Genomic DNA, 54,758 nt, shown 5'->3' with positions numbered 1-54,758 from the left:
GCTCACCGACCTCACCCGGGTCGGCTGGCTGGTGGTGCAGCGTGTACCCAACGGCCTGCTGGTCTTCTTCCTCGTCGGCGTCGGCTATTTCGTCGTCTGCTATCCGCTGATCATGCTCGCCCGCCGGCTCGAGCGGCGCATGGGTGCGGCGCATGGCGAGGTACAGCTATGACATCGAACCCCAAAGGTCCGGAAAATATGACCAAAACCGGCATGATCGACTTTCGCGGCGTCAACAAATGGTTCGGCCCGCTCAATGTGCTGAAGGACATCACGCTCAGCGTCGAGCCACGCGAAGTGGTCGTCGTCTGCGGTCCGAGCGGCTCCGGCAAGAGCACGCTGATCCGCTGCGTCAACGGCTTGGAGGCGATCAAGGACGGCGATCTCGTCGTCGACGGCCAGCGCCTTGGCGACCCCGCCACCAACATGACGCAGCTGCGCACCGAGATCGGCTTCGTCTTCCAGTCGTTCAACCTCTATCCGCACAAGACCGCGCTCGAGAACGTCACGCTCGCCCCCATCCATGTCCGCAAGATCCCGCGCACCGAAGCCGAAAAGGCCGGGCGCGAACTGCTGGCCAAGGTCGGTCTCGCCGACAAGGTCAACGCCTATCCCGCGCAGCTCTCCGGTGGCCAGCAGCAGCGCGTGGCGATTGCCCGTTGCCTCGGCATGCGGCCCAAGATCATGCTGTTCGACGAGCCGACCTCGGCACTCGACCCCGAGATGATTTCCGAAGTGCTCGACGTCATGGTGGCGGTCGCCGAGGAAGGCATGACCATGATGGTGGTGACGCACGAGATGGGCTTTGCCCGCAAGGTCGCCCAGCGCGTGGTGTTCATGGACGCAGGCGCCATCGTCGAAAGCGGCACACCGGACGAGTTCTTCTCGCACCCCAAGACCGACCGCAGCCGCGCCTTTCTCAGCAAGATCCTGCGGCACTGAAGCAATACCGCAAGGTTATCGCGGCCCCGGAACCTGCGCATCGGACAAGCGGAGAAACCTGCCGAGACGCGCATGTTCGAGAAGCGCATCACTGTGCCTTGCCCATGGCGCGAAGCGCGTTGGTCGCCGCGGTGTATTCGATGAAACTCCTCGGGCAATCGCGCACCGCAAGCCGGTAAAGGCGCACGGCCTCTTCGTCGCGGTGTTGCAGCCTGTGGAACTCGGCGACGAAGACATTGGCCTCGCAGACTTGCTCATTCTGCGTCATGCTGTCTTGATCTTCGGCGGCGGCCAGCGCCATTTCGGGCGTCTGGTCGCCCAGCAGCATGCGGACCAGCGGCGCCGGCCATTTCGTCATGTCGAGCTTGGCGTCGCGCAGGATACTCGGCTGCCCATTGTGGCGGCGGGTGAGGTCGAGCCACATCGCGTAGTAGGCATTGTCGGCCTGCAGCGCGGTCGCCTGTTCGAAGTCGGCCTGCGCCTTGACGGGCGAACTGGAATAGAAGCTGAGCATTCCCCTGCCACCGTAGAGATCGGCGTCTTTCGGGTCGATGCGTATGGCTTCGTCGTAGTCGCCGAAGGCGCCGTTGTAATCCGCCTTCTGCTCCCGCGCGAGGCCGCGACACTCGAAAGCACTGGCATCTTTCGCACTGAGACTGATGGCCTTGCCGCAATCCGCGATGGCGCGCTCGTGCTCCCCCTTGTAGAGCCAGACAAGGCCGCGACCGCTATAGGCTTCGGCATATTTGGGTTCGAGGCTGATCGCCTCATCGTAATCCGCGATGGCTCTGTCGTACTGAGCCTTGCGGCTGAACACCCAGCCGCGCCTCCGGTAGGCAGCAGCATATTGCGGGTCGAGTTTTATCGCCTGATCGTAGTCGGCGATGGCGCTGTCGTATTGGCCCTTGCGGCTGAACACCCAGCCTCGGTTCCTGAAGGCGTTGGCCATATCAGGCTTGATCATGATGGCGACGTTGTAGTCTGAAATGGCGCGGATGTATTCGCTCTTGGACGCCCAGGCCCTGCCCCTCTCGTTATAGATCCAGGCATCTCCGGGAGTGATGATGATTGCCTGGTCGTAGTCCGCGATTGCACGGTCGAGGTCACCCTTTTCAAACCAGATGAGACCCCGATTGTTGTAAGCCTTGGCGTAATTCGGATCGGCGCCGATCGCCTTGTCGAAATCCGCCATGGCGCGGTCGGGCTCCTTCTTCAACGACCACGTCCAGCCACGATTATTGTACGCTACCGCATCTCTGGGATCGACATCGATAGCTTGCCCGAAATCCGCGATGGCACGGTCGTAATCTTTCTTTCCGAGCCAGACATTGCCACGATCCCTATAGGTCTCGGCATCCCTTGGATCGAGCTTGATGGCCTCGCCATAGTCGGCAATGGCGCGATCGGTGTCGCCCTTCCTGACCCATGCGTCGCCGCGGCGGTGCCAGGCATTTACGTGTTTCGGATCGAGGCTGATCGCCTGGTCATAGTCGGCGATGGCGCGCTCGTCATTGCCCTTGTACGCCCAGGCTAGCCCGAGGTTGAAATACTGATCGGGGTCTTGCGGATCGAGAAAGATCGCCTGGCTGTAGCTGGTGACGGCGCTGTCGTAATCGCCGGTACGCAAAAAGGCATTGCCACGGTTGTTGTAGGCGGTGCTGTTTGACGGATCTAGGCTGATCGCCTTGTCGAGATCGGCGATGGCTTTGATATAATCGTGTTTAATATCATTCCAGATCATGGCCCGGTTGCCGTAGGCAACGGCGAGCTGCGGATTGAGGCTGATCGCCTGGCTGTAGTCGGCCATAGCGCGGTCGTAGTCACTCTTGTGGCCCCGGGCCAGCCCACGGTTGTTGAAGGCATCGGCGTCTTTCGGATCAAGACTGATCGCCTCGCCGTAATCGCCAATGGCGAGGTCGTAAGCACCCAGATCGTCCAATGCGTTGGCGCGGTTGAAATAGGCAAGGGCCCGATCGCTGGAGGTCGTCGCCTTGTCCACGATGGCGCCTGTGCAGGCAGCGATCCGCTTGGCGGTTTCAAGCTTGTCGTTGCCGCAATCTTCCATACCGCCAGCCACGGCGGGAGCGCCGAGCGCAAGCAGGACAAGAAGACTGGCGAGGACCCGCCGCCCCTGCTGCATCAGCCGCTCGACTTGCCACCCATCAAACATCATGTCAGCAGATTCTGGATCACAAATACGGTTGCTGGTCTCGTGCTAGACTTGATCAAACAAATCCTTGGTCTTCGCAAGTCGCCACCGCAAAGAAATGGTCAAATCCATCCCGCTACGCAGGCCTGTTAGCGCGTGCAGGTCGGATCAGCACGTCCTGGACGCGCTTTCTTCGTCGATATGACCGGGCTGGCTTGCAAAAGCCTCTGCCGCGCCCGAACGAGATTCTGTGGTACTCTAGCGCGCCTCTTCCGGCCTGCCGCCAATCGCAAACGCAAACCGGCCGTCGCGCCGTCTCAGCAGCGCGATGGCGAGGAAGGCGATGGCGCCACTCGCGGCGACGACGACCAGCACCCACAGCGAATTGGCGACGGATGTCCGCGCCATCATGAAGGCGAGCGCGAACGGCGCGAAGGCCGAGGTGAACTGGCGGGCAGCGCTCGCCCATCCCAGCCGCGCGCCATAGCGTTCGCGGCCGAAGAGCTCGAGCGGCAAGGTGCCGCCGACAATGCTGGTGAGGCCGGAACCGAGGCCGAACAGCAGCACGAACAGGAAGGCGCCGGGCAGCCATGGTGTGGTCAGCAGCAGCGTGCACAGCCCGGCCGTGAGCAGCGAAGCGGCAATGACGGCGAGATGCGTTTGCTGAAGGCGCCCGCCAAACAGCATGTTGATCAACCGGCTGGCGACCTGCGCCGGCCCGAACAGGGTCGAAACGAAGAGACCGGCCGCGCCGAGCCCCAGTGCCGCCGTCAGGGGCACCATGTGGATGAGGATCGCCGACAGCACGAAGCCCTCGGTGGCGAACCCCGCCAGCATCAACGGGAACGCCGCCCGTCCGCGCCGCGGATCGGGCCGCGCGCCCGCTTCATGGACCGGCCCGCGCTGCTGCGGCGTGGCCGTCGCGTGGCGGCGCGACAGCCGCATCAGCCAGGCGTGGATCGGCAGGCAGAGCCCGAGATTGAGCGCCGCGAACAAAAGATAGACCTCGCGCCATGTCAGTTGCGCATGCAGCGCCGAGGTCAGCGGCCAGAACAGGGTCGAGGCGAACCCGGCGATGAGCGTCAGGTGGGTGATGCTTCGTTGCGGCCGGGGCACCCCGATCTGCACGATCGCCACGAAGGCGGCGCTGTAGAGGACGAAGCTGGAGGCCAGCTCCATCGCCAGCAATGCCAAAACAAACGTCACGCGGCCGGGCGAGACGGCGCACAGCGCCAGCGCGAGGGCCGCCGCGACCGAGCCGACGGTCATGATGCGCCCGGCGCCGAACCGGTCGGCCCAGCGCCCGGCGGTGGGCGCGAACAGGCTGCCGGCAAACAGCGAGGCGGACAAGGCGCCGAACACCCACCCTTCCGCGAGGCCGAACTCCCCAGCCATTGCCGGCGCCAGGATCGAGAAGCTGTAATAGAGCGTGCCGTAGCCGATGATCTGGGTCAGTCCGAGCCCCCAGATCGCCTTGCGCAGGACAGACCGGTCAGGCATCGGCGCCTACGGCCTCCGCCGCCTTGGCGCCAACCGAGGGGCGGCCTGTCGCGCAACCGCAGCCCGACGCGCCTTTTGCCTTGGCGTCCGCATCCCTGGCGCAGCAGGCATCGACATTGGCGGGCGCAGGTCCGCCGCAGCAGCCTTCGCTGTCCAACCCGGTGACGATGTCGGCACTGCACACGCCGGTCTCCGGCAGCACCAGCCGCACCTCGCCGGCCGCGACATGGTCGCCGGCAATGTCGGCGACCACCGAGCGGACCTGCTCGTAGCCGGTCGCCATCAGGAAGGTCGGGGCGCGGCCGTAGGATTTCGAGCCGACGATGGTGAAGCCGGGTTCGGGGTGCGCGAGCTCCCTTATGCCATGCGCGGGAACCGTGCCGCAGGAATGGAAATTCGGATCGATCAGCGGCGCCAGCGCCGGCGGCGCTTCGACGGCGGGATCGAGCGCGATGCGGATTTCGCCGAGGAACGACAGGTCGGGGCGGAAGCCGGTGGTGACGACGATGCGGTCGACGGCAAGGCTGAACGGCCTGCCGGCTAGGCTGGCGTCGACGGCAAGCCCCTCGCCCTGCGTCTCGATGCTATTGACGGCGAAGGCCGCCAGCATGTTCAGCCGTCCGTCCGCCATCGCCTGCTTGGCGGCGAGGCCAAGCGCGCCACGTTCCGGCAACTGGTCGTTCAGCCCGCCGCCAAGCAGCCGATCGACGCTGGCGTGGCGCAGCGCCCAGAAGATCTCGGTGTCCGGCGCCGCGTCCTGCAACTCCATGAGCGCCAGGGCGACGTTGATCGCCGAGTGCCCGCCGCCGACGACGAGGACCCGCTTGCCCGCATAGCTGTCCCTGGCCTTGCCGACCACGTCGGGAATGCCGTAAGCGATGCGCCCGCAGGCCGTGCTTTCGCCGGCAACCGGCAGCCCGTCGACGCCGATGGGGTTCGGCCGCGACCATGTTCCGGACGCGTCGATGACGGCCCGCGCGAGAACGCGATGCTCGCCGCCGGCATCGCGATAGCGGATGACGAAGGGAGCGTCCTTGCGACCGTCATTGGCGACCTTGTCATGTCCCTGACGGGTGATCGCGGTGACCTCGGCGCCGAGCTTCAGGTTGCCGGCGATCCCGGGAAGTGCGGCAAGCGGCGCCAGATAATCGCGCACGATCTCGCCGCCGGTCGGCAGGCCCCGCATGTCCGGCGCCGTCCAGCCGGAGCGGTCGAGCAGCGCCCGCGCGGCCGCGTCGATATTGTATTGCCACGGCGAGAACACCCGCACATGGCCCCATTCGAGCAGTGCAGCACCGGCGCTTTCGCCACGTTCCAGGATGAGCGGACGGAGGCCGCGTTCGACGAGATACGCGGCGGCGGCGAGGCCGACCGGGCCTGCGCCGATCACCGCCACGGGAAGACTTGCCATCATGTCCATATGTTCGATCCTTCCGGTATCTTCGAATTACAAAGCAAAAAAATCAGGCCAGCGCCTTGCCGACTGCAGGCGCGCAGGTGGCATCGGCGCAGCACTCATCGGCGAGATAGCCGATCAGGGCATTCATGCCAGGATAGTTGGCGCGGCAGATCAGCGTCGTCGCCTGCCGCTCCTGCGTCACAAGGCCGGTGTCGACCAGCCGTTTGAGGTGATGCGACAGTGTCGAGGACGGGATGTCGAGCTTGCCCTGGACGCTGCCGACGGCAAGCCCGCCGTCACCGGCGCGCACGAGGATGCGGTAGAGCTGAAGCCGCGTCGGGTTGCCGAGCGCTTCGAGCTGGGCGGCTGCTTTTTCGAGTTTCATGGAAATAAGCTACGCGACGCCCGTCGAGTCGTCAACCCAATTTCGAAAAATTTGGAAATACCGTCAGCCGACCCGCTTGCCCGAGGCGTCGATGACCGCCTCGCCATCCTCCTTGGTGAACGCACCGATGTCCGGGTTGGGCAAGATATCCAGCACCTTTTCCGGCGGCCGTGCCAGCACGACGCCGAGCGGGCTCACCACGATCGGCCGGTTGATCAGGATCGGATGCGCCAGCATGAAATCGAGAATCTCGTCGTCGGACCATTTCGGATCGGCGAGGCCGAGTTCGGCATAGGGCGTGCCCTTCTCGCGCAGCACCTCACGCGGTGTCATGCCCATGGCCGCGATCAACTCGACGAGCTTCTGCCGTGACGGCGGCGTCTTCAGATATTCGATCACCTCCGGCTCCTCGCCCGACTGCCGGATAATGGCCAGCGTGTTGCGCGAGGTGCCGCAGGCTGGATTGTGATAGATGGTGATGGTCATTTCGCGGCTTTCATCTGTCTGGTTGGTTTCGGTTCGGCAAGCAGCCAGCCCGCCAGGGCCATGGCCGGCAGCGCTCCCAGCAATTCGGCGGCGATGAAACCCGGCAGGTCGACCGGGCGGATGCCGAGCGGGCTCGGAGAGAGCCCGCGCCCTGCCATCATGTGACCGCCAGCACCTTTCCCGTATCGTGCTGGCGCACGAAATCGACGCGGGCGCCGTCCCAATGGTAGCTGTAATGCCGGCCCTGGACCGGGATGGCGATCGCGTCCGGCCAGAAGATGCCGATGCAGCCCCCGCCTCGCATGCGCACGCTGCTCCACACCAGCCCGTCGCTGCCGGCGGCCCGTAGCGCCCGCCCTTCCGCCTGCGAGGCGCTGTAGTCGTCCGGATCGAGCACGCCGGGCACCGCGTTCACGTCATCGAGGTCGCGGTCGACGCTGCCGATCAGGACGCGGAAATCCGCCGTCCAACCCGGATCCTCATTGGTGGCGCGCATGAATTTCTGATGGTGGTGGATGGTCTCGGCGAGCGCCACCTCTTCGCTGTCGCCGGCATAGTAGAGTCCGTAGCTGCCATCCGAGAACCGGCCCGGCCGCAGGGTCGAACAATGCACGAAGGGCGCCATCACGAAGCTGGCGCCGGGGCCAGAAATCCGCCGGGCGGCGGACACTTTGCCGAGATCGCCGATCTCGAGCCGGATGCGTGGGTTCGTCTTCTCCTCGACGGCGGCCAGTGCCTCCCAGTCGCGCGGGTCGGCAATGTCCTCGAACAGGTCGATCGGCGGATGGATGGAGCGGATGATGCGGAAGGTCTGGGGCCAGTGGACGCGGCGACGGACCGCAAGCCCACTCACCATGCGCCACGCTCCGCATCAAGCCATTCGCGCATCGCGGCAAGGTCGGCGATCTCTCCGCGCAGCATCAAGTCGAGCGCCGATTGGCCGCCGAAAGTGGCATTGGGCTTGCGGATCCAGGCATAGCCGCGCGCCGGCTCCGTAAAGAGGTAGCGCAGGCCCTTGTGGATGCCCATCAGATGCGCCATGCGGGTGCGCAGGTCGCGATCGATCCTGCCGATGCCGCCCTCCTTCGAGCGTGCCCCAATCTTCCAGCGTGCCCAGGTGCGCGCCGACATGCCGCCGAGCAGGATGCAGGCCTCCAGGTCGGTGAGATTCCAGGCCTTGAACAGGTTGACAGTGGTGCGCGCCAGCGCGCCCGCCTCGTCGTCTGATATGACGCTTCCCACCGTGGCCGGTGTGGTGACTATCGGCTGAAGCTGCATTTTTGCTCCTCACTATTGGCAGATATATAGCACGTATCTGCCAATTGGCAAGGATGGGGATGGCGGGCCGCGCATCATCGGGGCGGCCCTTGGCGAAACTGGATCGTGCCTACTCCGCCGCCTCGTAACCGGCGATGCCCTTGATCTCGAGGAAATCCTCGAGCCCGTATTCGGCATATTCGCGGCCGTTGCCCGACTGCTTGTAGCCGCCGAACGGCAGGCCGGCGTCCCAGGCGGGATAGTTGATGTAGACATTGCCGGTGCGCATCCGCGCCGCCACTTCGCGCGCCTTCTGCATGTCCTTGGCCTGGATGTAGGAGGCAAGGCCGTAGACCGTATCGTTGGCGGTTTCGATCACTTCCTCGACGCTGTCATAGGGCATGATCGCCAGCACCGGTCCGAAGACCTCCTCGCGCGCGATCCGCATGTCGTGGGTGACGTCGGCGAACACGGTCGGCCGGACATAATAGCCGCGGTTGAGTTCGGCGGGACGGCCGGGGCCGCCGGTGACCAGCGTGGCACCTTCTTCGATGCCGCTCTGGATCAGCTCCTGGATCTTGTCGAACTGGACCTGGCTGACGACCGGGCCAAGCTTGGTGCCGGCCGCGTCGGCGGGGCCCACGGTGAACTTTTCCGCGGCCGCCTTGGCATAGCCGGCGGCCTCGTCGTGGCGGTCGCGTGGCACGAACATGCGCGTCGGCGCGTTGCAGGACTGGCCGCTGTTGCCGAAGCAGCCGGCGACGCCCTTGGTGACGGCCTTCGTAAGATCGACATCGGGAAACAGGATGTTGGCCGACTTGCCGCCGAGCTCCTGATGCACGCGCTTGACTGTATCGGCGGCGGCCTTGGCCACCAGGATGCCGGCGCGGGTCGAACCGGTGAACGACATCATGTCGATGTCGGGGTGGCTGGACAGCGCCTGTCCGACGCCCGGTCCATCGCCATTGACGAGGTTGAAGACGCCCTTCGGCACCCCGGCCTCGTCCAGGATTTCGGCGAAGATGATGGCGTCGAGCGGCGCGATCTCGGACGGCTTGAGCACCATGGTGCAGCCGGCGGCAAGGGCCGGACCGACCTTGCAGGTGATCTGGTTGAGCGGCCAGTTCCACGGCGTGATCAGGCCGACGACGCCGATCGGCTCCTTGACCACGAGCGAGCTGCCCTTGACGTGGCGGAACTCGAAGCTCTTGAGCACTTCGGCCATCTTCTGCAGATGCGCGAGACCGACGCCGACCTGGCTGTCCAATGCCATCTGGCGCGGCGCGCCCATCTCGCGCGACACGGCGAGCGCCAGATCCGCGCTGCGCTTCTTGTAGATCTCTATGATGCGGTTCAAGAGCTCGAGCCGCTCGCCGACCTCTGTAAAGCCGAACGTGCTGAAGGCGCGCTTGGCCGCGGCCACCGCCTTGTCGACATCGGCCTTGGAGCCGAGCGAGATCTGCGCGAAGGCATCCTCGTTCGACGGATCGATGACGTCGAACGTGTTGGGCACAACCGGATCGACCCAAGCGCCATCGATATAGAACTGCAGATTGTGTGACATGGTTTTCTCCCTGGGGTGCGCCGCATGGCCGCGCCGGCCGTCATATGTGGCTGGAGATAACGATGCACAAACGGCGCTGTCAAACGCAAGAGCCAAGTGATTGAGCCAGCCTGTGCAATATGCCTTCGTCGTCCTGGGGCGGACCGCTCCGCATCAGCCTGCCAGCCTCTTGCTCATATAGACCGTCATCCCGTTCATGAACGGCTCTTCCCGGTCCACGATATAGCCGCATCTTTTGTAGAGCGACACATTGGCCTCGAAGGCGCCGTTGGTCAGCAGGCGCAGCTCGCGGCGTCCCGCTTCGATCGCCTGGCGCTCGGCCCGCTCCAGCAAAAGTCGGCCGATGCCCCTGCCCTGCGCCCGCGGTACGACGCAGACATTCTCGATCCAGAGGTGATCCTCGGCCAGCATGGTTTCGATCATCCCGACAATGGCGCCATCCTCGACGGCGAGATCGAACGGATGCTCGGCAACGGCCTTGTCGTAGTCGGCGCGCATCGGCAGCGGCTCGCGGCCAATCACCGGCACCCATTTGGCATAGGCGGCGCGAACGATATCCCTGATCGCGGGGGCATCCGCCGGCTCGGCCGGCCGAAGCTGGATGGAAGGATTGATGGTCATCGAAAAATGCTCCAGGTGTGAAAAACCCCGCCGGCGGCTGTCGCGGGCGGGGCTGGAAACGAACGAACCGGGTCTATCGTACCGGTCTTTGTCGTCGCGCAATCAGCTTGCCGCTCCGCACTGTGCGAGGGCGGCGTCGCTTGGTGTTGGTGGGCGCAAGGACGAACATGGCGTCAAGCTGGAGCAGGAAGAGCGGCGCTGTCAAGCCGACCGCTCAATCGATAATGTTCTCATGTCATGGAATCACTGCCTTGCGATAACGGCAATCGATCAATGGACAAAAAATGACCGGGACGCTGAACAAGGCGGTGCGGATGGTCGCCATCCTGAACCTTGGCTATTTCGGAATCGAGTTTGCCGTGGCCGTGTGGATCGGATCGGTCTCGCTGTTCGCGGACAGCATCGATTTTCTGGAGGATGCATCCGTCAACCTGCTGATCATGGTCGCGCTGGGCTGGACTATCCGCAACCGAGCGCGGCTCGGAATGGCGCTGGCGGGGGTCCTTTTGATCCCGGCTTTGGCCACCCTTTGGACGGCCTGGGAGAAATTCAACATCCCGATCCCGCCAGCGCCCGTTCCGCTAACGCTTACCGCGGCCGGCGCGATCCTCGTCAACCTGTCGTGCGCGCTCATGCTCGCTCGCTATCGCCATCACAGCGGCAGTCTTACCCATGCGGCATTCCTGTCGGCTCGCAACGACGTCCTGGCGAATGTCTCAATCATTGCCGCCGGCCTGGTCACGGCATTCGTGTGGAACTCGGCTTGGCCAGATATTGTCGTTGGCCTGGCAATCGCCGCCATGAATGCGGATGCTGCCCGCGAGGTTTTCACCGCCGCAAGACGCGAGTTCGCGCAAAGCCAAATTTCAAGCTGAGGCACTGCCGCCGATCCGGACGCGATCCTTGCGCCCTCAATATTCCTGGGCCGTCGGCCGGAACAGGATTTCGTTGATGTCGACCTCTTCGGGCTGGCTCATGGCGAACAGTTCGGTCGCCACAGCACCCTGCGAGATGATGGTGGTACGGTGTTGCTGACGGCGGCAGCTCTGGCGTTCGAGTGGACGGCTCAGCCGGGCACGTCGACCCGGCCGAGCCAGCCTGTGACCTGATCGAGCGTCTCACGCTCCTGGTCGCACTGCTTGGAAAACCCTTCGATGAGCCGCGCGCCCGGCGCATGGTCGGCGAGGACCTTCAGGCTCTGCCCGAGGCCGTAGCCGCCATGCGTGATGAACGGCACCAATGTCTTGCCCGACAGATCGTGCCGCGACAGGAAGGAGCGGATCACCGAAGGCGCGGTCATGCCCCAGATCGGAAACCCCAGGAAGACTGCCTCGTAGGATGCGATGCCCGGCACCATGTCGGCGAGCGGCGGTTCAAAGCCGGAGTCTCGCTGCTGTTGCGCGACCGCGACCTGTTGCTCGTAGTCTTCCGGATAGGGATCGACGGTCTGGATCTCGAAGATGTCAGCTCCGAGAGCCCGACTGATCTGGTGCGCGATGACGCGCGTATTGCCGGTGCGGGTGTAGTACGCCACCAGAATTTTGGCGCCGTCCGCCCGCCGTGCCTTCGACGCGCTGGCAGGCTGGCTCAATCCAGTGCTCAATCCGGCACCCAGTGGCAATGCAAGTGCGGTCATAAGCGCACCTCGCCTTGAGACTGACTGGCTCATCTCGCTCTCCTCGTGCGCTGGCTCAGCGATCGATCCTTGCCGCCTGTTGCGGGGAGTAGCGCTCTCCCTGCACGGCAATCGCCGAGACCGCGCTCTCGATGTTGCGAAGATCGTCCGCCGCCAGCGCAACGGCGGACGATGCGATGTTCTCCTCGAGACGATTGAGCTTGGTGGTGCCGGGGATCGGAACGATCCAGGGCTTCCGCGCCAGCAACCAGGCGAGCGCGACCTGTGCGGGGGTCACCTTCTTCTCGGCCGCGATCGCGACGATCGCATCGACCAGCGCCTGGTTCGCCTTCCGAGCCTCCTCTGCAAAACGCGGGACGGTGTTGCGGAAGTCGCTGCTGTCGAACGTCGTGTTGGCGTTGATGGCGCCAGTGAGGAAGCCCTTGCCCAGGGGGCTGAAGGGCACGAAGCCGATCCCCAGCTCTTCGAGGACCGGCAGGATCGCCTCCTCGGGCTCCCGCCACCACAGCGAGTATTCGCTTTGCAGCGCGGCGACCGGCTGCACCGCATGCGCGCGCCTGATCGTGCGCACGCCCGCCTCGGAGAGACCGAAATGCTTCACCTTGCCCTGCTGGATCAAGTCCTTCACCGCGCCGGCCACCTCTTCGATCGGTACGACCGGATCGACGCGGTGCTGGTAGAGGAGGTCGATGTGGTCGGTCCGCAGCCGTTTGAGCGAGGCCTCGACGACGTCGCGAATATGCTCCGGCCGGCTGTCCATGCCGTCGTGTCCGGCTGTACCAGCGATGTCGATGCCGAACTTGGTGGCGATCACCACCTGGTCGCGGATTGGCAGCAGCGCCTCACCGACGACCTCCTCGTTCTTGAACGGGCCATAGACCTCCGCGGTGTCGAAGAATGTGACGCCGCGCTCGAACGCCGCCCGGATCAGGCGGACAGCATCCGCCGTCTCCATCGGTTGCCCGTAGGACTGGCTCATGCCCATGCAGCCCAGCCCGATGGCCGAGACTTCGAGACCGCTGTTTCCAAGTGTGCGCTTTTGCATTGTTTTGCTCCTTTGTTCAGGCCTGGTACTGCGCGTCGCTGACATGCTCCATCCAGTCGACGGCCTTGCCGTCGAGCGCCTCCTGGATGGCGATGTGTGTCATGGCGGTGGTGGATGCCGCGCCATGCCAGTGCTTCTCGCCCGGTTCGAAGCGAACCACGTCGCCGGGCCGGATCTCCTCGACCGGGCCGCCCTCGCGCTGCACGCGTCCGCAGCCGGCGGTGACGATCAGCAGCTGACCGAGCGGATGGGTGTGCCATGCAGTGCGCGCGCCGGGCTCGAAGGTCACGGCATTGCCGGCCGCGCGCGCCGGGGCGATGGCTTGAAACAGCGGATCGATGCGCACCGTGCCGGTGAACCAGTCGCCCGGCCCCTTGCCCGAGGCTTGAGAGCCGCTTCGCTTGATGTCCATGATCTTATCCCTTCTTCAAAAGGCGCCCGCCTTCAAACGAGGCAAATCGCTGCCGTCATTTTTCAGGGCCGCCTGATTTTGGGTGCCCGATTGTGATGACGCCTATTTAGGGCCTGCGATTGGCCGCGATTAGCTGCTATATCCGGCATGTACTTATGAGAAGGACTCATGAATGCCGCGCGATAATCTCAACGAGCTGACCGCCTTTCTCGCCGTCGCGCGTGAAGAGAGCTTCACCCGGGCGGCGGCCAAGCTCGGCGTTTCGCAATCGGCGCTCAGCCACACAGTGCGCGCGCTGGAGGAACGGCTGGGCCTGAGGCTGTTGACCCGCACCACGCGCAGCGTCTCGCCGACCGAGGCGGGCGAGCGCCTGTTGCGCACCGTGGGACCAAGGCTCGACGAGATCGAGACTGAGCTGACCGCCTTGAGCGCGTTGCGCGAAAAACCCGCCGGCACCATCCGCATCACCGCCGGCGAGCACGCCGCCGATGCGGTCCTGTGGCCGGCGATCGCCCGACTGCTGCCGGACTATCCCGACATCAGGATAGAGATCATCGTCGACTACGGCCTGACCGACATCGTCGCCGAGCGCTACGACGCCGGCGTGCGGCTTGGCGAACAGGTCGCTCGCGACATGATTGCGGTGCGCATCGGCCCCGACATGCGCATGGCGGTGGTCGGTTCACCTTCCTACTTCGCCACCCGGCCAAAGCCGCGCACGCCGCAGGACCTGACCACCCACAACTGCATCAACTTGCGCCTGCCGACCTATGGCGGGCTCTATGCCTGGGAATTCGAGAAGGCGGGGCGCGAACTGAAGGTGCGCGTCGAAGGTCAGCTGGTGTTCAACACGGCCGCTCTGCGGTTGAATGCCGTGCTTGCCGGCCTGGGTCTTGCCTATCTGCCCGAGGACCAGGTGCATGCGCACCTTGCCGACGGCCGGATGGTGCGGGTGCTGGCCGACTGGTGCCCGCCCTTCCCCGGCTACCACCTCTATTACCCCAGCCGTCGGCAGGCGACGCCCGCCTTCTCGCTGCTTGTCGACGCCTTGCGCTACCGGGACCAAGTTTGAACGATCTGGATCGCATCCGAGGCCGTTCTATCTTCCTGCCTGAACGTGAACTTTGTTAAGAACACCGGAGCCATCGCCATGACCGAAACCGCGCTTGCCGACACGTATCGCGGCTACATCGCTTGCCTCAACGATCAGGACTGGCGAAATCTCCATCGCTTCGTTCACGACGAAGCGCATTACAATGGCGACCGGGTCGGCCTGGCCGGCTATCGCAAGATGCTGGAGCGGGATTTTTCCGAAATCCCTGACCTCTTTTTCGACATCCAGTTGCTGATCTCCGACACGCCTTTCATAGCCAGCCGGCTTCAATTCAACTGCACGCCAAAGGGGAATTTTCTTGGCCTGCCCGTCAACGGCAGGAAAGTCTCCTTCAGCGAGAACGTCTTCTATGAATTTCTCGACGGCAGGATCAGGCACGTCTGGTCGGTGATAGACAAGGCGGCCATCGAAGCTCAGCTCTAGCGGATGTCGCCTGAAAGTCCTGCTGATCCCTGCATCGAGGCGAAACGGCAATCGTTCTGGAAAATCGATCATTCTAACGAAAATAATTCGTTGGAAAGATTGGTCTAGGAATGGCATTCCTCCGGCGTAGTCGCCTGGAGCATTGCATTGTCTTCCCTTACCCACATCGCGAACGATATTCCGAAAAGCCTGATTTCCGCCGAACTCGCCCAGGGGCGAAAGTCGCTCAATTCGGCGTGGAACGGCGTCATTCCCGGCATCGTGCTTGTCGCGATGATCACCGGTGTCGCCTTCTCGGCCCGCAATGTCTCCGGCTTCGCTCTGTTCAGCCCGATGATCCTCGCCGTCGTCGCCGGCATGATCTATTCCAACGTGCTCGGCACGCCCGCCCACGCCAGGGCCGGCATCGCCTTTTCGCAGCGCCGGCTGCTGCGCTTCGCCATCGTGCTGCTCGGCTTCCAGCTGACGCTTGGCCAGGTGGTCTCGATCGGCGCCGGTGGTGTCGGCATCGTCGCGCTGACGCTTGGCGCCACCTTCGTCTTCACCATCACGCTCGGCCGGCTGATCGGCGTCGACGCCAAGCTGGCGCAGCTGATCGCCGCCGGCACCTCGATCTGCGGCGCCTCGGCCATCGTCGCCACCAACATCGTCACCGATGCGCGCGACGAGGACGTCACCTACGCCGTCGCCTCGATCACGCTGTTCGGCACCGTCGCCATGCTCGGCTTCCCGCTGCTGGCACCCGTGCTCGGCCTCGACCAGCACGCTTTTGGCCTGTGGGCCGGCGCCTCGATCCACGAGGTCGCGCAAGTCATCGGCGCCGGCTTCCAGAACGGCACCCAGTCCGGCGAGATCGCCACCGTCGCCAAGCTGACCCGCGTCGCCATGCTGGCGCCGATGGTCATCGCGCTCGGCCTGATGGCGCGCCGCAAGGGCAGCGACCCGTCGGCGGCGCGGCCACCCATGCCGTGGTTCGTCGCCGCATTCGTCGCCGTGGTGGCACTGAACAGCCTCGTCACCGTGCCCGCCGAGGTGAAATCGGCGATGGCGCTTGCCACCACCATCATGCTGACCATGGGGCTGGCCGCCATGGGCCTGCAGGCCGACATTTCGCAGCTGCGCTCGCGCGGCCTGCGCCCGCTGGCGCTCGCCTTCTCGGCCTTCCTGTTCATCGGCTGCTTCAGCCTGATGCTGGTGAAGTTCGCCTGAGCCAGACCAGGGCATGTTGAGATTCAGGTCAGGCCGAGCCGAGAACGATGGCTTTCGAGAACCGGAGCGGAGCGTACTTAAAGTACGTGAGCACCGGAAGCGCAGAGAGCCGCCGTTCGCAGGCCGGCCTCACCTGAATATCAATATGCCCTAGTCCTCGAACGAGCTCGCCGCGGTATAGATCGCCGCCAGCGTCTCGATGCCGGCCTGGTCTGCCTTGTCGAAGCGGCCGGGCAACGGGCTGTCGAGATCGAGCACGCCGAAGACGCCGTCATCGTCTTCGAGCAGCACGACCAGTTCCGAGCGCGAGTCGGCGTCGCAGGCGATGTGGCCCGGGAAATCGTGCACGTCCTTGATCAGCATCGAGGTGCCGAGTTCGACCGCCGTTCCGCAGACGCCCTTGCCGACGGCGATGCGCACGCAGGCCGGCTTGCCCTGGAAGGGGCCGAGCACCATTTCCTCGTCGGATTGCAGGAAATAGAAGCCGGCCCAGTTGAGGTCCGGCACCATCTGGAAGATCAGCGCCGCGGTGTTGGCGGCGTTGGCGATCGAATCGCGCTCGCCGTCGAGCAGCGCTTTCAGTTGCGTGGCGAGGCCGCGGTAGAACGCGGCCTTGTCCGACGTGTCGATGGCCTTGGCCGCAAACATGGCTTGTCTCCGTATCGAGAATCGCGGTTCCGTTTCCGCAAGCTCCTGCACCAAACGACGACCGCGCGATACTAGCGTGAATTCCGGTCGCCGCGAAAGTCGGGGAGAAGATGCCCTGTCCGACACTCCGGCAGCACGGCACGTCCGTCGAACCGTGCTGCCTTGATCAAGAAGGCAAGTCGATCAGCCGGCGGGTTTGTAGGCGCCGGCAGCCTTGTTGGCAGCCGCGAGCACTGCCTTCATGTCGAGTTCTTCCAGGACAACCATCTCGGTCAGCGAGCCGCTCGCTCGCACCGCAAGGGACATGCCAATCCCCGCGGACTGGTCCGGCACCTCGCCATTGACGACGACGTCATAGACGCCGCGCGTGAACATCACGCTGGTCACCTTGCCGCCAACGCTTTCAAAAAGCGCCTTGACCGCAGCTTGCCTGTCCGAGCCTTGCATCAATCCTTTGGCGGCATGAGGCGCATAGTTTGCCAAAATAGTCACTTTCATGGGTATTTCCTCCAAATGTCATTGTCTCGTGGCTGCTCCACAATTCGAGCGGCACGGAGCGATTTATTTTTCGGAACAATTGCAGGCGCCCTTGGACGCCTTGGCGGCCAAGGGCCCACTGCCGGATGAATATGCGCTGAAGCTAATATAATGACAATACCGGGCACGCCGATACCGCCGACAGGAAGGTGTCTGGCTGGACCACCCTCGGCCAGCGCGATCGACCCGCGCCACTGGTGCGATGTGGTACCGACGTTGCGTGGAAGCAGCGGCGGCGCCGCAGACTCACATCGGGCGTTTGGGTTCGCCCTTTGATGGCGTTGCCGTGTCGGAGTCGGATTTCTTGTGCTTGTCGGCGGCAATCCTGCGGATGCGGTCGAAGCGGCTTTCTTCGGTGGCTTCGGTCGTGACGACCGTCTCTGGCTTCTGCACGAACGTGATCATGGATCCGTCTCCTGGGCTAGAGGCCTGTGCGCCGGGAGAGAATCCCCCGGCGGTATTTATCTCGATGTCGAATCCGGCAAGAGCCGGCGATTCAGGTCAGGCCGCGTCGGAGTCGAAGACGGGCGCGAAGCGGCCAAACAAGGTGGTTTCCGAGAACCGGAGCGGAGCGTACTTTTCGTACGTGAGCACCGGAAGCGCAGGAAACCGCCGTTTGACGGCCGCCTGACTCTTTAGTAGCCGCCCATGCCGCCGCCACCACCGCCACCGCCCGCAGGTGCGGCATCCTTGGCCGGGATGTCGGTGATCATCGCTTCTGCGGTGATCAGAAGGGCTGCGATCGAGCCGGCATCCTGCAGGGCGGTGCGCACCACTTTCGCCGGGTCGACGATGCCTGCCTTGATCATGTCGACATAGACCTCGTTCTGGGCGTCAAAGCCCTGATTGTGGTCCTTGCTGTCGGTGAGCTTGCCGACGACGATCGAGCCTTCGATGCCGGAATTCTCGGCGATCTGGCGGATCGGCGCTTCGAGTGCCCTCAGCACGATCGAGATGCCCGCGGTGACATCCTCGTTGGCGCCTGTCAGGCCGGCAAGGGCCGACCTTGCGCGCAGCAGAGCCACGCCGCCGCCGGGCACTATGCCTTCTTCAACCGCCGCGCGCGTCGCGTTCAGCGCGTCGTCGATGCGGTCCTTCTTTTCCTTGACTTCCGAACTCGGTGACGCCGCCGACGCGGATGACGGCAACACCGCCGGAGAGCTTGGCCAGCCGCTCCTGCAGCTTTTCCTTGTCGTAGTCGGACGTCGTCTCCTCGATCTGACCCTTGATCTGGGCGACACGCGCCTGGATGGTCGCCTTGGTGCCGGCGCCGTCGATGATCGTGGTGGTGTCCTTCTCGATCAGCACGCGCTTGGCGCGGCCGAGCATCTCGATGGTGACGTTCTCGAGCTTGATGCCGAGATCCTCGGAGATCATCTGGCCGGCGGTGAGCACGGCGATGTCTTCCAGCATCGCCTTGCGGCGATCGCCGAAGCCCGGCGCCTTGACGGCCGCGACCTTGAGGCCGCCGCGCAGCTTGTTGACGACCAGCGTGGCCAAGGCCTCGCCTTCGACGTCCTCGGAGATGATCAGCAGCGGCCTGCCGCTCTGCACCACCGCTTCGAGGATCGGCAGCATCGCCTGCAGATTGCCGAGCTTCTTCTCGTGGATGAGCACGTAGGGCTCTTCGAGCTCGACGCGCATCTTGTCAGCGTTGGTGACGAAATAGGGTGAGAGGTAGCCGCGGTCGAACTGCATGCCCTCGACGACGTCGAGTTCGGTCTCCGCGGTCTTGGCTTCCTCGACGGTGATGACGCCGTCATTGCCGACCTTGTCCATCGCCTTGGCGATCATCTCGCCGACGCTGGCATCGCCATTGGCGGCGATGGTGCCGACCTGTGCGATCTCGGCCGACGACTTGACCTTCTTGGCCCGCGCCTTGATTTCCCCAACGACGGCGGTGACCGCCTGGTCGATGCCGCGCTTGAGGTCCATCGGGTTCATGCCGGCGGCGACCAGCTTGGCGCCTTCGCGCAGGATCGAGGCGGCCAGCACCGTGGCGGTGGTGGTGCCGTCACCGGCGAGGTCATTGGTCTTCGAGGCCACTTCGCGCACCATCTGCGCGCCCATGTTCTCGAACTTGTCGGCAAGCTCGATTTCCTTGGCGACGGTGACGCCGTCCTTGGTGATGCGCGGCGCGCCATAAGCCTTGTCGATGATGACGTTGCGGCCCTTGGGGCCGAGCGTGACCTTCACCGCATTGGTGAGGATCTCGACGCCGCGCAGCATGCGGTCGCGAGCATCGGTGGAGAATTTGATTTCCTTGGCAGACATTTTTTTAATCCCGTTCGTGTGGTGGAGTGAACCGCTCGCCGGAGCCTGGCAAAGGCCGGCTCCTCATATGGTCAGGCGGCCTTCTTGGCCTCGACGGCCTTGTCGATGACGCCCATGATGTCGGCTTCCTTCATGATCAGCAGGTCCTCGCCGTCGATCTTGACCTCGGTGCCCGACCATTTGCCGAACAGGATGAAGTCGCCGGCCTTGACGTCGAGTGCGATCAGCGCGCCGCTTTCGTCGCGTGCACCCGGGCCGACGGCGATGACTTCGCCTTCCTGCGGCTTTTCCTTGGCATTGTCGGGGATGATGATGCCGCCCTTGGATTTGGTATCGCCTTCAGCGCGACGAATGACGACGCGGTCGTGGAGTGGCCGAAATTTCATGGGAACTTCTTTCTGGGGCCGGCACAGGCGGCCACGCCCGTCCTATATAGACGCGTTGGCACTCGATAGATAGGAGTGCCAAAAATTATTCGCCGCCGGAATTAAATATTCAAAAGTATTATTTTGGTACCCAGTTTCGTGATATCGCGGACTGGTCAAATAATTCAAAAAATTGAATTTTGCCGATTGAGTGCCTATTTATCGGACAAGTTCGTTTTCACGATTTCAGGCACAAGGGAGATTTCTTCGATGGCCGAAGGCAATCAGACGATCATGGAAAAAGCTGAAGCCCGCTTTGTCGACAAGCAGAAGAAAACGGCGGAGCGCAACAAGGCAACCGCCGAGTACATGTCCGAGGCAAGGGCCAGGGAGATCAAGACGGCAAGGCTGCGGGAGCTGCGGCTGGCCAAGGAAGAGGCCGACCGCGTCGCCGAAGCCCTGAATCCGACGCCCAAGAAGAAGCGCGTGGTCAAGAAGGCCGCCGCGACGGAGGTGAAGACATGAGCCTGACATTCCCCAACCGCAGCCGAAGCTATGACGAAGCCGGCAAGCGCATTCGTTTCGTCGGCCATGACGGCATGTTCCAGATTTCGTTCTCCGTCGCCGCCGATGCCATGGCCAAGATGCAGCCGGGCGCCGCGGCCAATGAGGCCGGCTACCTCGCCACATTCGACACCGAGAGCAGTGCCATCCGCGACGTGGCGTCGAGGGCCTACGACCGCACCCGCAAGAGCATGTATGTGCTGACGGCCGCCGACTTCGGCTGATCAGCCCAATGCATGTCGCTCAAAAGCGTCCCGTCTTCGAGACGACGACATGCATGGAAACGACGATTAAGAGTCCATCTTCTCGACCATCGTGCGTATCTTTTCAGCCTTTTCAAAATGGTCGAGGCGGTGGGTTCTGATCCACCATTCGGCGGCTTCCATCAGCAGGTCGGGGTCGTCGTTCCTGTTGGCGAAAAACGCGTAGAACGACACGCCGACGCCGGGCCCTTTTTCGGAAATCTTGCGGTCGCAGACCTCCAGTATCTTCTGCTTCAGGCTGGCTCGCACGGGAATCCTCTGGTTTGTGGTGCGGCAGGCTCGTGCCGGCGGCAGCCGTCGGGCAGTGCCTGCGGCAGTTCAGGCCTTGCGTTCCGCCCTTTCACGGCGCTTGACGTCGCGGATATTCATCTGCACGACCATGTCCTCGGCCTCGCGCGGGCCCATCCCGACCATCACCTTTTGCCGGATTACAGCAGGCTGGCCGGTGAAGACGTCGACGATGGTCCAGCTCTGGGGCAGTTCCATGCGCAGCGTGTAGCGATTGGCCATGCCGGTCAGCCCTGCATCATGAAAAACACCGCGGCCAGGATCAGCACCGTCCAGGCGATGACCGACAGCTTCAGCACCATGCCGCCATGCTCGGCCAGAAGCTCCCGAAGCCGCGACGCGACGCCTGCCGACGAGGCCGGTGCCGTGACAGTGGCGACAGGCGCCTTGACGCCAAGTTTTCCGAACACGGGCAGCAGCGACGGTTCACGCACGAAAATGACCTCGAATGTCGGGAAGGAGCCGGAGCAAGTTTGCTCGCTTGCCTATCATAGCACCCTTTCGCGAACGCCCTGCATGCCAAATGCAGATGGACGCGACGGATTGCATTGGCAAGAGATGCGCAGGCCCCTTCGGCGAGGCCGTACAACAAGCCGCCGTTGGCCCTCAAGCCGCGGCGCTGCGGCCTTTCGCGGCGGCGTCCAGCTTGAAGATGCGGAACGTGTTGCGCCCTGCCGCCTTGGCGGCGTAGAGCGCGGTGTCGGCCTGCATGAACAGGTCGCACGGCATGGTCGCCTTGGCGAAGGCGATGCCGACCGAGGCGCCGAGCCTGAGCGACTGGCCGCATGCCGTGACCGGCTTTCCCATTGCCTCGATGATGCGGCGCGCCACGCTGGAGACCGCGCCGCGGTCGAGATGCGGTCCAAGCAGCACCGCGAACTCGTCGCCGCCGACGCGCGCCACCAGGTCCGCCTCGCCGCAGCCGTCGGCGAGGCGCTTTGCCGCCTCCTTCAGGCATTCGTCGCCGACGACATGACCGAACGTGTCGTTGACGGCCTTGAAGCCGTCGAGATCGATCAGCAGCAGCGCGCCGAGCGGTCGGCCCTCGTCCGCATGTGCAAGCCGCGCCTGGAAGCGGCCGCGGTTGGCCAGCCCCGTCATGACGTCATATTCGGCCAGATAGCGCATCCGGTCCGACAGGATCTTTTCCTCGGTGATGTCCTGTTTCATGCCGAAGATGCGCACGGGAACGCCGCCCTCGCACTCGACGGTGGCGGTGATGCGGATCCAGCGGCTGCGGCCGGCAAAGGTGGTGATCTCGGCGTCGAGATTGAAGCCGTTGCGCTCGGCAATCGCGCGGCCGCGCAGTCTGTCCAGCGCCTTGCGCGACTCCGCCGGGTAGCACTTGACGATCTCTGAGCGATCGAGGCCGAGCCGCGCGGCAGGTCGAACAAATCATAGACCACGTCGGTCCAGGTAAGCCGCTCGTCGGGCAGGCTGCATTCCCAAACGCCGAGGCGCGCGGCGGCCGAGGCGCGGTCGAAGATCTTGCGGCTGTGGGCCAGCGAAAGCTCCTGCCTGGCGATCAGCGCCGCCTGCGCCGCGAGTTCCGCCTTGAGACGGGCGATGGCGGCGGCTTCACGACGCTCGTCGGAGCGGCTGTCGCGCCCTGCCCGCCTGCCGGGCTGCGAGGCCCGCGCCGGGCTTTCGGACTGTAGGGCGTATCGGACATGTCGAGGCTCTGTTGTCTTGGCGGGAGACCACCTTGGCGGGCAAGCGATTAACACTTCGCTGACGGTGGCCCGGCTTGCCCACGATTACCCGAAAATCCCACCGCACGGACGGCCGCAATTTTTCCCTTGAACAAGCCCCGGATGTAGCCTAGCCTTTGATTTGAGAAAAGGTTTTTCCAACAGTTTTGACTGGGTTGGCCGCAAGGCTGGCCGTCTCTTCGGATTGTAAGAGAAAACCTTTTCCCAGCTAAGGATTCTCGGCGCGATGGCATCGGACGATCAGCCTGTCCAGGTCTTTCCCAAGCCCGTCACATTACGTGACGTGGCGGGCGAGGCCGGCGTCAGCGTCGCCACCGCCTCGAAGGCGCTCAACGATCAAGGGCGGATGACCGCCGAGACGCGCGAGCGCATTCGCGAGACGGCCCGGCGTCTCGGCTTCCGGCCCAACAGCCTGGCGCAGAGCCTGCTCAGGCGGCGCAGCTTCACCGTCGGCCTGCTCACCAACGACACCTATGGCCGCTTTTCGCTGCCGCTGATGTCCGGCATTTCGGACGCATTGGTCGACAACGGCGTCTCGGTATTCCTGTGCAATGTCGAAGAGGATCCGCGCCTCGGACAGATGCATGTCGACGCCATGCTCGACAAGCGCGTCGACGGCATCATCGCCACCGGCAAGCGCATCGACCGCCATCTACCCATCGACCTGTCCAATCTGCGCGTCCCGGTGATCTATGCCTTCACGCAGCCCGATCCCGACGCCATCGCCTTCGTCTCGGACGATGCCGGCGGCGCCCGGCTGGCGGTCGAGCATCTGTGCCGGCTCGGACGCAAGCGCATCGCCCATGTGACGGGACCCGCGAGCTTCGCCGTGGTGCACGCGCGGGCACAGGCCTATCGCGACGTGCTGGGCGAAAACGGCTTGCCGATCTCCGAGCCGCTGCTCGGCTCCTGGTCGGAAGCCTGGGGCCACGAGGCGGTGACGCACCTGTTCGATGGCAAGCTCGAAAGGCCGGACGCCGTCTTCTGCGGCAACGACCAGATCGCGCGCGGTGTCATCGATGCCTTGCGCGAGCGCGGCCTCGGCGTTCCCGGCGATGTCGCCGTCATCGGTTTCGACAATTGGGAGATCGTGGCCGAGGCAACGCGCCCGCCGCTGACCTCGGTCGACATGAACCTGGTCGCACTCGGGCGCGAGGCGGGGCTGACCCTGCTGTCGCTGGTCGGCGGCCAGCCCGCCGCGCCGGGCATTCGAAAACTGCCGTGCCGGCTGGTGGTGCGGCAGTCATGCGGTCATCCGCTGGATGGCTGAAAACCAAGCGCCGCGCAATCGGCGCCAAGCCGCGGACCGCGGCCAACCTGGAGGAGGAGAACATGAGGAACCTGATTGCCAAACTGGCCCTGGCCGCTGCCGTTCTGGGTGGCGGCATCAGTGCCGCGGCCGCCGAGACAGCCAACATCTGGGTGCGCGCCGACGGCTCTAATTTCATGCCGAGGATCGTCGACGCCTACAACAAGGCGCACACCAACCAGGTCAAGCTGGACATCATCCCCAATGCCGAGATCATCCCGAAATATGGTGCGGCCGCCGCCGGCGGCACGGCGCCCGACGCGCTCTCGCTCGACCTGATCTACACGCCGTCCTTCGCCGCCGCCGGCCAGCTGGAGGACATCACCGACTGGGCGAAATCGCTGCCCTATTTCTCGAGCCTCTCGCCGGCGCATGTGAAGACCGGCACCTACAAGGACCACATCTATGGCCTGCCCTTCTCGGCCGACGCCTCGGTGCTGATCTGGAACAAGAAGCTGTTCAAGCAGGCCGGACTCGACCCTGAAAAAGGCCCGACCAACTGGGCCGAGATCGCGGCTGACGCCGAGAAGGTCAACGCGCTCGGCGGCAACATCAAGGGCTTCTACTTCTCCGGCAATTGCGGCGGCTGCAACATCTTCACCTTCACGCCGCTGATCTGGGCGTCGGGCGGCGACATCCTCAGCGAGGACGGCTCCAAGGCGACGCTGGACAGCCCGCAGCTGCGTGGCGCCATCGATCTCTACCGGTCGATGGTCAAGAAGGATCTGGTGCCGGCAGGCGCGCAGACCGACACCGGCGCCAACTTCTTTGCCGCCTTCGCCGCCGGCAATATCGGCATCTCGCCGTCCGGCGCCTTCGCCATCGGCGCGCTCAACACCCAGTATCCCGATATCGACTATGGCGTCACCTTCCTGCCGGGCAAGGACAGCGGCTGGTCATCCTTTGCCGGCGGCGACAATTTCGTCGTCACCAAGGGCACCACGAAACTCGCCGTCGTGAAGGAGTTCCTCGATTTCGCCTATTCGCTCGAGGGCCAGACCATCCTGGCGAAGTACGGCAGCCTGCCGGTGCGCGGCGACATCGCCAAGGACGCGCTGAAGGATCTCGATCCGCGCTACCAGATCGCCGCCGAGGCCATGGCCAAGGGCCGCACGCCCTATTCGGTGGTGTTCAACGACCTGATCAACTCCGCCAACGGCCCGTGGACGCAGATGATCAACGAGGTCTTCTTCGGCGACGATGTCGATGGCGCCATCGCCAATGCGCAGGAGACGATGCAGTCGATCATCGACCAGGCGCCGCAGAAATAAGGGCTGGCCGACGGCAGGCGGTGCGCAACGCTTCCTGCCGTCCAAAGTCCTGATCCGGTCGCCCGCCCCTCTCCCTGGTCGGGCGGCCGGAGCGCTCCTTACCCTCCCCCTTGTGGGGAGGGTCGCTGCGGAGCAGCGGGGTGGGGGGGCGCCAAGCCCCCCAACCGGACCTGCGGTCCGACCACCCCACAGCGGGGAGGTAGGGCGCCCACTGGATCCAACGGAAGAACAGCATGACCTCCATCGTAGCAACCCCTGCCCCACCACGCGCCCGAAAGCTCATCGGCGCCGGCCGCCGGCAGTGGATCGGCCTGCTCTATGTCGCGCCGGCCGTCGCGTTGGTCGTCGTCTTCTTCCTCATCCCGCTCGGCATGACGGCGTGGATGTCGCTGCACAACTGGCCGCTGATGGGCGAGCACAGCTATATCGGCCTCGGCAACTATGTCGCCATCCTGCGCGACACCAGGTTCTGGAACGCGCTCAAATTCACAGCCTACTACACTGTGATCGTCACCATCGTGATCTTCGCGGTGGCGTTTCCGCTGGCGCTGTTCGTCGAGCGGCCGCGCCCGCTGACCAATCTCTACCGCACCATGTTCTTCATGCCGGCGGTTGTCGGCTTCGCTTCGGCCAGCCTGCTGTGGTCATGGCTGCTGAATGTCGATTCCGGCCTGTTCAGCCCGGCCGCCTACGACCTCGGCCTGATCGACAAGAAATTCAACCTCCTGGCCACCTTCCAGCCGGCCTTCTGGTCGATCATCGCCATGGTCGTCTGGAAGGTCGCCGGCTTCACCATGATCATCCTGATGGCCGGCCTGCAATCGATCCCGCAGGACCTGCAGGAGGCGGCCGTCATCGACGGCGCCGGGCCGTTCGCCAGGTTCAGGGCGATCACGCTGCCGCTGATGCGCCGCACTTTGGCGCTGGCGCTGATCCTGTCGGTCGCCGGCTCGATCCTCGCCTTCGACCAGTTCTACATCATCCTGCGCGGCGGCCCGCGCAACCAGACGCTGACGGCGGTCTACTGGATCTTCAACCAGTCCTTTGTGTCGTTCAAGCTCGGCTATGGCGCCGCACTCTCCATGGTGCTGCTGGTGGTCCTAGTGGCGCTCAGCCTCGTCCAGCTGTGGCTGCTGCGCAAGCCGGAGGGTCTCGACTGATGGCGCAGGCCGCCTCCCGCAACCGCAAGCTCGCTGCCCGCATCGCCGAGCACTCGACCGGCATCATCGCCTCGGTGCTGTTCGCGGCGCCGATCGTGTGGGCGGTGCTGTCGGCCTTCAAGCCGGCGCAGGAAGCGCGCCTGCCGCCGCTGCCGCCCTGGCCGACGACAGGATTCTCGCTGGAGAACTATGCCACGCTCAACACCTTCGGCGACGGCCTCAGGGTGTCGGCGCAAAACAGCATCTATGTCTCGGTGATGACCGTGGTGCTGTCGGTCGCCGTCAGCGTGCTAGCCGGCTACGGCTTTTCGCGCTTCCGGTTTCCGTTCAAGGACTTGTTCTTCATCCTCATCCTGTCGACGATCATGATTCCGTTCCAGTCGATCCTGACGCCGATCTTCCTGGTGCTGACCAAGCTTGGCCTGCACAACACGCTGACCGGGCTGGTCGGCGTCTATGTGACGCTGCAACTGCCGTTCTCCATCTTCATGATGCGCAACGCCTTCGACGCGGTGCCGCGCGAGATCGAGGAAGCCGCCCGCATGGACGGCGCCAACAACATCACCATGTTGTTGAAGGTGATGCTGCCGCTGGTCTGGCCGGGCGTCGTCACCATCGCGCTGTTTGCCTTTCTCGGCGCCTGGAACGAGTTCCTCGCCGCGCTCGTGCTGATGACCGACCAGTCCAAATTCACGCTGCCGGTGATGATGACGGCGCTGCAGTCGGGCCGCTTCGGCGCCATCGACTGGGGCGCGGTGCAGGCGGGCGTCACCGTGATGATGGTGCCGTGCCTCATCCTGTTCCTGGCTCTGCAGCGCTTCTACATCCGCGGCCTGATGGCCGGGGCCGTCAAGTAAATCGACCGAATGGAGTAAGTTCATGACCGCATCGCCATCCGCCCGAACCGCCCAGACGGGCACGTTGGAAAAGACCGGCAAGCCGAAACTCGCCTTCCGCCCGCTGCCGGTGCCACAGGTCGACGTGCACGGCTTCTGGGGCGACCGCGCCGACGCTGTGGCCGCGCGTACCGCCGACATCCTCTACGACCGCTGCGTCGAGGCGCGCATGCTGGAGCAGATCGACCCGGACCGGCCTTCGCCTGGCCTCGTCATCCCGTTCCACTCGCCCTCTCCCGACGAAGCCGAACGCCAGGGCGCGGAATTCACCGGCTCGACGGTGACCACGCAGATGTTCTGGGATTCCGATCTCGGCAAGACGATAGAGACCGCTGCCTATTCGCTCTACCGGCGCAAGAACCCCGAACTGGAGAAGAAGATCGATGCCGTCATCGACATGTACGGCAGGCTGCAGCAGCCGGATGGCTATCTCTCGAGCTGGTACCAGCGCATCCAGCCCGGCCTGCGCTGGACCAATTTGCGCGACTGTCATGAGCTCTATTGCGCCGGCCATCTGATCGAGGGCGCGGTCGCCTACTACCAGGCGACCGGCAAGCGCAAATTCCTGGATATCATGTGCCGCTATGCCGACCACATCGCGTCGGTGCTGGGGCCCGAGCCCGGTAAGAAGAAGGGCTATTGCGGCCATGAGGAGATCGAGCTGGCGCTGGTCAAGCTGGCGCGGGTGACCGGCGAACAGAAGTACATGGAGCTGGCGAAATACTTCATCGACCAGCGCGGCGTCGAGCCGCATTATTTCGATGAGGAGGCGCGTGCCCGCGGCGCCGACCCGAAGGCCTATCATTTCAAGACCTACGAGTACAATCAGTCGCACAGGCCGGTGCGCGAGCAGGACAAGGTCGTCGGCCATGCGGTGCGGGCGATGTACCTCTATTCGGGCATGGCCGACATCGCCACCGAATATGGCGACGACACGCTGCGGACAGCACTCGACCGGCTGTGGGACGATCTCACCACCAAGAGCCTCTACATCACCGGCGGACTGGGACCGTCGGCGCACAATGAGGGCTTCACCAGCGATTACGACCTGCCCAACGAGAGCGCCTATGCCGAGACCTGCGCTGCGGTCGGGCTGGTGTTCTGGGCCAGCCGCATGCTCGGCATGGGGCCGAACGCCCGCTATGCCGACATGATGGAACGCGCCCTCTACAATGGCTCGATCTCGGGCCTGTCGCTCGACGGCTCGCTGTTCTTCTACGAGAACCCGTTGGAAAGCCGGGGCGCCCACAACCGCTGGAAATGGCACCGCTGCCCCTGCTGCCCGCCCAATATCGGGCGCATGGTCGCCTCGATCGGCAGCTATTTCTACAGCCTGGCCGACGATGCCATTGCCGTGCATCTCTATGGCAACTCGGCCGCCCGCTTCGACATATCCCGCGTGCCGGTGAGCCTGACGCAGGCGAGCCGCTATCCCTGGGACGGCGCCGTCGCGATCACGCTCGAGCCGCAGGCGCCGGTGGAGTTCACGCTCCATCTGCGCATCCCGGCCTGGAGTGCCGGTGCAGGGCTCACGGTGAACGGCGAACCGGTCGGTCTGGAGGATGTCACCAGCGACGGCTATGCCGCGATCCGGCGGACATGGAAAAAGGGCGACCAGGTCCGGCTCGATCTCGAAATGCCGATCGAGCGGCTCTATGCCAACCCGCAGGTGCGGCAGGATGCCGGCCGCGTCGCGCTGTCGCGCGGTCCGCTGATCTACTGCGTCGAGGCGACCGACAATGACAGCCAGCTGCATCGCCTGACGCTGCCGAGGACGGCGAGCGTCGAAGCGCAGCAGCGGCCGGAACTTCTCGGCGGCGTGGTGACGCTTTCGGCCGTCGCCCGATCGGACGCCGGCGACGGTTGGCAAAGCGGGCTCTACCGGCCCGCGCCTCCGGCCACTGCTGAAACGCGCCTGACCGCCATTCCCTATTTCGCCTGGGACAATCGCGAGCCCGGCGAAATGCTGGTGTGGCTCAGGGACGGATGAGAGAGCCTGTAGAGTTTCCAATCAGGCTCTGACCGCTCAGCCGATCTTGTAGATCAGGCTCAGCCGCCCACTTGGCAACTGCTCGACCTTGGTGAGTTCTTCGCGCCTTCAGCCGGCTTGGGCACGGCCAATCGCCTCGGCCACCAGCGCTTGGAGTTGCCACAGATTGCGGTCGCGGATGCCGCAGGCTTCGAGATGGCGGATGGTCTCGAAGAGGTACTCCGCGCCCGAGCCCCAATGGCCAACGGCCGTGGCCAGCGTCGCCGCGATCGCCTGCTTGTCGAGCTTGCCGGCATAGCGCGGGTTGGCGGGATCGACGACGAAGCCGAGCGCGCGGCTCATGCCCTCGCCTGTCCTGACCTGCAGCCAGCGCGGCACATTGACGGCCGGCAGGATGGTCATCTCGCGGCGCAGCAGCGCTTCGAGATTGGCCGCCACCGGCTCGGCGATCTCGAACACCATGCCCTGGCACTGGCCGCCACGGTCGAGCGCCATCATCAGGCCGGGGTTCTCGACCGTGCCCCGGAAGCGCTTGACGGTAAAACAGAACGACCGGTGCCAGCCGCTCGCCACCGCCCGTTCGCCACCCCTCACCTCACCGGCCGGCTTCCACAGCAGCGAGCCGTAGGCGAACAGTTTCAGCGGCCCAGGCGGCGCGGCGGCCAGCACCTCGTCACGGATGCGCGCATAGTCGGCGTCGGTCATATAGGCCATGCCCGGCGTCGGCCCGGCATCCTCGACCACGCGCATGGTGCGCGCGACGAGCTCCTCGGTCAGTGCCATCGGCGCCTTGCGCGATGCGGCAGAAATCGGCTTGTTCATTCTCGTGCCTCAAGCATTGCGCCATGTTGCTGAAGGCATGGAGATTCTCAAGGGGCTGGTCGGCCCGGCGCGGACTCAAAATCTGAACCGCCGCGCCCAACCGCCTGAAAGGATTCGTAAGTATCCACTATCCCTGCCCAGATCTACGACACCAGCGGCATCGGCACCTCAAGCCCTTCGATCAGCGCGTCGCGAAACAGCGCGATGGGACGGCCGAGCCGTCCGGCCGGCGGCCGGTGCAGCAGCCAAGCGCGCACCTGCGGCTTGAAATCCGGGCAGTCGATGACCTCGACCGCATCACGCCACCGGCTGTCGGCAAAGGCGCCCGGCGTGACGATGCCGATGCCGTGGCCGCGCGCCACCAACGACATTCTGAGATCGACGCTGAGCGCCTCCACCCCGACCTGGAACGGCAACCTTGCGGCCTCGAAACTCTGGCGGATGAAGGCGCGGAAGCCGCAGCCGTTCTCATTCATCACCCAAGGAAAGCGCGACAGCGAGGCAAGATCGGCGAGCCTCGGCACGCCAAGGCCGGGTGACGCGACCAGCAGCACCGACTGCGCGCCGAGATCGTCGCTGACCAGTTCGCCCGGCGGCGCCACGCCCTCGGCGAGGCACACCGCCACCGCGTCGAGCTCGCTGCGCGCCACCTGCTCCACCAGCCTCGGCGACCAACCGGAGGTGATGCGCAGCGTCAATTGCGGAAAGGCCGCGCGCAGACTGTCGAGTGGCAGCGCCAGCGCGGCATCGGAGAGATAGGGCATGATGCCCAGCCGGAACTCGCCTTTGACCTCGCCTTGCGGCGACACGCCGGCCTTCAGGTCTTCGAGCGAACGCAGCACCCGGCGGCCATGCTCATAGGCCTCGCGGCCGGTGGCAGTCGGCTTCAGCGGCTTCGACTGGCGGTCGAGCAGCGCCGTCGCCAGCCCGTCTTCCAGATTCTGGATGCGGCGCGTGACGCCCGGTTGGGTGAGGTTGAGCCTGGCCGAGGCGCCGACGATCGAACCGGTCTCCACCACAGCGATAAAGGCTTCGAGATCATGGATGTTCATGCGCTTCTCGCATAATCATTATCGAATTGATTGAATTGTAGCATGATCATGCTTCGGCATAAAGTCCTTCCACGATATGCAATTGGCTGAGGACTCAATGCTCGATACAAATGACGCCCGGCTGGCCGAACGGCCACCAGCCGCGACCATCACCGGCCCGCAGACGCTGCTCTTTGCCGCCGCGGTCGGTATCATCGTCACCAATCTCTTCGCCCCGCAGACGCTGGTCGGCCTCATCGGGCCTTCGCTCGGGGCCGATGCGGCGAGCGTCGGCCTCGTGGCCATGGCGACCCTGCTCGGCTATGCCGCCGGACTGATCTTCCTGGTTCCGCTCGCCGACCTCTTGGAGAACCGCGCCTTGATCCTGCGCATGCTGATCGCCGCGGCTCTTGCGGCGGGCGTCGCCGCATCGACGCCCACCGCCGCCGCGCTGCTGATCGTGCTGTTCATCCTGGGTGCGGCCTGCTCGGCCATCCAGATCCTGGTGCCGATCGCCGCCTCGATGGCGCCACCCGGACAGGATGGTCGCGTCATCGGCGACGTCATGAGCGGGCTGATGGTTGGCATCCTCTTGGCGCGCCCGCTGGCCAGCCTGATCGCCGATGCATGGGGTTGGCGCGCCTTCTACGGCGTCAGCGCCGCAGCCCTTGTCGTGCTCGTATGCGTGCTCGCCTTCACCTTGCCGCAAAGGCGGCCGGCAGCGAAATCGTCCTATGGCGCGCTGATCGCCTCACTGCTCGACCTGCTGCGTGACGAGCCGCTGCTGCGGCGGCGGGCGCTGACAGCGGCCCTGGTGATGGCGGCATTCAGCCTGTTCTGGACGGCGGTGGCGTTGCGCCTTGCGCAGCCGCCTTTCAATCTCGGTCAGCGCGGCATCGCGCTGTTCGCCCTGGTCGGCGCCGGCGGCGCGGTGGTGACGCCGCTGTTCGGTCGGGCGGGCGATCGCGGCTGGACGCGTTCCGCCACCATCGCCTGCCATCTCGTGCTGATCGGCTCGATGGCGCTTGCGGCCTGGGCCGGCTCCTTCCAATTCGCGGCGTCATGGTGGCCATTGGCGCTGATGGGCATCAGCGCCGTGCTGCTCGACATCGGTGTCACCGGCGACCAGACACTTGGCCGCCGCGCCATCAACCTGCTGCAGCCGAAGGCGCGCGGCCGCCTCAACGGCCTTTTCGTCGGCATCTTCTTCATCGGCGGCGCCATCGGCTCGATGCTGGCCGGAATGGCTTGGACATGGGGCGGCTGGCCGGCGGTCTGCGTGATTGGCGCTGCGTTTGGCCTCTTTGCCCTTCTGGTCGATTGGATTGGCGGATCCGAGTGAGCGACAGGGAACCATGTTGCCGGCAAACTGTTCTAGTCTTCGCCGGAGGATGCCATGAACGACGCGTCGGCAAAGCCCGCGGGCCCCGTCCTTTCATCGACGGAGCGCGTGAATACGCTGTCGCATTTTCACCGCGCCGAGATTGCGCGCATGGCGGGATGGCGAGATCGGCTCGACAGGACGACGAACTGGGCGATCACGGTGGTGGCGGCGCTGCTTTCGGTATCGCTGTCCACGGCCAGTGCGCATCACGGCGTGCTGCTGTTCGCCATGCTGCTGATCCTGCTGCTGCTGTGGATCGAGGCGCGCCGCTATCGGTTCTTCGACTTCTACCGGTCTCGCGTGCGCCAGTTCGAGCGTCATTATTTCGCGCAGATCTTTTCGCCGCAGCCCGACTTTGCCTCCGACTGGCTGCTCATCGTCGGCGAAGGCTTGCGCGCGCCGAAGTTTCTGCTGTCGCAGCGCGCTGCGCTGGCGCGCCGCCTGCGGCGCAACTACATCTACCTGTTCCTGATCCTGCTGTTGGCCTGGGTGGTCAAGATATCGACCCCCAGCCTTCAGACCACGGGCCTCAGGACTGGGTTTGTCGGTTCGCTTCGCGAGGCCGTCGACAGCGCCGCCCTTGGCCCCATTCCCGGTGTAGCGATCGTGATCGTCGTGACGGCTTTCTATGCCGCGCTGTTCGCCTTCGCCTTTTTTGCGTCCGACGACGACGGCGAACTTTCCTTCGGTGACGTCCATGTCTGACGTCGACGTCCGACGAAAGGCGGCTGCAGCGGAAAGGGCGACCCGCGCGGTCGTGCTTGCGGCTTGCTTGCCGTTCCGCCGAGGGTCGGTTTTCGGAGTCTAGATGCCGAAGAACTGCCTACCGATCATGTAGCCCAGCGCCGCCACGACCAGCGGAAACAGCGCCGGCGCGACCTTGCCGAGAACGGAGACTTGCTGGACCTGCGCCGGCGTGTGGAGCGCGTTGCCGAGATTCTTGGTCATTGCTTGCCTCAGGTTGGAATGATTCATTAGCGAATACTGAATTAACACCATGACCGCATTAACGGCTTGTAAAGAAATTAGTTCGAATAGCGGACCATTGCCTGTCCGCTACGCGCTGCCCGACGCCTGGCCACCAGTGAAAAATCGATGCGCGGCGGGAACCGAATGGCTCGTCCCGTGTTGTGGCGCTCGGGGGCGTAAATGTTGTTCAAGATCTCATCAAGCGCCGGCAGTCGGTCGGCGCGCTTGTGGCTCGAAGGTCAGGCTCGCGCCGCGACAGCGCTGGTCGACAGAGATGCCCGGTCGTCCCAGGATTCTGACATTCTAGCGGAAACCAATCCAACGTCGAAACAGTGCCGACCGATCCATGAGACGCCATGCCCGTATCCAGTACAAAGACCGTAGGCGATCGCAGGCATGCCTTCCTCGCTGGCGGCGGCCAGCTCGGCTGCCTGATCGCGGCGTTCGACTGGGCGTCAACCTCGATCGGCTCGATTGAAAGCTGGCCGCAGAGCCTGAAGACGGCGGTGTCGCTGATCCTGCGCTCGAAGGTGCCGATCGTCATGCTGTGGGGCGAGGACGGCGTCATGATCTACAATGACGGCTATTCGGAATTCGCCGGCGGCCGCCACCCGCGCTTGCTCGGCTCCAAGGTGCGTGAGGGTTGGCCCGAAGTGGCCGACTTCAACGACAACATCATGAAGGTCTGCCTGGCCGGCGGCACGCTTGCCTATCGCGAGCAGATGCTGACGCTCGACCGCACGGGAAAACCCGAGCAGGTCTGGCTCGATCTCGATTATTCGCCGGTACCAGACGAAAGCGGCGAACCGGCCGGCGTCATCGCCATCGTCATCGAGACGACGCAGAAGGTCGCCGCCGAGCGCTGGCGGGCGAGTGAACGCGACCGGCAGCGGCAGATGTTCGAACAGGCACCGGGTTTCATGGCCATGCTGTCGGGGTCCCAGCATGTCGTTGACCTGACAAACGCGGCCTACATGCAGCTGGTCGGCCACCGCGACATTATCGGCATGCCGATCCGCGAGGCCTTGCCCGAGGTCGAAGGGCAAGGTTTCTTCGAGCTGCTTGACCAGGTTTTCACCTCAGGCGAGGCCTTCGTCGGCTACGCGCTGAAGGCCGAACTGCAGCGCACGCCCGGGGCCGAGACCGAAGAGCGCTTCATCGACCTCGTCTATCAGCCGGTGCGCAATCCGGCGGGGCGAGGTCTTCGGCATCTTCGTGCAAGGTGTCGACGTCACCGACCGGCTGGTTGCCGAACAGGCGCTGCGCCAGAGCGAGATGCAGTTCCGCACCTTCGCCGAAGCGATGCCCAACCATGTCTGGACCGCCTCCCCCGACGGCTTGCTCGATTGGTTCAACCCGCGCGTCTACGACTATTCCGGTGCTTCCGCCGGCGAGCTCGACGGCCAGGCCTGGGCCGCCATCGTCCATCCCGACGATGTCGGTTCGGCCGCGCAAAAATGGCAGCAGGCGCTGGCGGCGGGCATCTTCTACGAGACCGAGTTCCGCTTGCGCCGGCGAGACGGTGCTTATCGCTGGTTCATTGCGCGCGCCGTTCCGATCCGCGATGCCGATGGCGTGATCCTGCGCTGGATCGGCACCAACACCGATATCGACGACCAGAAGCAGGCGGCGCAGGCCCTGCTGCAGAGCGAGCGCCGCCTGCAACTGTCGCAAAATGCCGCCGGCATCGCGGCGCTGGAGCTCGATATCGCCAGTGGAACCGTGGTCGGCTCCGAGGGCTTCTGGGGGCTCTGGGGTTTGTCGCCCCGGGACAGCATTCATATCAGCGTGCTGGAAAACATCGTCATTCCGGAGGACAAGGACGTCCGCTCCAACCCGGAGACGCGCAGGCAGGGGACTGCGGTGCCTGCCGTCGAATACCGCATCCGGAGGCCCGACAATGGCGAATTGCGCTGGCTGTCGCGCCATATCGACTTCGTCCATGACGAGACGGGCAAGCCGATCAAGATGTTCGGCGTCATGCAGGACGTCACCGATCGGCGCGAGGCGCAGACGAGACAAGAGCTGCTGACCCATGAACTGGAGCACCGCATCAAGAACATCCTGGCCATGGTCTCCGCCATCGCCTCGCAGACCTTGCGCAACACCGACATCGAGACCGCCAGCGCCACCTTCAACGAGAGGCTGCGGGCCCTGGCCAACGCCCACGACATTCTCAACAAGACCCGCTGGACCAGTGCCTCCATTCGCGAGGTGGTCGACAACACCATCGCCGCCTTCCCGGTCGCGCAGATCTCGGTTTCAGGCCCGGCCCTGCCGATCAATCCGAAGATGGCGCTGACGCTCGCGCTCGCCGTCAACGAGCTCGCCACCAACGCGCTGAAATATGGCGCGCTGTCGACATCCGACGGCCAGGTGTCGATTGAATGGTCGCTGCAGCCGTCGTCCGAGACAGCCGGCGAAACGCGGCTGATCTGGCGCTGGCGCGAGCGCGGCGGGCCGCCGGTGACACCGCCCAGCCGGCGCGGCTTCGGCCGTTTCCTGATCGAGCGTGTGCTTGGCACCGATTTCGGCGGCGCCGTGCAGATCGACTACCACGTCGACGGAGTCGAATGTGTCCTGAATGCACCTGCGCCCCGGTTGCCGACAGCGCGCTACTGACTACATAGGCTGTGTCATGACACTTCAGAACCCCGCCACCGTCCTTGTCGTCGAAGACGAAGCGTTCCTGCTGTTTGCCATCGCCGATGAGTTGCGCGAGGCGGGGTTCGACGTGCTGGAAGCCACCAACGCCGACCAGGCGATCCGGCTTTTGGAGACACGGCAGGATATCGCCATCCTGTTCACCGATATCGACATGCCGGGTTCGATGGACGGCTTGCGCCTGTCGGCCGCCGTGCGCGACCGCTGGCCGCCGATCAAGATCATCATCACTTCGGGCAAGCGCCGGCCGGCGCAGGATACGATGCCGAGCGGCGGCGTCTTCCTGCCCAAGCCCTATGCCCCGGAGACGGTCGCCGCCACCATCCAGGGACTGCTTGCCTAGAGCCCTGGGGCGCTATCCGCCGAGATAGAGCGGGTGCAGCTCGTCCGGCGACTTCAGCAACTTGATGCAATCGCCGTCATGGACGACCCGATCGCGGCGCATGACATAGGCGCGGTTGCCGATGTCGACCAGCTCATCCTGCAGGTGCCGCGCTCGACCTTCGGCGACGACACGCTCGCCAGCCTTTCGGCGCCGCTGCCGCTGCCCGGCAAGGACGACAGCCTCACCCATATCGTCTCCGGCTTGATGCAGATGGCGATCGGCGAGGCGCACAAGCTCGACGAGGCCGGCAGCCTCGACGGTGGTGTCTAGCCACATTTCGACAGCTGCTCAGACAGCAACCGACGGGCGATCAGGGCCGACGAAAGCTAGGACTATCACCGCCAGACGCGAACAAGCGTGCTCCGTGAATGCCCACTCTGCGGAATAAGCAGGAGTGCGGTGAATCTCCGTGAAATCGCAGGCGATCGCAACGAACTTCTGTTCGACGGCTGCTATTAGGCAGATTGCGCCGAATTCGGCAGGGTATTGTCGGGTTGAGACGCACAGGATGATGTCACATGAACTCTTTTGCGGCGGGTCGGATGGTCGAAAATGAGAGCGAAGCGATATGGGAGCAAGTCCGTGCGGGTTACCCCGTACAGCACCCGTATCTGAACTTGAACAACGCTGCTGTCAGTCCCCCGCCGATCATTGTTGAGGAAGCGGTGATCGACGCGTATCGCTTCATCAGCCGCAACCCGGACTACAATATGTGGAGCGAACTCGACGCCCAACTACCTGGTGTTAAGCGAGACTTGGCGGAACTGATTGATTGTGCCCCCGAAGAAATCGCGCTGAACCGAAACTCATCGGAGGGCCTTTCGACAGCGATCTTCGGAATACCGCTTGTGACTGGCGATGAAGTGCTGATCTCGCCCTGGGACTACCCCAGCGTCCGTTCAGGATGGCTTCAGCGGCAGCAGCGTGAGGGCATCCGGGCCGTAGACTGTGCCTTCGACCTCAAGGACAGCGATGACGATGTCGTCGAAGCCTACGTTGACGCGATGACTCCGCGGACCCGCGTCATGCAGTTGACGCATATGTACCATTGGAATGGGCGTGTTCTTCCCGTGAAGCGGCTTTGCGAGATCGCGCGCGAGCGTAATGTCATCACGATCGTCGATGGCGCTCAAACATTCGCCCAAATGCCAGTCAGTTTTCGCGAACTTGATTGCGATTTCTTTGTTACCAGCCTTCACAAATGGCTTGGCGCGCCGGTAGGCAATGGAATGTTAGTCGTCAATGAGCGTCAGATCGAACCGACATGGCCGTTGCTTGCCCCCTTTGATCAGCCGGCCTTGCACATAGACAAGTTCGACCACTGGAACCTGGGCACATATAATTCCGCAATACAGGCCGGAATCGCTCCTGCCATCAAATTCTACAAGGCGATTGGCGCGGAGAGGATGCACGCGCGATTGCGCGAACTTACCCGATATTGGATTGGTCTCGCTCGTGACATTCCGGGGTTCAGGCTCCATACGGACACCGATACGGACAGACTGGGCGCGATCAGTCTGTTCTCAATCGAGAACCTGGACATGAAGCAGCTCGAGCGGGATCTGCGCGACAAACATCGAACCCACGTAAAATACCGTAAGGTCGAGCAAGTCGAGGGTCTGCGGGTTTCACCCCATATCTACATGCGCAAGGCGGATCTCGATCAATTCGTCGCCGCCTTACGAAGCGCATTGACGTGACAGGTGTCGACCCTTCCAGGCATTCGGCTGAAGGCTGGTCGTTGAACTCCATGACTGGCAACACGCCCCCGCGTGTACAACGGCCCAACGCAGGCTGCCGCCGCGGCGCTGCATCGCCGCGCCCCCACTTTGCCGAAGCCAATACGATCCTCGCTAAATTCGAACGCGCGCTGACGCGCGCCATTGCGACTACTCGCCCTTCGCGGTGATCGAAAAACCAGGGATGCGGTGCGTGATGTAATCAAGCATTTGATCGATGGCGCCTTGCGCATCGATACTTTCCTTGTTGACTGCGCTCCGCAACCATAGGCCGTCGATCAAAGTGGTGATGCCGAGTGTGATCGGTTCGACATCGGCCGGTGCGACAAGGTCGACAAGCGCCGACTTTACATTTGAGCGCATCCTCGCGTGGATCACCTTCTGGAGTCTTGCGAATTGCTCGTCGCTCGAAACCTCCACACACAGTGCCAACCAATTGTGGCATGTAGTCGGCTCGAAAACAGCAGGCGACAGGTTTGTCGCCACGATTGACCACAACCTGTCCGATGGCGTCCTTGCAAGGCGCATCTGCGTGACCACTTCATCGCGAAGTCGTGCATTCGCGTAGAGCATGGTGGCATGGAAAAGCCCCTTCTTGCTGTCAAAATAGTGCAGCACGGTGCTCTTGGATGTGCCCACGCGTTGGGCCACGCGCTCCAATGTCGTCGCGTTAACACCCTCGCTCCTGAGTACATCCATTGCCGCCGAGACCAGTTCGGTGCGCCTGATTTTGCTGAGAGAGGTCAGAGCCATGAACAATCCATTGAGTCGAATTGACCCACCTTGACACGCCTGAACGTGAGTGGCAATTATTGACCAACGGTCAACAAACCGTCCAAAGGTCAAGAAAGGAACCCGAAGATGAGGGGTATTGTCGTATCGTTTGCACTAATTTTGGCAGGAGCGGCGCCGGCTTATGCGCTCGACCCGCAGAGTTGCGCGACTGTGCGCATGGCTGAGCCGGGCTGGAATGACCTCGCCTTCACCACCGGCATCACCGGCGTAGTCCTCGAAGGATTGGGTTACTCGCCAAAGTCCTCGTTGCTGGGTGTGACCGTCATTTTTCAGAGCTTGGCGAACAAGGACCTGGACGCATTCCTGGGCTATTGGGATCCGGCGATGGTAAACGAGTTTGGCAGTTACAAGAACAAAGGCGTCGTTGACACCGTGCGGACCAATCTGACCGGCGCCAAATACACGCTTGCAGTCCCCACCTATGCCTGGGAGGCGGGCGTCAAGGATTTCTCCGATCTAAGCAAGTTCGCCGACAAATTTGCCGATACGATGTATGGCATCGAGCCCGGCTCCAACGCCATCATGTTCAACATTATCGCCGACAAGAATCTAAAGCTGGACGGTTGGAAAGTCGTGGAATCGAGCGAGCAAGGCATGCTGGCGGAAGTCGCTCGCAAGACGCGTCGCAAGGAATGGATTGTGTTTCAGGGCTGGGCGCCACATCCGATGAATACGAAATTCGACTTCAAATACCTCACCGGAGGTGACCAATTCTTTGGCCCCGATTTCGGAGCAGCAACGGTATCGACCCTGGTTCGCCACGGCTACACGGCAGAATGCCCAAACGTCGCGAGGCTTCTGAAGAATCTCGCTTTCGACATAGACTTCGAAAACAAAGGCATGCGCTATTTGATCGATGACAAGATGCAGCCCAAAGACGGGGCGATCAAAGCGCTCAAAGAAGAGCCGCAAAGACTCGATGCCTGGCTCAAGGACGTGACCACCATCGACGGCAAGGACGGACTTTCGGCCGTCAAGGCATATCTGGGCTTGTGAGTGCGCAGAATCGGCGCGCTCCCGGGTAGCGCGCTGAGCCAAATAACCGCAAAGAGGATACAATGTCCGACAAACTGGCGACAACGGTCATGCGCGCGACCGTGTCAGCACCTGTGGTTCCAGCATTTGCCGAATGGGAGAAGGGCAAACAACACGTACGGTTGCCCAATGGCCAGATGCTTGCCTTCATTGACTTGGGAGAGAGCGAGGAAATCCCGCTCCTGCTTCTGCACGGCCTTACCGATAGCAGCGTGAGCTTTGCCGGCATCACCCCCTTTTTCCCTGGACGGCGGCTGATCATCCCGGACCTTCGCGGTCACGGTGCTTCCGGCAGGCCGCAGACAGGCTACTCAGTGACTGATTTCGCCGAGGATGCGAGGCTGTTGCTAACGGAACTTGGCATTCGCCGCGCCGAAGTGGTGGGCCATTCACTCGGTGGCATGGTTGCGCAGTGCCTCACCGGCCTCTACCCCGAGACCACAAGCCGACTGATCCTCATCGGCACCTCCCTGAACCCCACCGGCCCGAGCGGACGCCTGAGTAGTGAACTTGAAAAGCTTGAGACGCTCGAGCCTGACGGCGACTTCCTGAAACGATGGTACGCCAATCCCGGAAATGTTCCCGAGCCATTTCTTGCCAAGCTGCGGCTTGATGCGAGCACTATGCCCATCATCATATTGCGGCAAATCCTGCACGAGTTGGCTCAGGGCCAGACGAATAGACGCCCTTTAATCACAAAACCAGCACTCTTGATCTGGGGCGAAGAGGATCCGTTTTTCGATTTGTCGCATCAAGAAGCACTGCTTTCTGCCATTCCTGGCGCCAGCCTTTCGCGTCTTCCCGGTCACGGCCACAACCCCTTCTGGGAATCGCCCGAGCGGGTGGCGAGCCTGATGCGCGATTTCCTCGTCCCGTAAGCTGCTGCTAGAGTCTTCTTTTTCCCCACGTTAAGGACTGCCGGATGGATCGCTTCGCTGAATGGCTCTCCAGCTACAAGATTCCCATTGGATCGGCGGGTGAGCGTTTTTTCACCTTGGTCACCGACAATTTCTCAGGGTTTTTCGATGGCATCTCCGCCTCGCTCGGATTTCTGATCGATGGTCTTGTCAGCATCCTGCTGTGGATCCCATCGCCGGTCATCATCTTGACGGCCGCGGTCGTTCTTTATCTGACGAAGCGATCCTGGAAACTCTCGGCCGGTGTGGCGGCAGGCCTGCTCATGATCGCCAATCAGGGTTTCTGGGTCGAAACCATGCAGACCCTCGCGCTGGTGGTCTTCGCCACCGCAAGCTCCATGCTGATCGGTGTGCCGATCGGCATCTTTCTTGGCCATCGCAAACGGCTGTATCAACTGGTGCTTCCAGTGCTCGACCTCATGCAGACTCTGCCTACGTTTGTTTATCTCATACCAACGCTCGTTCTGTTCGGTCTGGGCACAGCACCTGGCCTGGTGGCCACAATCGTATTTACCGTGCCAACGGTTATTCGAATGAGCTACCTTGGCTTTAGTTCGGTGCCGCAGCAGATACTTGAAGCCGGTCTCGCGTTTGGCGCATCGCCTTCGCAACTCTTGTGGAAGATCGAAATGCCAAGTGCCCTGCCGGTGATTATGGAAGGGCTGACGCAATGCATCATGCTGGCGCTGTCCATGGTTGTGGTCGCCGCCTTGGTCGGTGCCGACGGCCTTGGCAAGCCGGTGGTGCGAGCCCTTTCGGCCGTCAACATACCGCTCGGACTGGAGGCAGGTTTGTCGATTGTAATGCTCGCCATCATCCTGGACAGAGCGCTCAAAGTCGTTCGCAAGTAGGTTCATGGGCCGTGTACCTTCGAGTGCGAGCTTTCGATCGCGACCTGAGCCGCGCGAATGGCATTATGGCCAGCGGCATATGAAGAGCCGCACCTACGGGTCGGATACATGGACCGCACCAACCAGTAACTGCAGAGCGCTCAAACAGAACCCTTGCCAACGGAGAGCCGTCCATACACGGCCCAAGGCTGTCGGGGTGTATGCGCCTCATGTCGGCCATGGCGGCGAACCTTGCCTCCGCCCGGAACCAGACATTGCAGTTGACCACGCCAGAGGTCGTGGTTGCGCCAGAAGCCGAAGTTGATTTTCATAGCGTTTGAATGCCGTTAACGGCGGCGAACCAGCTGTTCGCAACGCCGGCAAGATGGCCCTGCGGAAATGCCGTCGGCTAGGTTGCCGGCGGCCTTCAAGAACTGCATCGCGACGCCTCTGGCCTAGCACCGGGCTGCGGAACCAACGCCGACAGACACGCAGGGCACCCTTAGCCCGCAAAGGCGCAACTCGGTACACGAGGGACGACCATACCTCTGCGGAAACAACTTGAAGAAACGCTTCGCTACCCATAGCATGCCTTCCCCTGGCGAAATCTGATCAGGAGGTCAATGGGATCGGTCGGGTTTTTAAGCCAGTGCAAAGTAGGGAGGATAATTATGGCTTCCGAAGTACAGGCAAACAATGGCGTTAACGTCGAGGCGCTGCTCGGCGCACGCGAAGCTCTTACCAACGCCCCGGAGGCTGCGCAGTTCAAGTGGCGCGCGGCCTGCGAATGGAAGGATGGCACCCACAGCCACTCGACGGTCGAGAGCTTTTACGGTCTCGGCCAGGACCAGCATCGCAAGACCACCTTCACATTCGATGCCGACCATCCGGAGGTCTTCGCTTCCTTGGATCAGGGCGCCACGCCTGTCGAATACGTGCTTGTCGGGCTCGCGAGTTGCCTGACCGCCGGCATCGCCGCGGTTGCCCAGAACCGGAACATCCAGTTGAAGTCGGTGAAGGCGACCATCGAAGGCGACATGGATATTGCGGGCATACTCGGCATCGACAGCGACGTCCGCAACGGCTTCAGCGGCATCACGGTGAAGTACAACATCGACGCCGACGCCAAGCGTGAGGACATCGAGGCTCTCGTCGCTCAGTCGCAAAAGCGGTCGGCAGTCTATGACATTGTTACCAATCCGACGAACGTCACGGTCGTAGTGAATTGAAAGGCGCTTCGAGCCGTAGACTCTCCTGATGAGAGGGCGTGATTAGTTCCGTCACCACAGTGATCGTCGGTGCAGGGCACGCGGGGCTCGCGATGAGCCGCTGCCTCGCGGAGCGCTCGATCGACCATGTGCTGCTGGAGCGCGGCGAGATTGCCCATACCTGGCGCACGGAGCGATGGGATTCGCTGCGGTTGCTTACCCCGAACTGGCAGAGCCGGCTGCCGGGCTTCCGCTATGAAGGCGACGACCCTGACGGCTACCGCACGATGCCCGAGGTGATCGATTTCCTCGGGAACTATGCCAAGGCGATCTCGGCTCCGGTCAGAACCCACACGACCGTTACCTCGGTTCGCAGCGACGGAGCGGGATATCTGGTGCGCACGGACCGCGGCGAGTGGCGGTGCCGGACCGTGGTGCTGGCGTCGGGCGCTTGCAACATCACGCGCCTGCCCGATTTGGCCGCCCGCGTGCCGCGGTCGGTCACCATGCTGACGGCACAGTCCTACCGCAATCCGGGCCAGGTCGCCGACGGTGGCGTGATGGTGGTGGGCGCGTCGTCGAGCGGCACCCAGATCGCACAGGAGCTGCAGCGTTCGGGGCGTCAAGTGACCTTGTCGGTGGGCGAGCACATCCGGGCGCCCCGCGTCTATCGCGGCAAGGACCTGGAATGGTGGATGGATGCCGCCGGCGTGCTCGACGAGCGCTACGACGAGGTGGACGACATCAGGCGGGCGCGACGCGTTCCTTCGCTGCAGCTTGCCGGCACGCCCGACCGCACCACCCTCGACCTCAATGCGCTCGACGACCTCGGCGTCCGGCTCATCGGTCGTCTCGCCGGCATCACCGAAGACGGCAAGGCCCAGTTTGCGGGGTCGTTGCGCAACATGTGTGCGCTTTCCGATCTCAAGATGGCCCGGCTGCTCGACCTCATCGACGATTGGGCGTGCGCCAACGGCCTCGACGCCACGGTCGGGCCGCCGGATCGCTTGCCGCCGACCCGTGTCGAGGACAACCCGCCGCTCGGCCTCGACCTCGCCACTGGCGCGATCAGGACGATCATCTGGGCCACCGGCTACCGGCCGGACTACTCCTGGCTGGAGCTGCCGGTCCTCGACCGCAAGGGCCACATCCGTCACGACGGCGGTGTAGCGGAACATCCGGGCCTGTACCTGATGGGGACGCAGTTCCTGCGCCGCCGCAAGTCTGCGCTGATCGACGGCGCTGGCGACGACGCGCGTGATCTCAGCGATCATCTGGCATCGTATCTCGGGCAAAATTGAAATCTGCTGGCAGGATCAACGTCGGACCAAAGGAACAGGTTGGTTGCCGCGACAGCGCCGAATTCTATGCCCCTGCAATCATATTCCCAAGTGCAGCTTTGGCTTCCAGAAGGGGCGGAACAACTCAATCTTGGGACAGCGGTTCATCACCACTTTCAAGCCCGCTTCCTCCGCCAACTGGGCGGCAGCTTCATCGCGCACCCCAATCTGACCCCACAGAACCTTGGCATTGATTGCGATGGCCTCCTGTGCAACTTCCAACAGATCTTCGGAGCGGCGAAAAACCTCAACCATATCCACCGGCCGGTCGATGGCCGCCAGTGATGCGTACACCTTGAGCCCTCGAATTTCATCCAGCCCGGGACTGGGGTTGACCGGGATCATGTCATAGCCGATTTCGTGCAGCACCCTGAGAACACCATAGGAAAACTTGGTTTTGTCGGGGCTGGCCCCCACCATCGCGATGGTTTTGACCGATTTCAGAATGTCTTGCAGATAAGCCTCCGAATAGGGCTCATCATGATTCATATGGGTCATTTCTTTGCTTCCAACGGGGTCGCAATATCGGCTTTCAATTCATGAGCGGCCAGCGGGTCAAGGAAGGGGTTGCGGTAGAGCTTGTCGTGACTCTCAACACCGACCTCCAGCGTGCAGTCGCTCATAGGGCGGGCGACGCAAAGGATTATATAGCCATTATTGATCTGGCGGTTGTTCAGCGCCCGCTGCGCCTTTTGATCGACTTTGCCGCTGATTATTTTGGCCGCACAGGTTATGCAGCCGCCATACTTGCACCCATACGGCAGATCCACGCCCTGCTCGCGCAAGCTTTGCAAGAGGGGCTTGCGGTGATCGACGTCAAAGGCCGCACCGCCTTGATTGGCGAGAGTGATGGTGAAGCTGGTCATACCCAGATGTCACTCGTGCAATCACCGCCGGGATAACGGGTTTCGTGGCAGCGGCTTGGTCCGTTTGGTTCCTTGCCAAAATCAACAACGAATAGCGGATCGATTTCCATGCCGCCGTTTTCCGTATCGCAATTGACCATCAGCATGCATCCGCCATTGGTGCGGATTTCCGGATAGAACTGATTATCCCAGGTCGAGAAGAGTGAGGTCGTCACATAGAGGCGCTTGCCGTCGAGGCTGAGCTGTATCATCTGAGGCCCGCCAGTCACTTTCACGCCATTGACCTCAGGCGCTCGGCCGAGAAGACCGCCCATCCACACTTGCCCCGTAAGCTTGGCATTGTGAGGGTCCGAGATGTCATACTGACGGATGTCGCCGTGCAACCAGTTGCACAGATAGAGGTATTGATCGTCCATACTGAGCAGAATGACCGAGATCACGCCCGGTATCGGGATCGGCCATTCGGGGTGCGGCTCATTGTCGACATCGACAATTTTTTCCCACTGCCAATCACCCGCCGCATCCTTCCACCAGTGGATGATATTTGCAGAAAGGGCCGCGCCGACAAAGCCGTGACTGCTGTCGGGGTTATGATGGAAGCGCACTTCCAGTGGGATCAAGCCATCCTCACCGAGATAGAATGTTTGCTTTGGCTCCTTCTTTTCAAAATCCCAGAAATGGATCTCTCGGCCATATTTCAGATGGCCAACCTCTTCCAGGTCAAAACCAGGCATGAAGGTATTGGGCGCGGCCCACTCCGAGCTGACCATCACGTTGTGTCGCGGCTGGTACCAGAAATCATAACCAAACTTGATGCTGCCCATGGAGTTTTCCCAACGGCCGACAATCTCGAACTCCTTGCTGAGCTGTAAATATCCGCCGGGGGCATTGCCTTGAGCGTCGCCAAGCATGGAAATGATGATGTCCGAGCCGAGGCAATGCACCGTGTGTGGTGCCGACAAGTTGGTCCTGGCTTTGATTTCAGCGCCGTCTATGACCTTGAATAGTGTCGGATTGCGGGGATCGGTACCGCAATCGACAATATGCAGGTTGGACGAGCGCACACCCGGCACAATCAGATATTTCCGCTCCATGCGCGCATCGCCATGGCACGACGAACAGGCATTCCAGCCGGAGTGATGAAGCTCATCGCCAATGCCCGGCATTTGCAGACGTGAAATCACCTGGCTGTAGGTCGAACTCTCGGGGTCGACATCAATGGTACACAGATAGTCCGGCTTCTGAATGCCCGTGCCAGTGTAGATGGCAATCGTATAGAGCAGCTTTTCGCGAGGTGCCCTCATCGCCTCGGCTGGAGAAGCATAGCCCGGTCCACAGCAATGATTGGTCATGGGTACTTCCCCAATTTGAACAGATCACTGGCCAGCCCCAACGGGGTCAAGCTGGAATGTTAGTGCATGCTTGGCATTGGCGCTACAGCCGGGGTGGCTCGAAGGTCCGCCTCTGGCCTTCAGAGCCTCGAAGCCGCCCATCCCCCTGTCGGCCCAAATGCTACCGGGCGGCAATGCGCCAATCCCGGTCGTTCGTGGCGCAATCCGAAGCGGACATTCCATTTTACGGGCTCGCAGGCGGGCAAAGCCAAAGCGCCATGTCGCGGAGTACGACCCTGACGAACTTGTACGCCATCCTCGCGCGTGATATCGATACTCATGCGTGGACTGTTGACACTTGTCGTGTTGGCGTTTGCCGCGACCAATGCAGCGGCGGGCGAGGTGCTGTTCGACGCCATAGCTGCCGGCGACAAAGTGGGTGTCGAGCAAGCTCTCGCGAGCGGCGCCGACGTTGACAGCCGGGCACGCGACCAAGCAACCCTCCTCATCGCTGCTGCGCTCGACGACCAGCCCGCAATTGCGGAATTGCTGGTGAGCAAGGGCGCCGACGTCATGGCCCGGAACTCGGGCGGCTTCACCCCGCTTCATGCGGCGGCCTTCTCGGGCAGCCTGCCGATCGCCAAGCTGCTGCTGGAAAAAGGCGCGGTGCTCGAAGATGCTGCCAACAAGGCGGGTGCTACGCCGTTGTTGGTGGCCGCCGAGGAAAACCGCGTTGAAGTGGCCGAATTCCTTATTGCGAAAGGTGCCGATGTAAACCACCCCGAGGGCCATGGCTACATGCCGATAACGCGCGCATTCTGGAAGGGCAACACGGATATCATACGACTGTTCAAACGCCATGGTGCTACCTGCCAAGCCAAAATCCTTGGCGAGGCGAACGCGGCGAAGTGCGCCGAGATCCACGATTGATGGAGGATACAGATGAGCACGATGATCAAGTCACGACTGGTTCGGAATTTGGGGGCGGCTGCCCTGGTCGCGGTAGCTGCGGTCGCCGGCGCGGGATCGGCCTGGGCCGACGATTCGGTAAACACCGGCTATTTCGGCGGTGTGGCGATCATGGGCTACGACACGGTCGCTTACTTCACCGACGGCAAGGCCGTGAAGGGCTCCGAAGAGTTCACTTATGACTGGCTGGGGACACCCTGGCATTTCGCCAGCAAGAAACACCAGGAAATGTTCATGAGCGAGCCGGTCAAGTACGCCCCTCAATATGGCGGCTACTGCGCCGGCGAAGTCGTGGGCGGAGGGGTAACGGTCAACGTCGATCCCGAGGCATTCAAGATTATCGACGGCAAGCTCTACCTGATCTACGACGTCGGCAATGCGGACACTTTCGCCGCCCATGCGGATGAAGAAATACCGAAAGCCGATGCCAACTGGCCGAAGGTCGCGGCCAATTTGGAGCTCGATAAGTATCACTGAGACACGCGCGCGCGTCTACTGAACCACCGTGAAGTGAAACACCTTGCTTGTATTGGCATAGGAGTAGCCTTTGCCGGTTTCGTCATTGCGCCTGTAGACGTGACCGCAGTCGGGGCGCCCGAACAGGTTCTCGCTCTGCTCGCACAAGAGATCGCCATCGACGTAGACGGTCTCGGTGACCAGCCGCGTCGTCGAGCGGAAAGCTGCCCTGCCGTCGCTCCCGATCTGAAGGAAGGCTGGTTGGAGACCGGGTTCGATCTGGCCTTGCAGTGTATGGCCAATGACGAGGGACGCGATCTCAGCACCCTTCAACTGGTCGTGTTCGTCCGGGGTAAAGCCGAAGCGCCATTGGGGTAGGCCTGCTTGGCGCAGTGCGTTGACGAGAATCGCCAGATCCTGCGGGTTCCGGAAATGTGCGTGAGTCATCTGCCACCCAGCCAAGGAGTCCACGTAGCTGGACCCCGCTACGAGGCGGAGCCCATCGGCGATTGCGGCTTTCGCATCCGGTAAACGGCCCCCGCGGACATACGCCGCGGCGAGCGTAAACCGAAAGTTGCCAACCGTGGGCGCATCGTCGCGTGTGCGTTCGAGAGTCGCGATCGCTTTCTCGACATTCCCTTGGAGAAGAAAAACCAGCCCAGCAGCTTCCCGGTTGATGGGTGAAAGATTGGGATCGAGCCTGAGCGCCGTCTCGACCGCGGCGGCTGCGTCGGCATGATTGCCGGCGTATGACTGAACATATCCAAGGGCTGCTTGCGCCTCTGCATCGCCCGGACCGATTGAAACAGCCTTCTTGGCAGAGGCAATCGCATCTTCGTAGCGGCGATTGACGACTTGCATGATACCGAGAATTGCATAGGGCGATGAAAGGTCCGGCTCGAGTTCCAGAGCTCGGCTTGCCTTCTCATAGGCTCTCTTTCGTGCTGGCGCGCTCTGCATGATGTCGTTGAACGCCTCGCGCCAGACATAGACGGTCGTGCGCGCGTCGGCCGCGAAGGCTTCGGCGAAAGCGGGGTCGAGCTCCTCCGCCTTGTCGTAGAGCGTGAGCGCCTCCCGCAGCCCGGCCAGCAGGACGCTGCGTGACGCCGTCTCGGCCTGTAGATAGTAATCGTAGGCCTCGAGATTGTTCGTCGGCGGGCGTGCCATTCGTTCGCTCTCCGCCGCCGAAGCCCGGATGCCCAGCGCCTTGGCGATCTCCCGGCTCATCTCGTCCTGGACACTGAACACGCCAGCCATGCCGCGGTCGAACCGGTTGGCCCACAGATTGTCGCCCGTGGCCGTATCGATGAGCTGGGCATTGAGGCGGATCTGCTCGCCGGTGCGGCGGACGCTCCCCTCGACGACGAAGCGGACGCCAAGGTCGCGCGCGACGTCCGCCAGCGCGGCAGGCTTGTCCTTGTAGGCGAACACCGAGTTGCGCGCGATGACGTCCAGACCGGAAAGCTTGGTGAGGTCGGTGATCAGATCTTCGGTGATGCCGTCAGCGAAATAGTCCTGGCCTGGATCGCCGCCGAGGTTTGCAAACGGCAGCACCGCAACCGATGGCCGCGATGGCACCGAGAACTTCTGCCATCCGAAAATGCCGGCAATCGCGGCAATTGCCAGGGCCGCGGCGCCTGCCAGGATCATGACGCGCGGGCCCGGCCGGTGGGGCGCGGCCGTGACCCTTCCCGAGGCCCCGGGATCGAGCAAGAGGCGATAGGCGCGAACCGGATCGGCGATGTTCTTGAGGCGCTGCTCGCCGAGACTGGCAAAGCCGACATCCACCTTGTGCACCGCGTGGTCGAATGCGGTTCCGGAGATGCAGATTCCGCCTGGCTCGGCCGTTGCCTCCAGGCGCGCGGCAATGTTCACGCCATCGCCATAGATGTCATCGCCCTCAACGATGACGTCGCCGAGATTGACGCCGATGCGAAACCGGATCTGCCGGGCATCAGTTGTGCCCTCGTTGCGCTCCGCCATTCGGCGCTGGATCACGGCAGCGCACTGGACGGCATCGACGACGCTGGCGAACTCGACGAGCGCGCCGTCGCCCATGAGCTTGATAATGCGGCCGTGGTACTCCTTGATCGCCGGGTCGATCAGTTCGCGACGGCAACCCTTCAAGCGTTCGAGCGTGCCTACCTCATCCTCGCCCATGAGGCGGCTGTAGCCAACCACATCGGCAGCAAGTATCGCGGTAAGCCTTCGCTCCATACCTGCCTGCGCCCTCCCCGGTCGATCAAGCGGCTTTGCTGCAGCCTAATCTAGTCCCGCCTCCGACGCGAGCGTGCGCGACCGACGCGTGCATCTACTGAACCACCGCGAAGTGGAAAACCTTGCTTGAGTTGACGAAGGAATAGCCGCCGCCTCCATCGTCGCGGCGTTTATAGACAGGTCCACAGTCGGGGCGCCCGAACATATTCTCGCTCAGCTCGCACAAGAGGTCGCCATCGACGTAGACGGTCTCGGTGACCAGCCGAGTCGTGGAGCGGAAGGCCGCCTTGCCGTCGCTCCCGATCTGAAGGAAGGCTGGTTGGAGACTGGGTTCAACCTGGCCCTGCAACGTATGGCCCAGCACCAGCGAGGCGATCTCCTCGCCCTTCAAGCGGTTGTGCTCGTCGCCGGTGAAGCCGAACGGCCATTCGGGCAAGCCCGCCTGCTGCAACGCGTCGATGATGAGAGCCAAATCCCGGGGATTACGGTATTGGGCACCATTGACCCGGTATGCGGACAATGAATCGAACCCCGGCGTCGACATGGAACCTAGTCCCTCGGCGACCGCCGCCCTCGCATCCTGCAGGCGGCCGGCGCGGGCGTAAGCGGCACCGAGGGTAATTCTGAAATCTCCGACTGACGGAGCATCGTCGCGAATGCGTTCGAGCGCCTCGATCGCCTTGTCGTTGCTACCTTGAATGAGAAAGACCAGACCGGCAATTTGCCGGTTGATGGGTGAAAGGTTGGGGTCGAGCCTGAGCGCCGTCTCGACCGCGGCGGCTGCCTCGGCATGATTGCCGGCGAACAGTTGCACGTATCCTAGAGCTATTTGCGTCTCTGCATCGCCGGGGCCGAGTGCGACGGCTCGCTCGGCCGAAGCGATGGCTTCCTCGTAGCGGCGATCCACGACCTGCATAATGCCGAGAATCGCATAGGGCGACGAAAGGTCGGGGTCGAGTTGCAGCGCACGGCTTGCCTTCTCATAGGCGCGCTTGCGCGCGGGTGCGCTCTGCATGATGTCGTTGAACGATTCGCGCCAGATATAGACCGTCGTGCTTGCATCCGCCGCGAAGGCTTCGGCGAAAGCGGGGTCGAGTTCCTCCGCCTTGTTGTAGAGCGTGAGCGCCTCCCGCAGCCCGTCGCGCCGGCCGGTCCGTGCTGTCTGCTCGGCCCGAAGGTAGAAGTCGTAGGCTTCGAGGTTCTCGGTCGGCGGGCGCGCCATGCGCTCGCTTTCCGCTGCCGAAGCCCGGATGCCCAGCGCCTTGGCGATCTCCCGGCTCATCTCGTCCTGGACACTGAACACGCCAGCCATGCCGCGGTCGAACCGGTTGGCCCACAGATTGTCGCCCGTGGCCGTATCGATGAGCTGGGCATTGAGGCGGATCTGCTCGCCTGTGCGGCGGACGCTCCCCTCGACGACGAAGCGGACGCCAAGGTCGCGCGCGACGTCCGCCAGCGCGGCAGGCTTGTCCTTGTAGGCGAACACCGAGTTGCGCGCGATGACGTCCAGACCGGAAAGCTTGGTGAGGTCGGTGATCAGATCTTCGGTGATGCCGTCAGCGAAATAGTCCTGGCCTGGATCGCCGCCGAGGTTTGCAAACGGCAGCACCGCAACCGATGGCCGCGATGGCACCGAGAACTTCTGCCACGCAAAAATGCCGACAATCGCGGCAATTGCCAGGGCCGCGGCGCCGGCCAGGATCATGACGCGCGGGCCCGGCCGGTGGGGCGCGGCCGTGACCCTTCCCGAGGCCCCGGGATCGAGCAAGAGGCGATAGGCGCGAACCGGATCGGCGATGTTCTTGAGGCGCTGCTCGCCGAGACTGGCAAAGCCGACATCCACCTTGTGCACCGCGTGGTCGAAGGCCGTGCCCGAGATGCAAATACCCCCAGGCTCGGCCATTGCCTCCAGGCGCGCGGCAATGTTCACGCCATCGCCATAGATGTCATCGCCCTCAACGATGACGTCGCCGAGATTGACGCCGATGCGAAACCGGATCTGCCGGGCATCAGTTGTGCCCTCGTTGCGCTCCGCCATTCGGCGCTGGATCACGGCAGCACACTGGACGGCATCGACGACGCTGGCGAACTCGACGAGCGCGCCGTCGCCCATGAGCTTGATAATGCGGCCGTGGTACTCCTTGATCGCCGGGTCGATCAGTTCGCGACGGCAACCCTTCAAGCGTTCGAGCGTGCCTACCTCATCCTCGCCCATGAGGCGGCTGTAGCCAACCACATCGGCAGCAAGTATCGCCGTAAGCCTTCGCTCCATACCTGCCTGCGCCCTCCCCGGTCGATCAAGCGGCTTCGCTGCAGCCTAATCTAGTCCCGCCTCCGACGCGAGCGGGCGCGACCGCAATCCGGAGGATGTCGGCGCCGGCTTGGCCGAGTGTCCGCTTTGGAGACGCCGAAATGCCGTGGGAGCGACCGACTCGCAAAGCCATTCCTGCCCAGCGCCGCTTAGGGACTTCAGCTTGGACCGGCTCCATCACATGTAGCTGCCGCCTTGAGCGCTGCGGCGCGGTGAGCCCTGTCTAACGCTCCGATCCGTCGAACCGACGCGTAGAACCGTGGATAGTCGCCCGAACACAAGTCGAACAAGCGGAGAAACGTCGCCACTTGATCACTGTAAACGGAAGTCGCGGCGAGTTTCGCGTTGTTAATCGGAGCATTGAACCAGACATCATATCCCCGGTATCCACCCCAGCGCCTGTCGCGCATCTCGCGGTAGCGCGTCCGCAGCCGCTCGATCGCAGCTGTCTTTGCGGCCCGCTTCTGGTTCGTGGTACCCGCGTTGACATAGATATGCGCTAGCTCGTCCCGGGTGTGCGACAGCAGCGCAAGAAATTCGGTCTTGCGCTTTCGATCGGCCTCGTAACGGCGCAATCCGGCGGTATCACCAGCCGCGCGCAGCCATTTCCTCACGCCGGTTGTTTCGACGGCAACAGCGAATGCCTCGTTGAATGCGGAATCGTCGTTCACATAGACGCGCTGGTGGGCCAGCTCGTGGAAAACCAGCCCTGCAAGATGCGTTTTATCTTGGCTGAGCATCGTGCTTAGCAGCGGGTCACTTGACCAGCCAAGCGTGGAATATGCAGTGATGCCCGTCACATAGACGTCCAGGCCCTGTCTTTGAAATTCGACAGCGGTTTCAATCGCAGACCTTTTGGAGAAGTATCCTCGGTACGGAACGCATCCGAACACCGGAAAGCACCATGTTCGTGGCGTCAGCGAGAATTCCGGCGCAGCGAAGATGGCCCATGTCACCGAGTCCCGACCAACGTCAACATAGCTGCGGTAGCTATTGTTATCCGGCAGCGCCAGTTCATCTGTCGCAAACTGCCGTATGGCGCTCGCCGATACCATTCGAGCGCGTAGTGCCTCAGGGGTCGAAGGATCGTCGATCAGCTCTCCGACATCCTGGCGCGCCGTCATGATCTCCACATGACCCTCCAAGGATTGCGCGTAGTAGGAAATGCTGGTGCAGCCTGTCACGCCGGACATCACGATCATCGCGGCAGCCGAACGAAAAAATGCACGCATCACGGTTTGCCCACAGCACTGCTCACACGTCCGGATAGGGCAAATGTCGCAACTACGCCCGGTCCCAAACAGTCGCACCAATTTGTTTGAGGTCCGGGATGGGTTTATGTCAGACGTTCGTCCTCGGCAAGGTTGGCACAATCTGGTCACTCGCTGCCAAATTGCCGAATGTCCGTCATAGGCCGACTCGGCGGCACGCGAGCTGTCCGCCTGGGAGGCCTTTTTTCCTCAAGCTTCCGGTCCGCATCCCACCAAAGAGAGGCACTTCCTATCGTTCGTTTTCCTATCGGATTTCCGGGTTTAACCCGGGCTATCGTACGTTGACGTGACCGCTCTATGCCGAGACGGGGGTCTCTGATCGGGCTATGGTGCTCGGCTGGACAGGGAAGGACGGAATGAGCGAGTCCCGAAAGCTTGCTGCAATCCTGGTCGCCGACGTCGTTGGCTACAGCCGGCTCGCCGGCGCGGACGAGGATCGCATTTTGGCGCGGTTGCGGGCACTTCGAAGCGACCTGATCGATCCCACGATCGCCGTTCATCATGGTCGCGTGGTCAAGCGTACCGGGGACGGAGCCCTCGTCGAGTTCCGCAGTGTGGTCGACGCGGTGCGCTGCGCCATCGAGGTGCAGACCGCCATGCTCGAACGCAATGCAGGTGTTACGCTCGAGCGCCGTATTGAGTTTCGCATCGGAATCCACATAGGAGACGTCGTTGAGGAGACCGACGGCGACCTCATGGGTGACGGCGTCAACATCGCGGCGCGCCTGGAAGGCGTCGCTGCCCCCGGCGCCATCTGCCTTTCGGAGGATGCCTATCGGCAGGTCAGGTCGAGGCTCGA

At 63.1% G+C, this 54,758-nt stretch carries 59 protein-coding genes and 3 pseudogenes (2 of these 62 running past the window's edge); 29 read left to right on the top strand and 33 right to left on the bottom strand.

What is annotated here, in order from left to right; translation table 11 throughout:
• Together AC1RZR_RS14715 and AC1RZR_RS14710 are read left to right on the top strand one after the other, a co-directional pair.
• On the top strand, positions 1–172 hold the 3' portion of the coding sequence (locus tag AC1RZR_RS14715; RefSeq protein ID WP_481828738.1) for an amino acid ABC transporter permease. Its footprint begins 503 nt before the window's first position; 172 of the gene's 675 nt are visible here — the last part of the coding sequence; its start codon lies beyond the left edge, outside the window; its stop codon occupies positions 170–172.
• Between the two features lie 26 nt (positions 173–198).
• The gene (locus tag AC1RZR_RS14710; RefSeq protein ID WP_477278244.1) at positions 199–942 is read left to right on the top strand and encodes an amino acid ABC transporter ATP-binding protein; all 744 of its coding nucleotides are present in this window, start codon (positions 199–201) and stop codon (positions 940–942) included.
• Between the two features lie 88 nt (positions 943–1,030).
• Here AC1RZR_RS14710 and AC1RZR_RS14705 read toward each other — a convergent pair whose 3' ends face one another.
• The 10 genes from AC1RZR_RS14705 to AC1RZR_RS14660 form a co-directional block, all read right to left on the bottom strand.
• Complete coding sequence (locus AC1RZR_RS14705) at positions 1,031–3,115, bottom strand: tetratricopeptide repeat protein (RefSeq protein ID WP_481828737.1); 2,085 nt, start codon at positions 3,113–3,115, stop codon at positions 1,031–1,033.
• 234 nt (positions 3,116–3,349) lie between these two features.
• Positions 3,350–4,591 carry an arsenite efflux MFS transporter ArsK gene (gene arsK, locus AC1RZR_RS14700; RefSeq protein ID WP_481828736.1) on the bottom strand — a complete coding sequence of 414 codons (1,242 nt, stop codon included), beginning with the start codon at positions 4,589–4,591 and terminating at the stop codon, positions 3,350–3,352.
• Positions 4,584–6,011: an NAD(P)-binding domain-containing protein gene (locus tag AC1RZR_RS14695; RefSeq protein WP_481828735.1), complete on the bottom strand. Its 1,428-nt coding sequence runs from the start codon at positions 6,009–6,011 to the stop codon at positions 4,584–4,586. Before AC1RZR_RS14695 ends, arsK begins: the two co-directional genes overlap by 8 nt.
• 43 nt (positions 6,012–6,054) lie before the next feature.
• The gene (locus AC1RZR_RS14690; protein WP_111543255.1) at positions 6,055–6,375 is read right to left on the bottom strand and encodes an ArsR/SmtB family transcription factor; all 321 of its coding nucleotides are present in this window, start codon (positions 6,373–6,375) and stop codon (positions 6,055–6,057) included.
• A 63-nt stretch (positions 6,376–6,438) separates the two neighbouring features.
• Complete coding sequence (arsC, locus tag AC1RZR_RS14685; RefSeq protein ID WP_481828734.1) at positions 6,439–6,861, bottom strand: arsenate reductase (glutaredoxin); 423 nt, start codon at positions 6,859–6,861, stop codon at positions 6,439–6,441.
• Positions 6,858–7,022, bottom strand: a complete 165-nt coding sequence (locus AC1RZR_RS14680) for a hypothetical protein (protein ID WP_481828733.1) — start codon at positions 7,020–7,022, stop codon at positions 6,858–6,860. The genes arsC and AC1RZR_RS14680 overlap by 4 nt, the downstream gene beginning before the upstream one ends.
• Positions 7,019–7,717, bottom strand: coding sequence for an RES family NAD+ phosphorylase (locus tag AC1RZR_RS14675; RefSeq protein WP_481828732.1), 699 nt, complete (start codon positions 7,715–7,717; stop codon positions 7,019–7,021). Before AC1RZR_RS14675 ends, AC1RZR_RS14680 begins: the two co-directional genes overlap by 4 nt.
• Entirely contained in the window at positions 7,711–8,139 is a 429-nt protein-coding gene (locus AC1RZR_RS14670) for an MbcA/ParS/Xre antitoxin family protein (RefSeq protein WP_481828731.1), read from the bottom strand. Before AC1RZR_RS14670 ends, AC1RZR_RS14675 begins: the two co-directional genes overlap by 7 nt.
• Positions 8,140–8,248: 109 nt before the next feature.
• Positions 8,249–9,682, bottom strand: a complete 1,434-nt coding sequence (locus tag AC1RZR_RS14665) for an aldehyde dehydrogenase family protein (protein WP_481828730.1) — start codon at positions 9,680–9,682, stop codon at positions 8,249–8,251.
• Between the two features lie 153 nt (positions 9,683–9,835).
• On the bottom strand, positions 9,836–10,303 hold the full coding sequence (locus AC1RZR_RS14660) for a GNAT family N-acetyltransferase (protein WP_481828729.1): 468 nt from the start codon (positions 10,301–10,303) through the stop codon (positions 9,836–9,838).
• A 284-nt stretch (positions 10,304–10,587) separates the two neighbouring features.
• Here AC1RZR_RS14660 and AC1RZR_RS14655 point away from each other — a divergent pair, with 284 nt between their 5' ends.
• Positions 10,588–11,178: a cation efflux transmembrane domain-containing protein gene (locus tag AC1RZR_RS14655; protein WP_481828728.1), complete on the top strand. Its 591-nt coding sequence runs from the start codon at positions 10,588–10,590 to the stop codon at positions 11,176–11,178.
• Between the two features lie 36 nt (positions 11,179–11,214).
• Here the strand turns inward: AC1RZR_RS14655 and AC1RZR_RS14650 are convergent.
• The 4 genes and pseudogenes from AC1RZR_RS14650 to AC1RZR_RS14635 all read right to left on the bottom strand — a co-directional run.
• A pseudogene (locus AC1RZR_RS14650) lies at positions 11,215–11,355 on the bottom strand (oxidoreductase); the annotation flags it as partial.
• Positions 11,356–11,369: 14 nt separating this feature from the next.
• Positions 11,370–11,972 (bottom strand): flavodoxin, encoded by a 603-nt coding sequence (locus AC1RZR_RS14645; protein WP_481828727.1) that lies wholly within the window; start codon positions 11,970–11,972, stop codon positions 11,370–11,372.
• A gap of 22 nt (positions 11,973–11,994) precedes the next feature.
• On the bottom strand, positions 11,995–12,984 hold the full coding sequence (locus tag AC1RZR_RS14640) for an aldo/keto reductase (protein ID WP_481829064.1): 990 nt from the start codon (positions 12,982–12,984) through the stop codon (positions 11,995–11,997).
• A 16-nt stretch (positions 12,985–13,000) separates the two neighbouring features.
• Positions 13,001–13,396, bottom strand: a complete 396-nt coding sequence (locus AC1RZR_RS14635) for a (R)-mandelonitrile lyase (RefSeq protein ID WP_481828726.1) — start codon at positions 13,394–13,396, stop codon at positions 13,001–13,003.
• A gap of 172 nt (positions 13,397–13,568) precedes the next feature.
• On the opposite strand from AC1RZR_RS14635, the gene AC1RZR_RS14630 reads away from it, so the two are divergent.
• The 3 genes from AC1RZR_RS14630 to AC1RZR_RS14620 all read left to right on the top strand — a co-directional run bounded on the left by AC1RZR_RS14630 (position 13,569) and on the right by AC1RZR_RS14620 (position 16,142).
• Positions 13,569–14,468 (top strand): LysR family transcriptional regulator, encoded by a 900-nt coding sequence (locus tag AC1RZR_RS14630; RefSeq protein ID WP_481828725.1) that lies wholly within the window; start codon positions 13,569–13,571, stop codon positions 14,466–14,468.
• A gap of 78 nt (positions 14,469–14,546) precedes the next feature.
• Positions 14,547–14,933 (top strand): ester cyclase, encoded by a 387-nt coding sequence (locus AC1RZR_RS14625; protein WP_481828724.1) that lies wholly within the window; start codon positions 14,547–14,549, stop codon positions 14,931–14,933.
• A gap of 147 nt (positions 14,934–15,080) precedes the next feature.
• Positions 15,081–16,142: a YeiH family protein gene (locus AC1RZR_RS14620; protein ID WP_481828723.1), complete on the top strand. Its 1,062-nt coding sequence runs from the start codon at positions 15,081–15,083 to the stop codon at positions 16,140–16,142.
• Positions 16,143–16,292: 150 nt separating this feature from the next.
• On the opposite strand, the gene AC1RZR_RS14615 is transcribed toward AC1RZR_RS14620, so the two are convergent.
• The 5 genes and pseudogenes from AC1RZR_RS14615 to AC1RZR_RS14595 all read right to left on the bottom strand — a co-directional run bounded on the left by AC1RZR_RS14615 (position 16,293) and on the right by AC1RZR_RS14595 (position 19,987).
• Complete coding sequence (locus tag AC1RZR_RS14615) at positions 16,293–16,790, bottom strand: GAF domain-containing protein (RefSeq protein ID WP_481828722.1); 498 nt, start codon at positions 16,788–16,790, stop codon at positions 16,293–16,295.
• A 183-nt stretch (positions 16,791–16,973) separates the two neighbouring features.
• Positions 16,974–17,288, bottom strand: coding sequence for a GYD domain-containing protein (locus AC1RZR_RS14610; protein WP_481828721.1), 315 nt, complete (start codon positions 17,286–17,288; stop codon positions 16,974–16,976).
• 285 nt (positions 17,289–17,573) lie between these two features.
• Positions 17,574–17,732 carry a hypothetical protein gene (locus AC1RZR_RS14605; RefSeq protein WP_477278211.1) on the bottom strand — a complete coding sequence of 53 codons (159 nt, stop codon included), beginning with the start codon at positions 17,730–17,732 and terminating at the stop codon, positions 17,574–17,576.
• Positions 17,733–17,962: 230 nt separating this feature from the next.
• Positions 17,963–19,601: pseudogene (gene groL, locus AC1RZR_RS14600) on the bottom strand (chaperonin GroEL).
• A 71-nt stretch (positions 19,602–19,672) separates the two neighbouring features.
• Positions 19,673–19,987, bottom strand: coding sequence for a co-chaperone GroES (locus AC1RZR_RS14595; RefSeq protein ID WP_379098644.1), 315 nt, complete (start codon positions 19,985–19,987; stop codon positions 19,673–19,675).
• Between the two features lie 249 nt (positions 19,988–20,236).
• Here AC1RZR_RS14595 and AC1RZR_RS14590 point away from each other — a divergent pair, with 249 nt between their 5' ends.
• Together AC1RZR_RS14590 and AC1RZR_RS14585 are read left to right on the top strand one after the other, a co-directional pair.
• A complete protein-coding gene (locus tag AC1RZR_RS14590; RefSeq protein ID WP_111543236.1) occupies positions 20,237–20,491 on the top strand; it encodes a hypothetical protein in 255 nt (84 codons plus the stop codon).
• Positions 20,488–20,754, top strand: coding sequence for a DUF1488 family protein (locus AC1RZR_RS14585; protein ID WP_379098641.1), 267 nt, complete (start codon positions 20,488–20,490; stop codon positions 20,752–20,754). The genes AC1RZR_RS14590 and AC1RZR_RS14585 overlap by 4 nt, the downstream gene beginning before the upstream one ends.
• A 66-nt stretch (positions 20,755–20,820) precedes the next feature.
• On the opposite strand, the gene AC1RZR_RS14580 is transcribed toward AC1RZR_RS14585, so the two are convergent.
• The 4 genes from AC1RZR_RS14580 to AC1RZR_RS14565 all read right to left on the bottom strand — a co-directional run bounded on the left by AC1RZR_RS14580 (position 20,821) and on the right by AC1RZR_RS14565 (position 22,251).
• On the bottom strand, positions 20,821–21,042 hold the full coding sequence (locus AC1RZR_RS14580) for a DUF6500 family protein (protein ID WP_477278208.1): 222 nt from the start codon (positions 21,040–21,042) through the stop codon (positions 20,821–20,823).
• 69 nt (positions 21,043–21,111) lie between these two features.
• Positions 21,112–21,303, bottom strand: coding sequence for a hypothetical protein (locus tag AC1RZR_RS14575; RefSeq protein ID WP_477278206.1), 192 nt, complete (start codon positions 21,301–21,303; stop codon positions 21,112–21,114).
• A gap of 5 nt (positions 21,304–21,308) precedes the next feature.
• Positions 21,309–21,515 carry a hypothetical protein gene (locus tag AC1RZR_RS14570; RefSeq protein WP_481828720.1) on the bottom strand — a complete coding sequence of 69 codons (207 nt, stop codon included), beginning with the start codon at positions 21,513–21,515 and terminating at the stop codon, positions 21,309–21,311.
• A 172-nt stretch (positions 21,516–21,687) separates the two neighbouring features.
• Positions 21,688–22,251 carry a diguanylate cyclase domain-containing protein gene (locus AC1RZR_RS14565; RefSeq protein WP_481828719.1) on the bottom strand — a complete coding sequence of 188 codons (564 nt, stop codon included), beginning with the start codon at positions 22,249–22,251 and terminating at the stop codon, positions 21,688–21,690.
• Between AC1RZR_RS14565 and AC1RZR_RS14560 the strand changes: the two genes are divergently transcribed.
• The 6 genes from AC1RZR_RS14560 (at position 22,250) to AC1RZR_RS14535 (ending at position 29,419) form a co-directional block, all read left to right on the top strand.
• Entirely contained in the window at positions 22,250–22,423 is a 174-nt protein-coding gene (locus AC1RZR_RS14560) for a hypothetical protein (protein WP_481828718.1), read from the top strand. The genes AC1RZR_RS14565 and AC1RZR_RS14560 overlap by 2 nt on opposite strands.
• A 596-nt stretch (positions 22,424–23,019) precedes the next feature.
• Positions 23,020–24,063 carry a LacI family DNA-binding transcriptional regulator gene (locus AC1RZR_RS14555; protein ID WP_481828717.1) on the top strand — a complete coding sequence of 348 codons (1,044 nt, stop codon included), beginning with the start codon at positions 23,020–23,022 and terminating at the stop codon, positions 24,061–24,063.
• Between the two features lie 62 nt (positions 24,064–24,125).
• Positions 24,126–25,373, top strand: coding sequence for an ABC transporter substrate-binding protein (locus AC1RZR_RS14550; RefSeq protein ID WP_379098626.1), 1,248 nt, complete (start codon positions 24,126–24,128; stop codon positions 25,371–25,373).
• Between the two features lie 233 nt (positions 25,374–25,606).
• Positions 25,607–26,533 (top strand): carbohydrate ABC transporter permease, encoded by a 927-nt coding sequence (locus tag AC1RZR_RS14545; protein WP_481828716.1) that lies wholly within the window; start codon positions 25,607–25,609, stop codon positions 26,531–26,533.
• A complete protein-coding gene (locus AC1RZR_RS14540) occupies positions 26,533–27,390 on the top strand; it encodes a carbohydrate ABC transporter permease (RefSeq protein WP_481828715.1) in 858 nt (285 codons plus the stop codon). Before AC1RZR_RS14545 ends, AC1RZR_RS14540 begins: the two co-directional genes overlap by 1 nt.
• Positions 27,391–27,412: 22 nt before the next feature.
• Positions 27,413–29,419, top strand: coding sequence for a glycoside hydrolase family 127 protein (locus tag AC1RZR_RS14535; RefSeq protein WP_481828714.1), 2,007 nt, complete (start codon positions 27,413–27,415; stop codon positions 29,417–29,419).
• 108 nt (positions 29,420–29,527) lie between these two features.
• Here AC1RZR_RS14535 and AC1RZR_RS14530 read toward each other — a convergent pair whose 3' ends face one another.
• Positions 29,528–30,241 carry a gamma-glutamylcyclotransferase gene (locus tag AC1RZR_RS14530; protein ID WP_481828713.1) on the bottom strand — a complete coding sequence of 238 codons (714 nt, stop codon included), beginning with the start codon at positions 30,239–30,241 and terminating at the stop codon, positions 29,528–29,530.
• Positions 30,242–30,384: 143 nt separating this feature from the next.
• On the bottom strand, positions 30,385–31,293 hold the full coding sequence (locus AC1RZR_RS14525) for a LysR family transcriptional regulator (RefSeq protein WP_481828712.1): 909 nt from the start codon (positions 31,291–31,293) through the stop codon (positions 30,385–30,387).
• Positions 31,294–31,390: 97 nt separating this feature from the next.
• Here AC1RZR_RS14525 and AC1RZR_RS14520 point away from each other — a divergent pair, with 97 nt between their 5' ends.
• Together AC1RZR_RS14520 and AC1RZR_RS14515 are read left to right on the top strand one after the other, a co-directional pair.
• Positions 31,391–32,614: an MFS transporter gene (locus AC1RZR_RS14520; RefSeq protein ID WP_481828711.1), complete on the top strand. Its 1,224-nt coding sequence runs from the start codon at positions 31,391–31,393 to the stop codon at positions 32,612–32,614.
• A gap of 54 nt (positions 32,615–32,668) precedes the next feature.
• The gene (locus AC1RZR_RS14515) at positions 32,669–33,361 is read left to right on the top strand and encodes a DUF2270 domain-containing protein (protein WP_477278187.1); all 693 of its coding nucleotides are present in this window, start codon (positions 32,669–32,671) and stop codon (positions 33,359–33,361) included.
• Positions 33,362–33,460: 99 nt separating this feature from the next.
• Here the strand turns inward: AC1RZR_RS14515 and AC1RZR_RS14510 are convergent, their stop codons facing one another.
• A complete protein-coding gene (locus AC1RZR_RS14510; RefSeq protein ID WP_379098609.1) occupies positions 33,461–33,604 on the bottom strand; it encodes a hypothetical protein in 144 nt (47 codons plus the stop codon).
• A 377-nt stretch (positions 33,605–33,981) separates the two neighbouring features.
• Between AC1RZR_RS14510 and AC1RZR_RS14505 the strand changes: the two are divergent.
• The 5 genes and pseudogenes from AC1RZR_RS14505 to AC1RZR_RS14485 all read left to right on the top strand — a co-directional run.
• A pseudogene (locus AC1RZR_RS14505) lies at positions 33,982–34,428 on the top strand (PAS domain-containing protein); the annotation flags it as partial.
• Positions 34,429–34,840: 412 nt separating this feature from the next.
• Entirely contained in the window at positions 34,841–36,247 is a 1,407-nt protein-coding gene (locus AC1RZR_RS14500) for a sensor histidine kinase (protein WP_481828710.1), read from the top strand.
• 16 nt (positions 36,248–36,263) lie between these two features.
• A complete protein-coding gene (locus AC1RZR_RS14495) occupies positions 36,264–36,632 on the top strand; it encodes a response regulator (protein WP_477278182.1) in 369 nt (122 codons plus the stop codon).
• 78 nt (positions 36,633–36,710) lie between these two features.
• Positions 36,711–36,944 carry a hypothetical protein gene (locus AC1RZR_RS14490; RefSeq protein WP_481828709.1) on the top strand — a complete coding sequence of 78 codons (234 nt, stop codon included), beginning with the start codon at positions 36,711–36,713 and terminating at the stop codon, positions 36,942–36,944.
• A gap of 248 nt (positions 36,945–37,192) precedes the next feature.
• On the top strand, positions 37,193–38,374 hold the full coding sequence (locus tag AC1RZR_RS14485) for an aminotransferase class V-fold PLP-dependent enzyme (protein WP_481828708.1): 1,182 nt from the start codon (positions 37,193–37,195) through the stop codon (positions 38,372–38,374).
• Between the two features lie 189 nt (positions 38,375–38,563).
• On the opposite strand, the gene betI is transcribed toward AC1RZR_RS14485, so the two are convergent.
• Positions 38,564–39,166, bottom strand: a complete 603-nt coding sequence (gene betI / locus AC1RZR_RS14480; protein WP_477278176.1) for a transcriptional regulator BetI — start codon at positions 39,164–39,166, stop codon at positions 38,564–38,566.
• 108 nt (positions 39,167–39,274) lie between these two features.
• On the opposite strand from betI, the gene choX reads away from it, so the two are divergent.
• The 5 genes from choX (at position 39,275) to AC1RZR_RS14455 (ending at position 44,499) form a co-directional block, all read left to right on the top strand.
• On the top strand, positions 39,275–40,204 hold the full coding sequence (choX, locus tag AC1RZR_RS14475; protein WP_477278174.1) for a choline ABC transporter substrate-binding protein: 930 nt from the start codon (positions 39,275–39,277) through the stop codon (positions 40,202–40,204).
• Positions 40,205–40,266: 62 nt separating this feature from the next.
• Positions 40,267–41,121 carry an alpha/beta fold hydrolase gene (locus tag AC1RZR_RS14470; protein ID WP_477278172.1) on the top strand — a complete coding sequence of 285 codons (855 nt, stop codon included), beginning with the start codon at positions 40,267–40,269 and terminating at the stop codon, positions 41,119–41,121.
• A gap of 44 nt (positions 41,122–41,165) precedes the next feature.
• Entirely contained in the window at positions 41,166–42,011 is an 846-nt protein-coding gene (locus AC1RZR_RS14465; protein ID WP_481828707.1) for an ABC transporter permease subunit, read from the top strand.
• A gap of 650 nt (positions 42,012–42,661) precedes the next feature.
• Positions 42,662–43,219, top strand: coding sequence for an OsmC family protein (locus tag AC1RZR_RS14460; RefSeq protein WP_379098600.1), 558 nt, complete (start codon positions 42,662–42,664; stop codon positions 43,217–43,219).
• Positions 43,220–43,257: 38 nt separating this feature from the next.
• Positions 43,258–44,499, top strand: a complete 1,242-nt coding sequence (locus AC1RZR_RS14455) for an NAD(P)-binding domain-containing protein (RefSeq protein WP_481828706.1) — start codon at positions 43,258–43,260, stop codon at positions 44,497–44,499.
• Positions 44,500–44,577: 78 nt separating this feature from the next.
• Here the strand turns inward: AC1RZR_RS14455 and AC1RZR_RS14450 are convergent, their stop codons facing one another.
• From AC1RZR_RS14450 to AC1RZR_RS14440, 3 genes are read right to left on the bottom strand one after another with little or no spacing between them, the layout of a single operon-like run.
• A complete protein-coding gene (locus AC1RZR_RS14450; protein WP_481829063.1) occupies positions 44,578–45,027 on the bottom strand; it encodes a CoA-binding protein in 450 nt (149 codons plus the stop codon).
• A 5-nt stretch (positions 45,028–45,032) separates the two neighbouring features.
• Positions 45,033–45,404, bottom strand: coding sequence for a 2Fe-2S iron-sulfur cluster-binding protein (locus AC1RZR_RS14445; RefSeq protein WP_111543472.1), 372 nt, complete (start codon positions 45,402–45,404; stop codon positions 45,033–45,035).
• On the bottom strand, positions 45,401–46,756 hold the full coding sequence (locus AC1RZR_RS14440) for a selenium-binding family protein (RefSeq protein WP_481828705.1): 1,356 nt from the start codon (positions 46,754–46,756) through the stop codon (positions 45,401–45,403). Before AC1RZR_RS14440 ends, AC1RZR_RS14445 begins: the two co-directional genes overlap by 4 nt.
• 318 nt (positions 46,757–47,074) lie before the next feature.
• Here AC1RZR_RS14440 and AC1RZR_RS14435 point away from each other — a divergent pair, with 318 nt between their 5' ends.
• On the top strand, positions 47,075–47,665 hold the full coding sequence (locus AC1RZR_RS14435; protein WP_481828704.1) for an ankyrin repeat domain-containing protein: 591 nt from the start codon (positions 47,075–47,077) through the stop codon (positions 47,663–47,665).
• 12 nt (positions 47,666–47,677) lie between these two features.
• Complete coding sequence (locus AC1RZR_RS14430; RefSeq protein WP_477278161.1) at positions 47,678–48,181, top strand: YHS domain-containing (seleno)protein; 504 nt, start codon at positions 47,678–47,680, stop codon at positions 48,179–48,181.
• 15 nt (positions 48,182–48,196) lie between these two features.
• On the opposite strand, the gene AC1RZR_RS14425 is transcribed toward AC1RZR_RS14430, so the two are convergent.
• The 3 genes from AC1RZR_RS14425 to AC1RZR_RS14415 form a co-directional block, all read right to left on the bottom strand.
• Positions 48,197–50,377, bottom strand: a complete 2,181-nt coding sequence (locus AC1RZR_RS14425) for an adenylate/guanylate cyclase domain-containing protein (protein ID WP_481828703.1) — start codon at positions 50,375–50,377, stop codon at positions 48,197–48,199.
• Between the two features lie 94 nt (positions 50,378–50,471).
• On the bottom strand, positions 50,472–52,649 hold the full coding sequence (locus AC1RZR_RS14420) for a tetratricopeptide repeat protein (protein WP_481828702.1): 2,178 nt from the start codon (positions 52,647–52,649) through the stop codon (positions 50,472–50,474).
• A gap of 197 nt (positions 52,650–52,846) precedes the next feature.
• A complete protein-coding gene (locus tag AC1RZR_RS14415; protein ID WP_481828701.1) occupies positions 52,847–53,920 on the bottom strand; it encodes an aminopeptidase in 1,074 nt (357 codons plus the stop codon).
• A gap of 395 nt (positions 53,921–54,315) precedes the next feature.
• Between AC1RZR_RS14415 and AC1RZR_RS14410 the strand changes: the two genes are divergently transcribed.
• Positions 54,316–54,758, top strand: partial view of an adenylate/guanylate cyclase domain-containing protein gene (locus tag AC1RZR_RS14410; RefSeq protein WP_481829062.1) — the 5' portion only. Its footprint extends 1,339 nt past the window's final position; 443 of the gene's 1,782 nt are visible here — the first part of the coding sequence; its start codon is at positions 54,316–54,318; its stop codon lies off the right edge, out of view.

Source organism: Mesorhizobium bavaricum (assembly GCF_056781655.1).
This window is presented reverse-complemented; position numbering and strand designations above follow the sequence as displayed.

Coding starts and splice junctions, on each gene's coding strand:
- arsC (WP_481828734.1), bottom strand. CDS start 6,861: ATGACCATCACCATCTATCACAATCCAGCCTGCGGCACCTCGCGCAAC.
- AC1RZR_RS14425 (WP_481828703.1), bottom strand. CDS start 50,377: ATGGAGCGAAGGCTTACCGCGATACTTGCTGCCGATGTGGTTGGCTAC.
- AC1RZR_RS14540 (WP_481828715.1), top strand. CDS start 26,533: ATGGCGCAGGCCGCCTCCCGCAACCGCAAGCTCGCTGCCCGCATCGCC.
- AC1RZR_RS14585 (WP_379098641.1), top strand. CDS start 20,488: ATGAGCCTGACATTCCCCAACCGCAGCCGAAGCTATGACGAAGCCGGC.
- AC1RZR_RS14605 (WP_477278211.1), bottom strand. CDS start 17,732: ATGATCACGTTCGTGCAGAAGCCAGAGACGGTCGTCACGACCGAAGCC.
- AC1RZR_RS14565 (WP_481828719.1), bottom strand. CDS start 22,251: ATGAAACAGGACATCACCGAGGAAAAGATCCTGTCGGACCGGATGCGC.
- AC1RZR_RS14535 (WP_481828714.1), top strand. CDS start 27,413: ATGACCGCATCGCCATCCGCCCGAACCGCCCAGACGGGCACGTTGGAA.
- AC1RZR_RS14630 (WP_481828725.1), top strand. CDS start 13,569: ATGCCGCGCGATAATCTCAACGAGCTGACCGCCTTTCTCGCCGTCGCG.
- AC1RZR_RS14555 (WP_481828717.1), top strand. CDS start 23,020: ATGGCATCGGACGATCAGCCTGTCCAGGTCTTTCCCAAGCCCGTCACA.
- AC1RZR_RS14660 (WP_481828729.1), bottom strand. CDS start 10,303: ATGACCATCAATCCTTCCATCCAGCTTCGGCCGGCCGAGCCGGCGGAT.
- AC1RZR_RS14640 (WP_481829064.1), bottom strand. CDS start 12,984: ATGCAAAAGCGCACACTTGGAAACAGCGGTCTCGAAGTCTCGGCCATC.
- AC1RZR_RS14440 (WP_481828705.1), bottom strand. CDS start 46,756: ATGACCAATCATTGCTGTGGACCGGGCTATGCTTCTCCAGCCGAGGCG.
- AC1RZR_RS14675 (WP_481828732.1), bottom strand. CDS start 7,717: ATGGTGAGTGGGCTTGCGGTCCGTCGCCGCGTCCACTGGCCCCAGACC.
- AC1RZR_RS14460 (WP_379098600.1), top strand. CDS start 42,662: ATGGCTTCCGAAGTACAGGCAAACAATGGCGTTAACGTCGAGGCGCTG.
- AC1RZR_RS14550 (WP_379098626.1), top strand. CDS start 24,126: ATGAGGAACCTGATTGCCAAACTGGCCCTGGCCGCTGCCGTTCTGGGT.
- AC1RZR_RS14510 (WP_379098609.1), bottom strand. CDS start 33,604: ATGACCAAGAATCTCGGCAACGCGCTCCACACGCCGGCGCAGGTCCAG.
- AC1RZR_RS14545 (WP_481828716.1), top strand. CDS start 25,607: ATGACCTCCATCGTAGCAACCCCTGCCCCACCACGCGCCCGAAAGCTC.
- AC1RZR_RS14690 (WP_111543255.1), bottom strand. CDS start 6,375: ATGAAACTCGAAAAAGCAGCCGCCCAGCTCGAAGCGCTCGGCAACCCG.
- AC1RZR_RS14625 (WP_481828724.1), top strand. CDS start 14,547: ATGACCGAAACCGCGCTTGCCGACACGTATCGCGGCTACATCGCTTGC.
- AC1RZR_RS14610 (WP_481828721.1), bottom strand. CDS start 17,288: ATGAAAGTGACTATTTTGGCAAACTATGCGCCTCATGCCGCCAAAGGA.
- AC1RZR_RS14515 (WP_477278187.1), top strand. CDS start 32,669: ATGAACGACGCGTCGGCAAAGCCCGCGGGCCCCGTCCTTTCATCGACG.
- arsK (WP_481828736.1), bottom strand. CDS start 4,591: ATGCCTGACCGGTCTGTCCTGCGCAAGGCGATCTGGGGGCTCGGACTG.
- AC1RZR_RS14445 (WP_111543472.1), bottom strand. CDS start 45,404: ATGACCAGCTTCACCATCACTCTCGCCAATCAAGGCGGTGCGGCCTTT.
- AC1RZR_RS14430 (WP_477278161.1), top strand. CDS start 47,678: ATGAGCACGATGATCAAGTCACGACTGGTTCGGAATTTGGGGGCGGCT.
- AC1RZR_RS14525 (WP_481828712.1), bottom strand. CDS start 31,293: ATGAACATCCATGATCTCGAAGCCTTTATCGCTGTGGTGGAGACCGGT.
- AC1RZR_RS14485 (WP_481828708.1), top strand. CDS start 37,193: ATGAACTCTTTTGCGGCGGGTCGGATGGTCGAAAATGAGAGCGAAGCG.
- AC1RZR_RS14495 (WP_477278182.1), top strand. CDS start 36,264: ATGACACTTCAGAACCCCGCCACCGTCCTTGTCGTCGAAGACGAAGCG.
- AC1RZR_RS14465 (WP_481828707.1), top strand. CDS start 41,166: ATGGATCGCTTCGCTGAATGGCTCTCCAGCTACAAGATTCCCATTGGA.
- choX (WP_477278174.1), top strand. CDS start 39,275: ATGAGGGGTATTGTCGTATCGTTTGCACTAATTTTGGCAGGAGCGGCG.
- betI (WP_477278176.1), bottom strand. CDS start 39,166: ATGGCTCTGACCTCTCTCAGCAAAATCAGGCGCACCGAACTGGTCTCG.
- AC1RZR_RS14530 (WP_481828713.1), bottom strand. CDS start 30,241: ATGAACAAGCCGATTTCTGCCGCATCGCGCAAGGCGCCGATGGCACTG.
- AC1RZR_RS14710 (WP_477278244.1), top strand. CDS start 199: ATGACCAAAACCGGCATGATCGACTTTCGCGGCGTCAACAAATGGTTC.
- AC1RZR_RS14415 (WP_481828701.1), bottom strand. CDS start 53,920: ATGCGTGCATTTTTTCGTTCGGCTGCCGCGATGATCGTGATGTCCGGC.
- AC1RZR_RS14665 (WP_481828730.1), bottom strand. CDS start 9,682: ATGTCACACAATCTGCAGTTCTATATCGATGGCGCTTGGGTCGATCCG.
- AC1RZR_RS14490 (WP_481828709.1), top strand. CDS start 36,711: ATGGACGACCCGATCGCGGCGCATGACATAGGCGCGGTTGCCGATGTC.
- AC1RZR_RS14705 (WP_481828737.1), bottom strand. CDS start 3,115: ATGATGTTTGATGGGTGGCAAGTCGAGCGGCTGATGCAGCAGGGGCGG.
- AC1RZR_RS14450 (WP_481829063.1), bottom strand. CDS start 45,027: ATGAATCATGATGAGCCCTATTCGGAGGCTTATCTGCAAGACATTCTG.
- AC1RZR_RS14520 (WP_481828711.1), top strand. CDS start 31,391: ATGCTCGATACAAATGACGCCCGGCTGGCCGAACGGCCACCAGCCGCG.
- AC1RZR_RS14590 (WP_111543236.1), top strand. CDS start 20,237: ATGGCCGAAGGCAATCAGACGATCATGGAAAAAGCTGAAGCCCGCTTT.
- AC1RZR_RS14645 (WP_481828727.1), bottom strand. CDS start 11,972: ATGAGCCAGTCAGTCTCAAGGCGAGGTGCGCTTATGACCGCACTTGCA.
- AC1RZR_RS14695 (WP_481828735.1), bottom strand. CDS start 6,011: ATGGACATGATGGCAAGTCTTCCCGTGGCGGTGATCGGCGCAGGCCCG.
- AC1RZR_RS14635 (WP_481828726.1), bottom strand. CDS start 13,396: ATGGACATCAAGCGAAGCGGCTCTCAAGCCTCGGGCAAGGGGCCGGGC.
- AC1RZR_RS14420 (WP_481828702.1), bottom strand. CDS start 52,649: ATGGAGCGAAGGCTTACGGCGATACTTGCTGCCGATGTGGTTGGCTAC.
- AC1RZR_RS14560 (WP_481828718.1), top strand. CDS start 22,250: ATGCCGAAGATGCGCACGGGAACGCCGCCCTCGCACTCGACGGTGGCG.
- AC1RZR_RS14615 (WP_481828722.1), bottom strand. CDS start 16,790: ATGTTTGCGGCCAAGGCCATCGACACGTCGGACAAGGCCGCGTTCTAC.
- AC1RZR_RS14470 (WP_477278172.1), top strand. CDS start 40,267: ATGTCCGACAAACTGGCGACAACGGTCATGCGCGCGACCGTGTCAGCA.
- AC1RZR_RS14655 (WP_481828728.1), top strand. CDS start 10,588: ATGACCGGGACGCTGAACAAGGCGGTGCGGATGGTCGCCATCCTGAAC.
- AC1RZR_RS14575 (WP_477278206.1), bottom strand. CDS start 21,303: ATGGCCAATCGCTACACGCTGCGCATGGAACTGCCCCAGAGCTGGACC.
- AC1RZR_RS14680 (WP_481828733.1), bottom strand. CDS start 7,022: ATGATGGCAGGGCGCGGGCTCTCTCCGAGCCCGCTCGGCATCCGCCCG.
- AC1RZR_RS14595 (WP_379098644.1), bottom strand. CDS start 19,987: ATGAAATTTCGGCCACTCCACGACCGCGTCGTCATTCGTCGCGCTGAA.
- AC1RZR_RS14670 (WP_481828731.1), bottom strand. CDS start 8,139: ATGCAGCTTCAGCCGATAGTCACCACACCGGCCACGGTGGGAAGCGTC.
- AC1RZR_RS14435 (WP_481828704.1), top strand. CDS start 47,075: ATGCGTGGACTGTTGACACTTGTCGTGTTGGCGTTTGCCGCGACCAAT.